This is a genomic window from Variovorax sp. GW821-FHT10C12 (genome assembly GCF_059415405.1).
The window spans coordinates 1-56,548 of record NZ_JBWKNE010000010.1; the positions used below are offsets into that span (position 1 = coordinate 1).

General features: G+C 65.7%; 55 protein-coding genes and 1 tRNA gene (1 of these 56 cut by a window edge). 44 read left to right on the top strand and 12 right to left on the bottom strand.

Going from position 1 to position 56,548, the window contains the following annotated elements:
* On the bottom strand, positions 1-899 hold an 899-nt coding region (locus AC07OH_RS28230), incomplete at its 3' end, for a type VI secretion system Vgr family protein (protein ID WP_495302918.1).
* A gap of 25 nt (positions 900-924) precedes the next feature.
* The gene (locus tag AC07OH_RS28235; protein ID WP_495302919.1) at positions 925-1,734 is read right to left on the bottom strand and encodes a hypothetical protein; all 810 of its coding nucleotides are present in this window, start codon (positions 1,732-1,734) and stop codon (positions 925-927) included.
* Between the two features lie 160 nt (positions 1,735-1,894).
* Between AC07OH_RS28235 and AC07OH_RS28240 the strand changes: the two genes are divergently transcribed.
* The 6 genes from AC07OH_RS28240 to AC07OH_RS28265 all read left to right on the top strand — a co-directional run bounded on the left by AC07OH_RS28240 (position 1,895) and on the right by AC07OH_RS28265 (position 10,390).
* Positions 1,895-2,737, top strand: coding sequence for a M15 family metallopeptidase (locus tag AC07OH_RS28240; RefSeq protein ID WP_495302920.1), 843 nt, complete (start codon positions 1,895-1,897; stop codon positions 2,735-2,737).
* Positions 2,738-2,797: 60 nt separating this feature from the next.
* Positions 2,798-3,091, top strand: a complete 294-nt coding sequence (locus AC07OH_RS28245) for a PAAR domain-containing protein (RefSeq protein ID WP_062481115.1) — start codon at positions 2,798-2,800, stop codon at positions 3,089-3,091.
* Between the two features lie 102 nt (positions 3,092-3,193).
* Entirely contained in the window at positions 3,194-4,666 is a 1,473-nt protein-coding gene (locus AC07OH_RS28250; protein WP_495302921.1) for a hypothetical protein, read from the top strand.
* Between the two features lie 24 nt (positions 4,667-4,690).
* Positions 4,691-8,557, top strand: coding sequence for a type VI secretion system membrane subunit TssM (tssM, locus tag AC07OH_RS28255; RefSeq protein ID WP_495302922.1), 3,867 nt, complete (start codon positions 4,691-4,693; stop codon positions 8,555-8,557).
* A complete protein-coding gene (gene tagF, locus AC07OH_RS28260) occupies positions 8,554-9,537 on the top strand; it encodes a type VI secretion system-associated protein TagF (RefSeq protein WP_095950376.1) in 984 nt (327 codons plus the stop codon). The genes tssM and tagF overlap by 4 nt, the downstream gene beginning before the upstream one ends.
* Positions 9,538-9,544: 7 nt before the next feature.
* A complete protein-coding gene (locus AC07OH_RS28265; protein ID WP_495302923.1) occupies positions 9,545-10,390 on the top strand; it encodes an OmpA family protein in 846 nt (281 codons plus the stop codon).
* Positions 10,391-10,434: 44 nt separating this feature from the next.
* Here AC07OH_RS28265 and tssA read toward each other — a convergent pair whose 3' ends face one another.
* The 4 genes from tssA to tssJ form a co-directional block, all read right to left on the bottom strand.
* Entirely contained in the window at positions 10,435-11,595 is a 1,161-nt protein-coding gene (gene tssA / locus AC07OH_RS28270) for a type VI secretion system protein TssA (protein WP_495302924.1), read from the bottom strand.
* The gene (gene icmH, locus AC07OH_RS28275; protein ID WP_062481127.1) at positions 11,592-12,389 is read right to left on the bottom strand and encodes a type IVB secretion system protein IcmH/DotU; all 798 of its coding nucleotides are present in this window, start codon (positions 12,387-12,389) and stop codon (positions 11,592-11,594) included. Before icmH ends, tssA begins: the two co-directional genes overlap by 4 nt.
* 16 nt (positions 12,390-12,405) lie before the next feature.
* Complete coding sequence (gene tssK, locus AC07OH_RS28280; protein ID WP_062481129.1) at positions 12,406-13,752, bottom strand: type VI secretion system baseplate subunit TssK; 1,347 nt, start codon at positions 13,750-13,752, stop codon at positions 12,406-12,408.
* Positions 13,753-13,831: 79 nt separating this feature from the next.
* Positions 13,832-14,452 carry a type VI secretion system lipoprotein TssJ gene (gene tssJ / locus AC07OH_RS28285; protein ID WP_495302925.1) on the bottom strand — a complete coding sequence of 207 codons (621 nt, stop codon included), beginning with the start codon at positions 14,450-14,452 and terminating at the stop codon, positions 13,832-13,834.
* A gap of 219 nt (positions 14,453-14,671) precedes the next feature.
* On the opposite strand from tssJ, the gene AC07OH_RS28290 reads away from it, so the two are divergent.
* From AC07OH_RS28290 to ubiA, 20 genes are all read left to right on the top strand, one after another.
* Complete coding sequence (locus AC07OH_RS28290) at positions 14,672-15,346, top strand: tetratricopeptide repeat protein (RefSeq protein WP_495302926.1); 675 nt, start codon at positions 14,672-14,674, stop codon at positions 15,344-15,346.
* A 121-nt stretch (positions 15,347-15,467) separates the two neighbouring features.
* On the top strand, positions 15,468-15,983 hold the full coding sequence (tssB, locus tag AC07OH_RS28295; protein ID WP_099793844.1) for a type VI secretion system contractile sheath small subunit: 516 nt from the start codon (positions 15,468-15,470) through the stop codon (positions 15,981-15,983).
* Positions 15,984-15,985: 2 nt separating this feature from the next.
* The gene (gene tssC, locus AC07OH_RS28300) at positions 15,986-17,476 is read left to right on the top strand and encodes a type VI secretion system contractile sheath large subunit (RefSeq protein WP_062474765.1); all 1,491 of its coding nucleotides are present in this window, start codon (positions 15,986-15,988) and stop codon (positions 17,474-17,476) included.
* An 80-nt stretch (positions 17,477-17,556) separates the two neighbouring features.
* On the top strand, positions 17,557-18,069 hold the full coding sequence (locus AC07OH_RS28305) for an Hcp family type VI secretion system effector (protein WP_062474768.1): 513 nt from the start codon (positions 17,557-17,559) through the stop codon (positions 18,067-18,069).
* A gap of 109 nt (positions 18,070-18,178) precedes the next feature.
* Positions 18,179-18,670, top strand: a complete 492-nt coding sequence (tssE, locus tag AC07OH_RS28310) for a type VI secretion system baseplate subunit TssE (RefSeq protein WP_062474770.1) — start codon at positions 18,179-18,181, stop codon at positions 18,668-18,670.
* A gap of 26 nt (positions 18,671-18,696) precedes the next feature.
* Complete coding sequence (gene tssF / locus AC07OH_RS28315) at positions 18,697-20,547, top strand: type VI secretion system baseplate subunit TssF (RefSeq protein WP_495302927.1); 1,851 nt, start codon at positions 18,697-18,699, stop codon at positions 20,545-20,547.
* Positions 20,511-21,632: a type VI secretion system baseplate subunit TssG gene (gene tssG, locus AC07OH_RS28320; protein ID WP_495302928.1), complete on the top strand. Its 1,122-nt coding sequence runs from the start codon at positions 20,511-20,513 to the stop codon at positions 21,630-21,632. Before tssF ends, tssG begins: the two co-directional genes overlap by 37 nt.
* A 40-nt stretch (positions 21,633-21,672) precedes the next feature.
* Positions 21,673-24,399: a type VI secretion system ATPase TssH gene (gene tssH / locus AC07OH_RS28325; RefSeq protein ID WP_495302929.1), complete on the top strand. Its 2,727-nt coding sequence runs from the start codon at positions 21,673-21,675 to the stop codon at positions 24,397-24,399.
* 38 nt (positions 24,400-24,437) lie between these two features.
* On the top strand, positions 24,438-27,260 hold the full coding sequence (locus AC07OH_RS28330; RefSeq protein WP_495302930.1) for a type VI secretion system Vgr family protein: 2,823 nt from the start codon (positions 24,438-24,440) through the stop codon (positions 27,258-27,260).
* Between the two features lie 12 nt (positions 27,261-27,272).
* Positions 27,273-28,217 carry a DUF4123 domain-containing protein gene (locus tag AC07OH_RS28335; RefSeq protein ID WP_495302931.1) on the top strand — a complete coding sequence of 315 codons (945 nt, stop codon included), beginning with the start codon at positions 27,273-27,275 and terminating at the stop codon, positions 28,215-28,217.
* A complete protein-coding gene (locus AC07OH_RS28340; RefSeq protein ID WP_495302932.1) occupies positions 28,210-31,635 on the top strand; it encodes a T6SS effector BTH_I2691 family protein in 3,426 nt (1,141 codons plus the stop codon). Before AC07OH_RS28335 ends, AC07OH_RS28340 begins: the two co-directional genes overlap by 8 nt.
* Position 31,636: 1 nt before the next feature.
* The gene (locus AC07OH_RS28345; RefSeq protein ID WP_495302933.1) at positions 31,637-32,584 is read left to right on the top strand and encodes a DUF6708 domain-containing protein; all 948 of its coding nucleotides are present in this window, start codon (positions 31,637-31,639) and stop codon (positions 32,582-32,584) included.
* Positions 32,585-32,679: 95 nt separating this feature from the next.
* The gene (locus AC07OH_RS28350) at positions 32,680-33,594 is read left to right on the top strand and encodes a DUF6708 domain-containing protein (RefSeq protein WP_495302934.1); all 915 of its coding nucleotides are present in this window, start codon (positions 32,680-32,682) and stop codon (positions 33,592-33,594) included.
* Positions 33,591-34,109: a hypothetical protein gene (locus AC07OH_RS28355; protein ID WP_495302935.1), complete on the top strand. Its 519-nt coding sequence runs from the start codon at positions 33,591-33,593 to the stop codon at positions 34,107-34,109. The genes AC07OH_RS28350 and AC07OH_RS28355 overlap by 4 nt, the downstream gene beginning before the upstream one ends.
* Before the next feature lie 153 nt (positions 34,110-34,262).
* Positions 34,263-37,145, top strand: coding sequence for a type VI secretion system Vgr family protein (locus AC07OH_RS28360; RefSeq protein WP_495302936.1), 2,883 nt, complete (start codon positions 34,263-34,265; stop codon positions 37,143-37,145).
* Positions 37,142-38,278, top strand: coding sequence for a hypothetical protein (locus tag AC07OH_RS28365; RefSeq protein ID WP_099793822.1), 1,137 nt, complete (start codon positions 37,142-37,144; stop codon positions 38,276-38,278). Before AC07OH_RS28360 ends, AC07OH_RS28365 begins: the two co-directional genes overlap by 4 nt.
* 4 nt (positions 38,279-38,282) lie before the next feature.
* Positions 38,283-39,026 (top strand): hypothetical protein, encoded by a 744-nt coding sequence (locus AC07OH_RS28370; protein WP_495302937.1) that lies wholly within the window; start codon positions 38,283-38,285, stop codon positions 39,024-39,026.
* A gap of 68 nt (positions 39,027-39,094) precedes the next feature.
* Positions 39,095-40,060, top strand: a complete 966-nt coding sequence (locus AC07OH_RS28375) for a LysR substrate-binding domain-containing protein (RefSeq protein ID WP_062474802.1) — start codon at positions 39,095-39,097, stop codon at positions 40,058-40,060.
* Positions 40,061-40,196: 136 nt separating this feature from the next.
* On the top strand, positions 40,197-40,781 hold the full coding sequence (locus AC07OH_RS28380; protein WP_369630563.1) for a Dps family protein: 585 nt from the start codon (positions 40,197-40,199) through the stop codon (positions 40,779-40,781).
* An 89-nt stretch (positions 40,782-40,870) separates the two neighbouring features.
* On the top strand, positions 40,871-41,734 hold the full coding sequence (gene ubiA / locus AC07OH_RS28385) for a 4-hydroxybenzoate octaprenyltransferase (protein ID WP_495302938.1): 864 nt from the start codon (positions 40,871-40,873) through the stop codon (positions 41,732-41,734).
* A 15-nt stretch (positions 41,735-41,749) separates the two neighbouring features.
* Here ubiA and proC read toward each other — a convergent pair whose 3' ends face one another.
* Complete coding sequence (gene proC / locus AC07OH_RS28390) at positions 41,750-42,607, bottom strand: pyrroline-5-carboxylate reductase (RefSeq protein ID WP_495302939.1); 858 nt, start codon at positions 42,605-42,607, stop codon at positions 41,750-41,752.
* On the bottom strand, positions 42,604-43,743 hold the full coding sequence (locus AC07OH_RS28395) for an esterase-like activity of phytase family protein (protein WP_495302940.1): 1,140 nt from the start codon (positions 43,741-43,743) through the stop codon (positions 42,604-42,606). The genes proC and AC07OH_RS28395 overlap by 4 nt, the downstream gene beginning before the upstream one ends.
* A gap of 254 nt (positions 43,744-43,997) precedes the next feature.
* On the opposite strand from AC07OH_RS28395, the gene rplN reads away from it, so the two are divergent.
* The 18 genes from rplN (at position 43,998) to AC07OH_RS28485 (ending at position 52,922) form a co-directional block, all read left to right on the top strand.
* On the top strand, positions 43,998-44,366 hold the full coding sequence (gene rplN, locus AC07OH_RS28400; protein WP_009124801.1) for a 50S ribosomal protein L14: 369 nt from the start codon (positions 43,998-44,000) through the stop codon (positions 44,364-44,366).
* Positions 44,367-44,378: 12 nt separating this feature from the next.
* The gene (gene rplX / locus AC07OH_RS28405; protein ID WP_062474813.1) at positions 44,379-44,711 is read left to right on the top strand and encodes a 50S ribosomal protein L24; all 333 of its coding nucleotides are present in this window, start codon (positions 44,379-44,381) and stop codon (positions 44,709-44,711) included.
* Positions 44,712-44,722: 11 nt separating this feature from the next.
* Positions 44,723-45,262 (top strand): 50S ribosomal protein L5, encoded by a 540-nt coding sequence (gene rplE, locus AC07OH_RS28410; protein ID WP_056576993.1) that lies wholly within the window; start codon positions 44,723-44,725, stop codon positions 45,260-45,262.
* A gap of 8 nt (positions 45,263-45,270) precedes the next feature.
* Entirely contained in the window at positions 45,271-45,576 is a 306-nt protein-coding gene (rpsN, locus tag AC07OH_RS28415) for a 30S ribosomal protein S14 (protein ID WP_489061237.1), read from the top strand.
* A 20-nt stretch (positions 45,577-45,596) separates the two neighbouring features.
* Positions 45,597-45,992 (top strand): 30S ribosomal protein S8, encoded by a 396-nt coding sequence (gene rpsH, locus AC07OH_RS28420; RefSeq protein ID WP_056516708.1) that lies wholly within the window; start codon positions 45,597-45,599, stop codon positions 45,990-45,992.
* Between the two features lie 24 nt (positions 45,993-46,016).
* The gene (gene rplF, locus AC07OH_RS28425) at positions 46,017-46,550 is read left to right on the top strand and encodes a 50S ribosomal protein L6 (RefSeq protein ID WP_099793808.1); all 534 of its coding nucleotides are present in this window, start codon (positions 46,017-46,019) and stop codon (positions 46,548-46,550) included.
* 14 nt (positions 46,551-46,564) lie between these two features.
* Positions 46,565-46,930, top strand: coding sequence for a 50S ribosomal protein L18 (gene rplR / locus AC07OH_RS28430; protein ID WP_056577252.1), 366 nt, complete (start codon positions 46,565-46,567; stop codon positions 46,928-46,930).
* A gap of 18 nt (positions 46,931-46,948) precedes the next feature.
* Positions 46,949-47,467, top strand: coding sequence for a 30S ribosomal protein S5 (gene rpsE, locus AC07OH_RS28435; RefSeq protein ID WP_099793806.1), 519 nt, complete (start codon positions 46,949-46,951; stop codon positions 47,465-47,467).
* Between the two features lie 35 nt (positions 47,468-47,502).
* A complete protein-coding gene (gene rpmD / locus AC07OH_RS28440) occupies positions 47,503-47,685 on the top strand; it encodes a 50S ribosomal protein L30 (RefSeq protein ID WP_019653974.1) in 183 nt (60 codons plus the stop codon).
* A gap of 11 nt (positions 47,686-47,696) precedes the next feature.
* Positions 47,697-48,128, top strand: coding sequence for a 50S ribosomal protein L15 (rplO, locus tag AC07OH_RS28445; protein WP_099793804.1), 432 nt, complete (start codon positions 47,697-47,699; stop codon positions 48,126-48,128).
* A 27-nt stretch (positions 48,129-48,155) separates the two neighbouring features.
* Complete coding sequence (gene secY / locus AC07OH_RS28450; protein ID WP_119555012.1) at positions 48,156-49,469, top strand: preprotein translocase subunit SecY; 1,314 nt, start codon at positions 48,156-48,158, stop codon at positions 49,467-49,469.
* Between the two features lie 66 nt (positions 49,470-49,535).
* Positions 49,536-49,649 carry a 50S ribosomal protein L36 gene (gene rpmJ / locus AC07OH_RS28455; protein ID WP_013544106.1) on the top strand — a complete coding sequence of 38 codons (114 nt, stop codon included), beginning with the start codon at positions 49,536-49,538 and terminating at the stop codon, positions 49,647-49,649.
* Positions 49,650-49,672: 23 nt separating this feature from the next.
* Entirely contained in the window at positions 49,673-50,038 is a 366-nt protein-coding gene (gene rpsM / locus AC07OH_RS28460; protein ID WP_013544105.1) for a 30S ribosomal protein S13, read from the top strand.
* A gap of 12 nt (positions 50,039-50,050) precedes the next feature.
* Complete coding sequence (rpsK, locus tag AC07OH_RS28465) at positions 50,051-50,455, top strand: 30S ribosomal protein S11 (RefSeq protein ID WP_009124825.1); 405 nt, start codon at positions 50,051-50,053, stop codon at positions 50,453-50,455.
* Between the two features lie 130 nt (positions 50,456-50,585).
* On the top strand, positions 50,586-51,209 hold the full coding sequence (gene rpsD, locus AC07OH_RS28470) for a 30S ribosomal protein S4 (RefSeq protein ID WP_056576976.1): 624 nt from the start codon (positions 50,586-50,588) through the stop codon (positions 51,207-51,209).
* Between the two features lie 142 nt (positions 51,210-51,351).
* Positions 51,352-52,341 carry a DNA-directed RNA polymerase subunit alpha gene (locus AC07OH_RS28475; protein ID WP_056576973.1) on the top strand — a complete coding sequence of 330 codons (990 nt, stop codon included), beginning with the start codon at positions 51,352-51,354 and terminating at the stop codon, positions 52,339-52,341.
* Between the two features lie 87 nt (positions 52,342-52,428).
* Complete coding sequence (gene rplQ, locus AC07OH_RS28480; protein WP_056576970.1) at positions 52,429-52,827, top strand: 50S ribosomal protein L17; 399 nt, start codon at positions 52,429-52,431, stop codon at positions 52,825-52,827.
* Positions 52,828-52,845: 18 nt separating this feature from the next.
* Positions 52,846-52,922: transfer RNA gene (locus AC07OH_RS28485), tRNA-Met, on the top strand.
* Positions 52,923-53,126: 204 nt separating this feature from the next.
* On the opposite strand, the gene AC07OH_RS28490 is transcribed toward AC07OH_RS28485, so the two are convergent.
* The 4 genes in view from AC07OH_RS28490 to AC07OH_RS28505 are tightly spaced (at most 8 nt apart) and all read right to left on the bottom strand, a layout consistent with a single transcriptional unit that may run on beyond the window.
* Entirely contained in the window at positions 53,127-53,525 is a 399-nt protein-coding gene (locus AC07OH_RS28490; protein ID WP_056576966.1) for a RidA family protein, read from the bottom strand.
* Positions 53,522-55,150, bottom strand: coding sequence for an AMP-binding protein (locus tag AC07OH_RS28495; protein WP_495302941.1), 1,629 nt, complete (start codon positions 55,148-55,150; stop codon positions 53,522-53,524). The genes AC07OH_RS28490 and AC07OH_RS28495 overlap by 4 nt, the downstream gene beginning before the upstream one ends.
* A 4-nt stretch (positions 55,151-55,154) precedes the next feature.
* Positions 55,155-56,348, bottom strand: coding sequence for an acyl-CoA dehydrogenase family protein (locus AC07OH_RS28500; protein WP_095950395.1), 1,194 nt, complete (start codon positions 56,346-56,348; stop codon positions 55,155-55,157).
* Positions 56,349-56,356: 8 nt separating this feature from the next.
* A protein-coding gene (locus AC07OH_RS28505) for an enoyl-CoA hydratase family protein (protein ID WP_495302942.1) crosses the window boundary here: on the bottom strand, positions 56,357-56,548 show its end. The gene runs 663 nt beyond the window's last position; 192 of the gene's 855 nt are visible here — the last part of the coding sequence; its start codon lies off the right edge, out of view; it ends in the stop codon at positions 56,357-56,359.

The following is a 56,548-nucleotide window of genomic DNA, read 5'->3' on the forward strand; positions in this document are numbered from 1 at the left end:
CCGCGGCTGCGGTCGTTCAGGCCGAGCACGTCGTCGTATTCCAGGCGCGGGGCGTTCTTGCCGCCGACCGGAAAACGCGCCGGGGCGCTGCCTGTGAGCTGGCGTTTGCCGTCGACGTTCCAGGCGCTCAGGTGCACCTGGGCCACCGACTGGCGCATGCGCCGCACCAGTGCCTGCACGGCGTCGCTGCGCTCCTGAGAGCTCTTGCGGTGAAAGCGAACGGGCGAGCCTGCATCGGCGGGCTGGGTGTCGTTGGACGAGAAGATGACGAGCTTGTGGCCCATCGGCGCCTTCGCGTCTTCCTCGATGCGCCAGGCCAGGCCTTCTTCGGCCAGCAGGCGCGAGAAGAAGTCGAAGTCGCTCTCGCGGTACTGGGTGCAGTAGGTGCGCACGGGCGCATCGGCCAGGAAGCTGTTCACTTCGGAAGAGAAGGCCCAGCTGCCCGCATCCGCATACGGCGCCAGCACGCGCTCGATGATGTCCGAGACGCTGCGCTGCTGGAAGACCTGGCTGCGCCCTTGCTGGGTGGCCAGCCAGAGCCAGGGCACGAGCGTGAGGCGGTAGCGTGCCAGGCCGCCGTCGGCGCCCAGCGATTCGACGGCGCGGATCAAGCCGGTACGTCGTGCGAGCGAACCATTGGCCAGCACGGTGACCAACGTCAGCGGCTGGTCGATCAGCGATGACAGCGCCAGGTCCGCGCGCAGGCTCAGGCACACGATGCGCAACTCGAACAGCTGCGACACCGCCTCGCGCTGCACCCAGCCTTCCACGCGCAAGGCATCGATGCTCTCGCGCGCAGCACTGTTGGACGATGAAGCCGCGCTCGGTGCTTCAAGGCGGTACAGCCGAGCCGTCTGGCTCAGCTCGGCCCACAGGGCGCTGCGGTCAGCGGAAGGCATCGGAAATTCGCTCAGGTTCGAATGCTCAAGGTTTGCAAGGTGCGCCCGGCTTGCAGTCCGCCGTTGCGGCAGTGGCCTGCGCCGACGGTGCGGGGTCGGAGGTCTTGCTGCGCTTGAGCAGCGCGGTCAGCAGGTCGGTGTCGGGATCGGGCCCGCGCGGACGTGCCGCTGTTTGCGTGACGTTGGCGCGCGTCGCTGCCTTGCTGCTGTTGGCGGCGGTCTTGACGGGTTTGCCGTTCGCGGCCGTGCGCACGGGCTTCTTCGAACCCGACGCGATGCGCTCCGGCTGCTTCTTTGCGGCGACGCTGGTCTTGCTGTCAGCACCCGATTTTTTTGCAGGCGACGCGGCTGCCACGCGCCCAGACTTCGCAGCCGGCGGCACGGCCATGGGCTGTGCACCGATCGCGGCGAATGGCGTCGAGGCCGGCTGCTGTTGTGGTGGTTGCTGCGGCGGCGGCGTGCTGTCGCCTTCGACGATGCGCGCGGGCGTGGGCTCCGGCGCAGTGGCCGCAACAGGCGCCTGCGGCTTCGGCGGTTCCACTGCGGCGGGCGCGGCCACGGGCGCCGGCGCCACTGCCGCCACGGTCGCTGATGCATCCGCGCGCTTCGACTGCAGGTGGTAGGTCGTGGCACCCGTCACGCCGATCAACACTGCGAGGGAGGCCCACACACCGGGCCGTGCGAAGAAGGAACGCGCGCCGCTTTCGCGGCCACCGAACTGTGCAAGCACACGCGTGGATTCGCCTCCGGTCGCGGCAGCCGATGTGGCCGTGGTGGGTGCGTTCGAACCGAGCAGGCTCGGTCGGTCCTTGTGGGCGTCTGACGCGCCCATCATGGATGGGTGGTCCGGCTGGCTGCGGGCATGTGATTTCTCCCCTCGGCTTTATGTGGCGTGATCAACGCGATATCGCAATTGGGATGCAACAAGGTGTTGCGTGCGATGGGTTCAAATTTTGGAGCGACTCATACAATTGAGTCGCTCTCATTGAACACCGTTGATCTTCTTCACTCTCTTTTGTTATTTTGCCTTGATGGTGGCAGCACTTGCCATCTTCTTGTTCCCTTCTTTTCGTGACCGTGTGTTGCGAGCGACGGTCTCCATTTCTACTGCTATTGCATTCTTTTTTATTGGAATAGGACGCCGTCTCGGTTTTGTGTCCGAAGCAAGTTTTCAGTTGATGCGCGACAGCGGTTCAGGAGTGCGTACTTTTGCCGTAAGGCATCGCTACTTTTTGCTGTCGGGCATGGGTCTGCTTATCGTGCCGGTGTTGTTAAGTGTGACTTTCGGAAGTGGCCGGGTTCTGTTCTTCGACGACTGGGCCGCCACAAGCGACCCGAAGATCGAGGCCTTGCTCAAGGGCGAGCAGCTGGTGCCGCCGCAGCCGTTGCCGCCCGAGGTGTTTGCCACCGCAGAGGTGGAGCAGATTCGTCCGCTCACGAAAGAAGGCAGTCGGGACTGGGCTGTTCTGGATGTGGACTTTCGTAATCGTTTGCTGCTCGTCTACAAGATCATGAAAGAAAAGCACGGCTACGACCTCGCGTTGCTCGAGGGTTATCGCAGCCCCGAACGACAAGCCAAACTCGCTGCATTGGGCAATACAGTGACCATGGCGAAGGCCAATCAAAGCTATCATCAGTATGGACTTGCGGCAGACAACGCGTTCTATCGCAATGGCAAGCTGGTGATCTCTGAAAAAGATCCATGGGCCATGGAGGGCTATCGCCTCTATGGTGAAGCGGCCGAGTCCGTGGGCTTGGTGTGGGGTGGTCGATGGTCCTTCAGGGATTACGGTCACGTGGAGTACCGCAAGCCGGGATTTAAATTGTCACGCAACTGAATGCCGAGACGACACCTGTCGCACCGGCACACCACGAGGCAATCAAGGGGGAGAGTTCAAATGGGTGAGGATCAACCCGAGGCGGACAACGACCGCCCGTGGATCGTTCTGCATGACAAGACCGACCACGGTGGCTTCGTGATCACCGCATCCGAAAACACGCACATCGACGAACGGCGCGTGGCGCGCATCGGCGACATGGTGTCGTGCCCACGGCCCGGCCATGGCATCAACCCCATCGTGACGGGCAGCGACTGCGTGTCGATCGATGGCCGGCGCGTGGCGCGCCACGGCGACCGCGCAGCCTGCGGTTGCAGGCTGCTGTCCAGCCAGATCGCTTCCGCGTCCGAATGACGGCGGTGTCTCCTTCTTCGGCTGCAGGCATGGCATGCGGTCACGCGACCGCGTGGGCCGCTGCCATCGCCATCGCGTGACCCAGGCGTTCGCAAACCCCTGATGCTGTCGCGACTGATCAAGCCCGTGCTCCTGGCCTGCGCCGTGTTCATCACGGTGTGGGTGCTCGTGATCGTCTACTGGCAGTACACGGCGCGCATGCCGAGCACGAGCGACATCGTGCTCTACCTCGTGGTGCTGCCGCTGGCGCTGATGCTCTTCTATGTGGTGCTGCGCCGCATCTTCACGGCTGCACCCGCTGCTGCGTTGCCTGCAGCCGGGGCGACAGTGGCCGCGGGCGCCGCCGCCTCATCGAATGCCGCAGCAACCGAGGCCTCGCAAGAGCGCCCGCAGATGGCCGTGCTGGCCTTCGCCCTTCGCACGCCGCGCGGCAGCGATGCCGACACGGTGGCCACCGCGATCGGCCAGGCGCAGACGCCAGAGCTGGTTCCCGAACTGCGTGACGGCGAAGGCTTCCCCGTCATCGCGGGCCGCGTCGATGGCATCGACGAGAACGAGCTGCGCGAGCACCTGCGCGAAAGCCTGCAACCGGCTGGCGAAGCTTTCGATGTCGATGCACTTCCCGACGACCGGCTGCGCGCCATCCATCTCATGTCCGACGTGTTGCAGGAGCTGCTGGCGTCCGCGGCCGAGGCGATCGCCAACGCGGGCGATGCGCTCGCGGTGCGCGCGCCCGGACGCTTCGTGTCCAGCGGCGGCGTCATCCCGGGGCCGGCGGCGGCGCCGCAGCTGAACCTCTCGCTGCTGTTGCCAGGTGCATGGAGCGAGAGCGAGCGCGCGATCGCCACGCAGTGGGTGCAGCAGCGCGCGCGCGAGGGCGATGCGTCGCAGCGCTGGCTCGTTGACTGCTTCAAGAGCGAAGACGGCGTGTCCGGCATGGCACTGCTCGACCGCATCAGCCTGTTGCTGCATCGCGAGCAAAGGCCTGCGCTGTGGATCGCGCTGGCAGCCGACTCCTCGGTGTCCGAAGCGAGCATCGCGCGCTGGGAGGCCGACGGCCTGCTGTACACCGCCACGCGCCGCAAGGGCCGCGTGCCCGGCGAAGCTGCCGCGGGCCTGCTGCTCGTGCGCGCCGACGATGCGCTGCTGGCGCCGCCCGAGGCCGTGCGGCTGTCGCGCAGCGCAGGCGGCCAGCGCGATGCATCGGCCGACACCGCGCGCACGCCCGATGCCAGCCTGCTCGATCGCTTCGCCCAGCACCTGCTCGCCACCTCGACGCTCGAGACCGCTCAGGTCGACTGGGTCGTGAGCGACGCCGACCACCGAACCAGCCGCGTCACCGAGGTGGCGAAGCTCGTGCAGGAGCGGCTGCCGCACGTGCCCTTCGAAAACAACCTCTCTGTCTGCGCCACCCTGGGTCACCTGGGGGCCGCGGCCGACATGAGCGCCGTCGTGCTCGCGTGCCACCTGGCCGCGCGCGATGCACGGCATGTGCTCGCCATTTCCGTGCAGGACGCGCTCGCCCGGACGGCCTTGCTGGCCGGCCCGGCGAGCCCCGCGTCACCCGCTACTTAAACAGGACCGATTCCAGAAACTTCTATGCGGCGATTTTTCAGTTTCCTGGCCGATCCGCGCACCTTGTCGGTGATCGGCGCCATCGCGCTCGGCGCGTTCCTGCTGCTCGGGGCGCAGACGCTCGAAGTCGGCGCGATCTGGGCCGTCGGCATCTTCGTGGTGCTGCTGCTGTTGTGGCTGCTGGTGTGGTTCGTGCGGCGCATGCGCACGCGCGCGGCCAACCGCAAGCTCGGCGACATGCTCGAGGACCAGGCCGAGGCGGCCGTGCGCGACAGCGACCCCGAGCGCAAGGCCGAGATCGACGAACTGCGCGGGCGCATGGTCGAGGCCGTCAAGACCATCAAGACCTCCAAGATCGGGCAGATGTCGGGCAGCGAGGCGCTGTACGAGCTGCCCTGGTACATGGTCATCGGCAACCCGGCGGCGGGCAAGAGCAGCGCCATCCTGAACTCGGGCCTGCAGTTCCCGTTCGCCGACAAGGGCAACGCGGTGATCCAGGGCATCGGCGGCACGCGCAACTGCGACTGGTTCTTCACCACCGAAGGCATCGTGCTCGACACGGCGGGGCGTTACTCGATTCACCAGGAAGACCGCAAGGAGTGGTTCGGCTTCCTCGACCTGCTCAAGAAGTACCGGCCGAAGGCGCCCATCAACGGCATCATCATCACGGCCAGCATTCCCGAGCTGATCGGCAGCCGGCCCGACTTCGCGATCCAGCTCGCCAAGAACCTGCGTCAGCGCATGCAGGAACTCACCGAGCGGCTGGAGGTGTTCGCGCCGGTCTACGTGATGTTCACCAAGGCCGACCTGATCACCGGCTTTGCAGAATTTTTCGGCGACAGCGACAAGATGGAGCGCGACCGCGTGTGGGGCGCCTCGCTGCCCTACGACGGCGACGAGAAGCAGGACGCCGTGGCGCTGTTCGACAAGCGCTTCGACGAGCTCTACATGGGCCTGAAGGAAATCAGCGTCTCGCACTTCGCGAACCACCGCAGCAGCGACCCGTCGCCCGAGCTGCTGATCTTCCCGCTCGAGTTCGCCGCCATCAAGCCCGCGCTGCGCGCCTTCCTGGCCACGCTGTTCGAGAGCAACCCGTTCCAGCACAAGCCGGTGTTCCGCGGCTTCTACTTCACCAGCGCCTTGCAGGAAGGCACGATGCGCAGCCTGTCGACCGAGCGCATCGCCAAGCGCTTCGGGCTCACGCTGAGCAACGCGGCCACCAAGTCGAAGGAAATCTATTCGCAGAACGGGTTCTTCCTGCGCGACCTGTTCTCCAAGGTGATCTTTGCCGACAAGAAGACGGTGCGGCAGTTCTCCAGCCCCGTGAAGGCGCGCGTGCGCTACGTGAGCTTCTTCGCGTTCGTCACCGTGCTGGGCCTGCTGCTGGGCGGCTGGACCTGGTCGTACCTGGGCAACCGCCAGCTGGTGGAGAACGTGCAGGCCGACTTGGACAAGGTGGTCAAGCTGCAGGCCAGCGACAACGGCCTGCGCACGCGCTTCGAGGCGCTGGGCATCCTGCAGGACCGCATCGAGCAGCTTGAGAAATTCCGCAACGACCGGCCGCTGTCGCTGTCGCTGGGCCTGTACCAGGGCAACCAGCTCGAAGACAAGCTGGTGGCCGAGTACTACGGCGGCGTGAAGCAGCTGATGCTCGCACCGGTGTCCGACAACCTGCAGGCCTTCCTGCGCGAGGTCAACGCGCACCCCGATCGCCTGAAGCGCGCCGACGCGGTGGCCGCACTGACGGGTGGCGCGGCGCCTGCGCCGCTGCCGGTCGCCGGTGCCGCGACCACCACGGCACCCGCCACAGCGCCGGAAGGCGGCGGCCTGTATGCCGGCTCCTCGCCGGCCGACGTGCAGGACGCCTACAACGCGCTCAAGACCTACCTCATGCTGTCCGACAAGCGGCAGGTGGAAACGGCGCACCTCACCGACCAGATCTCGCGTTTCTGGCGCGGCTGGCTCGAGAGCAACCGCGGCGACATGCCGCGCGCGGCAGTCATCCGCGATGCGGAGCGCATGATCACCTTCTACCTGCGCCGCGTGGGCGACGACAACTGGCCCGCGCTGGCCGACACCAACCTGGCGCTGGTCGAGCAGACGCGCGACAACCTGCGCCGCGTGGTGCGCGGCATGCCGGCGCGCGAACGCGTGTACGCCGAGATCAAGGCGCGCGCCTCCACGCGCTTCGCGCCGATGACCGTGGCACGCATCCTCGGGGCCACGGCCAGCAGCGCCGAAGCCGAAGGCACCCTCGCCGGCAGCGTCGCCATCTCGGGCGCGTTCACGCGCGAGGCCTGGCAGCAGTACGTGGACGACGCGATCCGCGACGCCGCCAACAAGGAAACCTCGAGCAAGGACTGGGTGCTCAACGTCGCCGGCAACGACGACCTGACGCTCGAAGGCAGCCCGGAGCAGATCCGCAAGACGCTGGCCACCATGTACAAGCTGGAGTACGCCAAGGAGTGGCAACGCTTCCTGCAAGGCATCGCGGTGAAGGACATGGGCAGCTTCGAGCAGGCCGTGGTGGCGATGAACCAGCTGGGCGATCCGCAGAACTCGCCGATCCGCAAGGTCTTCGACACCGTGTACGACCAGACCTCGTGGGACAACCCCTCGCTGGTCAACGCCGGCCTGCAGCAGGCGCGCACCGGGGCCTTCAACTGGTTCAAGCGCCTCTTCAGCCGCGCCACGCCGTCGCAGGTGAACGTGAACGTCGACCTCAACGGCGGCGCCACGGAAATCCCGATGGGCCCGATCGGGCGCGAGTTCGCGGGTGTGGCGCGCCTGGTGGTCGAGCGCGACAACACCTCGCTGCTGCGCGGCTACCTGGGCACGCTGTCCAAGCTGCGCGGGCGCTTCAACCAGATCAAGAACCAGGGCGACCCCGGACCGGGCGCGCGCCAGCTCATGCAGCAGACGCTGGAAGGCAACGGCTCCGAGCTGGCCGATGCGCTCAAGTACGTCGACGAGCAGATGCTCACCGGCATGGACGCCGCGCAGCGCCAGGCGCTGCGCCCGCTGCTGGTGCGCCCGCTGCTGCAGGCGTACGCGGTGACGGTGCAGCCGACGGCGGTGGAGGTCAACAAGATCTGGAGCGCGCAGGTGCACCAGCCCTTCCAGCAGTCGCTGGCCACCAAGTACCCGTTCTCGGCGAGCGCGAAGATCGAGGCCTCGCCGGCGGAGATCGCGCAGTTCTTCGGACCTGAAGGCGCCATCGGCAAGTTCGTGACGACCACGCTGGGCTCGCTGGTGATCCGCCGCGGCGACCTGCTGTCGCCGCGCGCCTGGGGCGACCAGGGCCTCACGCTGAGCCCCGATTTCGTGAACGGCTTCGCGCAGTGGGTGGCGCCGCTGTCGGGTGGTGCTGCGGCCGGGGCTGGCGGCAGCGCGCAGCCGCAGACGCTGTTCCAGATCCTGCCGCAGCCCGTGTCGGGCCTGACGGAATACATGGTGGAAATCGACGGCCAGCAGCTGCGCTACCGCAACACGCCGCCGCAGTGGTCCAACTTCGTCTGGCCCAACGCACAGGGCACGCCGGGCGCGAAGATCACCGCCGTCACCTTCGACGGGCGCACGGTCGAGCTGATCAACGAGCCGGGCAACTTCGGCCTGGAGCGCCTGCTGAGCACGGCGCAGCGCACGAAGTTGCCCGACGGCAGCTTCGAGCTCACGTGGGCGCGCGACAACGCGAGCGTGACCGTCAAGCTGCGCGTGATCCAGAACACGCAGTCGGCCGGTTCGGGCGGCGATTCGCCGCAGGGCAAGGGCCTGCGCGGCACGGTGCTGCCGTCGACGGTCGCGGAGATCGGTGTGCCGCGCGCAGCAGCACCCGCAGCGGTTCAGGCACCGGCCCAGACGCCGGTGCAGGCAGGGGGAGCAGGCAAATGAGCGCGCCACAACAGCTGTGCTACTTCGGCAAGTTGCCCGGACGCGGCGACTTCGTGAAGGGCCTGTACAACCCGCAGCTCATCAAGGTGTTCGACCACTGGCTGTCGCAGACCATGGAGATGCTGTCGGAAGACCCGCGCTGGAAGCTGATCTACGACAACGCGGCGCCGATGCACTTCGTGTGCCTGGGCTCGCGCAGCCGCGTGGCCATTGCGGGGCACGTGCGCCCCAGCCGCGACGAGTCGTCGCGCCGCTACCCGTTCCTGGCGGCCACCTCGGTGGACGTGGACGAGGCGCTCGACTTCATGCGCGGCGCGCCGATGCTCATCGGCCCCTACTGGGACCGCATGGCGGTGCAGGTGCAGTCGCTGGCGGCCGGCACCGACCTGGACAACGAGCTGAAGAAGTTCGAGGCCATCGACCCGGCCATCGAGACGGGCTTCAAGAAGTCGGCCTCGCGCGCCACCTATGCGGCGTTCACGCGCGACACCAGCCTGCTGCGCATCGAGCAGATGCTCAACTTCGACGGCCACAAGGTGTCGCTGCGCCGCGCCATCCTGGCGCTGGGCCTGCTGCTGCAGCCGGTGATGGCCAGCGCGGTGTCGCACCTGGAAAAGGGGCTCACGCTGCCGCTGCCGCGCGACCCGGTCGACCGCTCGCTGATCGCCACCTTCTGGCTCGAGATGGTGTCGCAGTTTCTGGCCAAGGCCGACTTCGAGCTGGTGCTGCTGGTCACCGAGATCGACGGCCGCTCGCGGCTGGTGATCGGCTTCAACGGCCTGTCGCCGCGCAGCCTGCAAAGCGTGCTGCATCCGCAGGTATACACCGAGCACAACATCGACATCGACAACCCGGAGTGGGTCGAGGACACCATCCACAGCAACTACGCGATGTTCAAGCTGGTGAGCTACCTCGACCAGCCGCAGCTGCCGCTGGACATCGTGCTCACCGCCTTTCGCGAAGTCTTCATCGGGGAATGACACGGTCATGAATTGTTCTTTGCGCGTTCTCGTGCTGTCCATGGCCTGCGGGCTCGCGCTCGTGCCGGCCGTGCAGGCCCAGCAACCACAACAACAGCAACCCGCAGCGGGCGCCACCGCCGCCCGCGTCGAGACCACGGCCGCGGCCGTCGGCAAGGGCGAGCCGGTGGTGGCCGGCGGGCAGGTGCCCGACGAGGCCACGCGCGCCGCCGTCATCGAGGCGCTGCGCCGCATCTATGGCCCCAGCGGCGTGATCGACAAGATCGAGGTGGTGAGCACCGTCAGCATGCCGGCCAACTGGGCCGCCAACGTGCAGCGGCTGATCACGCCCTCGCTCAAGGACATCCACCGCGGCCAGTTCCAGATCGAGGGCACGCAGATGGCGCTGAGCGGCGAGGTCGGCAACGAGGCGTTGCGCCAGAAGATCGTGAGCGACATGGCGAATTCGCTCAACCCGACCTACACCATCAAGAACAGCCTGCGCGTGCCCGTGTCGGAGCAGATCGCGGTCGACCAGGTGCTGGGCAACCGCACCATCGAGTTCGAGCTGGGCAGCGCCACGCTCACGGGCAAGGGGCGCGCCATCCTCGACGAGATGGCGCCCATCCTGCAGAAGCTCACGAACAAGTCGGTGGCGGTGGTGGGCCACACCGACAACGCGGGCAACCGCACGTCGAACCTGGCGCTGAGCCAGTCGCGCGCCGAATCGGTCAAGGGCTACCTGGTGGGCAAGGGCATCGATCCGATGACGCTCACGACCTCGGGCGTGGGCCCGGACCAGCCAGTGGCGAGCAACGCGACCGACGAGGGGCGTTCGCGCAACCGGCGCATCGAGTTCCGGGTCGGACGCTAAAGAAGAAAGGCCCGCAACGCGGGCCTTTTTCTTTCAGCGCAAAGTCAGCGCGACTCGTCGTCGCCCTTGGGTAAATCGAGCAGGTCCACCAGCTGGGCCAGCTCCTGCTCGTTCTTGATCACGTTGCGCAGCCACGCATGCAGCGGCATGTCGGCCCAGCGCGCGGCCTTGTTCGCCATGTAGGCGGCCGGGCTCGATGGCTCGGTCTGCTCGAAATACGCCGCCACTTCCTTGAGCTGCGCGATGGCCTGTGCGCGGCTGTGGATGCCGGGTGGCAGCGCGGCGGGCACATGCACCGCCGCGTGGTAGGTGGGAGGTGAATGGGGCATGGCGGCGTCGAAGACAGGTTCGATGCGGGTCGGGGCAGCCGGTGCGCTGGCGGCCGGTGCAGCGGCGGTGGCTTGCTGCGCCGCGCCGTTGTCGATCGGCACGCCGGCCTCGCGCGCAAAGCGCTCGACGGTCTGGCGGATGGCCGTGGCCGCGTCCTTCGCGGCGCGAAAGCTCGGGCCGTTGGAGGCGGTGCGTTCGTCGAACACGGCCTCGAACTCGGCCAGCGCCTGCTCGCAGGCCTGCACGTCGCGGTGCGTCTTCTGCAAGAACTTCGCGGGCGTGGCGCGGCGCAGGCGGTCGAACTGGTCGACCGTCACCTTGTTGCGCTGCAGCTCGTCGGCCTGCGCCGGCGTGCGGCGGATCGCCTGGTCGAGCGCCAGCGCGGTCTCCCAGACCAGCGCGCTGTGGCCGGTGCTGCCGTCGCTCACGATGGGCGCGCGCTGCAGCAGCTCGACCGAGCGCGAGATCAGCCACGTGACGGTGCCGATGCGCATCTCGATGTCGCCGCCCTCGGGCTGCGGATGCAGCTCGTCCCAATACTGGCGGCACAGGCCGCTGAGCAGGCGGTAGCCGTCGGCCAGCCCCTCGAAGCCGCGCTGGCTGGCCAGCGCGTCGGTGAGCCACACGCCCAGGCGCAGGTCCTTGGTGGACGCGCGCAGCAGCTTGTCGCACTCGGCAATCACGAAGGGCCAGTTGGCCTCCTTCAGCTCGATGACCCATTCGCCCTGTTCGAGCGAGGGGTCGTCGTGCTTGCGCGCTTCCTGGATGGCGTCGAACTCGCGCGAGAACAGCATGTCCTCGCCGCAGGGCTTGGCCTCCGAAATCGGGGCCAGCAGGGCCGCGAGGTCGAGGCGGTTCGTCGCGGCCGCGGTCATGGCAGCGAGATCGTCAGGTTGGCCTGGCGCGGGCCGAGCTTCACGATGTCCTGGTAGCTCGCGAGCGCGCCCTGCGTGGTGCTGCCCAGGTGCGCCGACAGGCCGATGAAGCCCAGCAACCCGATGAGCGCGAACAGCGCGGCCACCACCCACTGCGGCGCCTCGCGCTTGAGCGAGTGCGAGATCAGGTCGGGCAGCGGCCAGTGCGGCGCGAAGGGCGTGCGCTTGCCGCGCGCGTTGGCGATCTCGTCGCCCACGCGCGCCGTGAGGTAGGCCAGCTTCTCGGTGCCGTCGATGGCGTACTTGCCCTGGAAGCCCAGCAGCAGGCACATGTAGAAAACCTCGAGCGTCTGGATGCGCGCGGCGCCGTGGGCCCGCTCGACCTCGAGCATGTTGAAGAAGTTCTCACCCGCCAGCTGGTCGCCGAACAGCGTGAGCTGCAGCGGCCGGCGCTCCCATTCGGAGCGGATGGCGAACTCGGGCGCCGAGAGCACGAACTCGTCGACCGTGGCGCAGAAGGCGTACTTGGCCGCGTGGATCTGTTCGGCCGTGGCGTCGAGCTTGCGCGCGTTGCGCTCGAACTCGCCCAGGTAGTTGCGGATGCCCGTGAGGAACTGCTCGGTGGTGGCCGGCTGCTGCTTCTTCTTCAGCAGGAACAGCATCACGAAGCCGTCGTACAGCAGGTCGAGCAGGCTGGAGTCGGCGTCGGGTGCCACGCCGGCCGGCGTGAACGAGGCCGGCGGCGCGTCGGCGCCCAGCAGGGAAGGGGCCTTGTTGAGGGTGGTGGTGTTCATACGATCGGGCGGGTGATCAGCCGGTCACGGCGATCAGTTCGAGTTGCATGTCGGGGATGCCGGCCGGCGCGTAGATGGTGACGCTCTGCGCCTGCAGCATGCGGTCGTACAGCTGGCTCTTGCTGTCGATGGAGAAGTAGCAGGCGCCCGCGCGGATCGGAATGGCCGGCGGCACCTGCGGCGCGTAGACGATGCGCACGCCCGGCATGGCCGAGAGCACGAGCTTGTCGACGTCTTCGGGCGCGCCGATCTTGAAGCGCTGCGGCACCACCTCGGCGAGCTCGGCGGCCGGCATGCTGGCGGTGACCGACATGTAGAACACGGTCTTCTCGTCGATCTTTCCGGAGTCCAGGCGCCCCAGGTAGAAGGCGTTGCGCGTCTCGGTGAGCGCAATGGCGAAGTAGCGCGTGGAGATGACGGTGTCGAGCAGGTCGCGCACGATGCGGTCGAGCTCGGCGAAGGCCGGGCCGGGTTTCTCGTGGTCGTACACCGGCAGGTCGTTCAGCGAGTAGGTCTTGGCAAAGGTCATCAGCGCGCCGGCCAGGCTCAGCAGCTCCTGGAACAGGCGCTCCGGGTGCAGCGACGGGTGATGGAACAGGTGCGAGAGCGAGGCAAAGGCCGAGTTGGCCGTGTGCAGCAGCCAGAACGAGGCGATGTCGCCCGAGCGGAACTCGATGATGTTCTTGCTCGGCTCGCGATGAATGCCGTACAGCGAATTGACCTTGGCCTGCAGCACGTCGAGCAGCCGGCGCAGCTGTTGGAACACGGTGGGCGAGGCGTCGATGCTGGTGCACGGCGGCACGAAGCTGCGGTCGATCTCGAAGCCGCCCGCGGCGGTGCGGCGGATGCGGATCACCGGGATCGACACGAACTGCTCGCGCGGCTCGGTGTCGGCCAGGAGCTTCACGCTCTTGCGCAGGAACACCACCTCGGCACTCACGGCGTTGGTGTACAGGTCGAGCGACTGCGTCGCGTCGCTGGTGTAGCGCGCGGCAAAGCCTTCCTCGTTGGGGTCGGTGTAGTTCTTGCCGAGCTCCTTCACCGGGTGCAGCACCAGGTAGAAGGTGATCTCGTTCTGGCCCGGGCTCAGTGTGTCCAGCGAGATGGGCGGAGGCAGCGCGTCGGCCTGCGGCGCCGCGTAGGGCTCGCCGTCGGGGAACACCAGCGACAGCTGCGAGGCGCGCAGCATGCCGCTGGCCAGCGCATCGAGGTCGAAGCTGATGGAGCGCACGCCCCAGAAGTACGGATGCAGCGTCTGCGCCGTGGCGCGCAGGCGCGCCTCGTGGTATGCGTCTTGGCGCTGGAAGTGCTGGGGGCGTAGAAACAAGCCCTCTCCCCAGAGGACCTTGGCTGCGTAGCTCACGTCGGATCAACTCCCCACAATTTTTTTTGAATGTATCGCATCGTCGTGTCGACTCGGACAGGCCCGCCGTCGGTGCTGATCAGGCGGGCGAGGGCCGGCAGGTCACCGGCCCCAACAGGTTGAGCGCGCCCATGGGGGCCGCGCCTTGTGCGTTCTGCTGGCCCACCACTGCGCCTGTCGTGACGGTGAGCGCGCAGGCGTGTGCGCCCATCACGATGCCGGTCTTCTCGGCGTCCGCGGCGTTGAAGGCGAAGCGCCAGCGCTGTGCGTCGGGCGAGTGGAACAGCAGCACCACGGCCACCGCGTTGGCGGTGCGCGGCACGGTCTCGGTCCAGGTGTATTGCTGGTCGGGAATGAGCGTGATCTCGCGGCTCTCGACGAGGTCGTCGCCCAGCTGCGTCTTGTCGCGCCCCGGCGTGACGAAGGCATCGAAGGACGACTGGTAGAAGCCCGTCGTTTCCTTCAGCTTGTAGATGCGCATCACCACGGCCAGCGGGCGGTTGCGGCTGTCGGCGTTGAGGTTCTTGCCGGCGGCGATCGACATCGTCACCTTGCGCGGGGGCTTCTGCGACTCGGGCAGCTCGGGCTTCTTCAGCCCGCTCGCCTCCAGCGCGATGTTGGCGATCGTGAGCACCGGCGAGCTGCACCCGCCGAGCATCAACGCGGCCAGCAGCGCGCCGGATGTAATTAATGTTTTCATTAAAAGACGAGTCGTAACAAAATTCCGATGGACCAAATAGGATTACGTCATTTCAAACATGACTTTCGATTAGGAAATTAGCATTCATCCTCTCCCGTCATTTGCCATCAATGCCGATGTAGTATCGTGTATTGTTATTGTCACCGGTCGCAAATTAATGAATGATTGCGGCCTGCCAAAAAAGTCAGACTAGGGGGGAATGTGTCGATTCGAAAAATCATGACTCGCACGATGATTGCCGGTGCCATTGCGAGCACCGTCTTTTTGTCGGCCTGTACCACCACGCCGGACGCGGCCGTTGCCCAGGCCACCGCGGCCTACAACAAGAGCCTCGCCGACGCCGATGCCGCCGCGGCTGCCGCCACCGGCGACAAGGCGCCCGTCATCCGCCAGTACCAGCAGCTCGCCACCGACAACCCGACCCGCGGTGAGCCGTGGTCGCGCATCGCGCAGATCTACTTCAACGAAGGCCGTTACAGCCTGGCCATCTCGGCCGCCGAGGAGTCGCTGCGCCGCGACCCGTCCAGCCGCCAGGCCAAGAGCATCACCGCCGTGGGCGGCCTGCGCCTTGCGGCCCGCTCCATCGAGGACCTGGGCAAGGACAGCAGCCTGAGCGGCGACGCCAACGCCGACGCCTACCGCCTGGCCGCCCTGCTGCGCGAAACCCTGGGCCTGTCGGTCCTGGTGCCTGCCAGCCCCGAAGCCCGGCCGACGCCCGCGCGCCGCGCCGCGGCCCCCAGCCCGGCACCCGCGCCTTCGTCATCGTCTGCCGCAGCGCCGACCCCGGTCGCCGCCGCACGGCCGGCCCCGGCCCCGGTCGCCGCGCCGCGCCCGGCACCTGCCGCGCCCGCCCCGCGCGCCGGTGGCGGCAATCCATTTGACGCCCTCAAGTAATCATTTTGTTTTTGAATTGGTTTCTTAAACCAATGTATTAACGAATGGGCGTGCGGTTTCCAAATGGGCCGTACAACTTTTTAATTCGTTTCTCAGTCCTATTGCGAAGGTATTGAAACTTATGGCGACCAAAAGACAGAGCGTGCAGAAGCGGCTTCAAAAAGTGCGCCCGCCGCGCGTGCAACTCACGTACGACGTGGAACTCGGTGACGCCATCGAGAAAAAGGAATTGCCTTTCGTCGTCGGCGTGATCGCCGACCTGGCGGGCCAGTCCGAGGTGGAGCAGCCCAAGCTCAAGGACCGCAAGTTCGTCAGCATCGACCGCGACAACATGGACGACGTCATGAAGGGCGTGGCCCCGCGTGCCGCCTTCCAGGTGCCGAACAAGCTCGACGGGCGCGGCGGCAGCTTCGGCGTCGACCTCACCTTCAACTCGATGGACGCCTTCTCGCCCGAAGCCGTCGTCGAGCAGATCGAGCCGCTCAAGCGCCTGCTCGACGCGCGCACCAAGCTGGCCGACCTGCGCAACAAGATGGCCGGCAACAGCAAGCTCGAAGACCTGCTGGCCGACGTGCTGAACAACACCGAGCAACTCCAGCGCCTGGGACAGGGCGTTGGCAAGAAGGACGAAAGCTGACCATGACCGCGCAAGCACTATCGGCATCGAGCGGTGCCGCTTCGTCGGAAGCCTCGGTCGACCTGCTCGACCAGATCGTCGAGAAGAGCAAGGTCGCCAAGTCCGACGTGGAACACACGCGCACCAAGGACCTCATCGGCGAGCTGGTCAGCCAGGTCCTCGAAGGCTCGGTGATCGTCTCCGACAACGTGTCGGCCATGATCGACGCCCGCGTGGCTGACCTGGACGCGCTCATCTCCGCCCAGCTCAGCGCCGTGATGCACGCGCCCGAGTTCCAGAAGCTCGAGAGCACCTGGCGCGGCCTGGAGTACCTGGTCAAGGAAACGCCGACCGGCACGATGCTCAAGATCAAGGTCATCAACGCCACCAAGCGCGACCTGATCCGCGACTTCAAGGCCGCCGTCGAGTTCGACCAGAGCGCGATGTTCAAGAAGGTCTACGAAGAAGAGTTCGGCACCTTCGGCGGTGCGCCGTTCGGTGCGCTGGTGGGCGACTTCGACGTCACGCGCCAGCCCGAAGACATGTACTTCCTGGACCAGATGGCGCACGTGGCGGCCGCCGCGCACGCGCCCTTCATCGGCGCGGCCTCGCCCGAGCTGCTGGGCCTGGAAAGCTTTGCCGACCTGGGCAAGCCGCGCGACATGGCCAAGGTGTTCGACACCGTCGAATACGCCAAGTGGAAGTCGTTCCGCGATTCGGAAGACTCGCGCTATGTCGGCCTCACGCTGCCGCGCTTCCTCGGGCGCCTGCCCTACCACCCGCGCGAAGGCACGGTGGTCGACAGCTTCAACTTCGTCGAAGACGTCGACGGCACCGACCACGCCAAGTACCTCTGGTGCAACGCCGCCTGGGCCTTCGCCACGCGCCTGACGGCCGCGTTCGACGACTTCGGCTGGTGCGCGGCCATCCGCGGCGTCGAAGGCGGCGGCCTGGTCGAAGACCTGCCCACGCACACCTTCAAGACCGACGAGGGCGAGATCGCCCTGAAGTGCCCGACCGAGATCGCCATCACCGACCGGCGCGAAAAGGAGCTCAGCGACCTGGGCTTCATTCCGCTCGTGCACTGCAAGAACTCCGACTACGCGGCGTTCTTCGGCGCGCAGTCGCTGCAGAAGGCCAAGAAGTACAACACCGACAGCGCCAACGCCAACGCGGTGCTCTCGGCGCAGCTGCAGTACATCTTCTCGGTGTCCCGCATCGCGCACTACCTCAAGGCCATGATGCGCGACAAGATCGGCAGCTTTGCCTCGGCGCACAACGTCGAACAGTTCCTGAACCGCTGGATCGCGCAGTACGTGCTGCTCGACGACAACGCGACGCAGGAACAGAAAGCCCAGTTCCCGCTGCGCGAAGCCGCCATCCAGGTCGGCGAAGTGCCCGGGCGGCCCGGCGTGTACCGCGCGGTCGCGTTCCTGCGCCCGCACTTCCAGCTGGATGAACTGTCTATTTCACTGCGCTTGGTCGCCGATCTGCCGAAGTCAGTGAATAAGTAAGGAGGCAGATCGGGTGCGCGGCCGAGGGGCCGTGCTGCAACACGTTAACTGTCAGTAATCAATCAAGAAGGGGAAGAAACATGAAAGATATCTACGTCAAGTTCGGCAGCCCGGCCATCAACGGCGAGTCGCAGGACAAGGACCACAAGGACTGGATCGAAGTCAGCTCGTGGCAGCACAGCATCGTGCAGCCGCGCTCGGCCACCGCGTCGACCGCTGGCGGCCACACCGCCGAGCGCTGCGAGCACGGCGAGATGATCTTCACGAAGGACATGGACGTCGTCAGCCCGCTGCTGTACCAGCACGCGTCGGGCGGCACCACCTTCGACGAAGTCACGGTGCAGTTCTACCGTGCCGACGGCGAAGGCAAGCGCGTGCAGTACATGGAGATCAAGCTCAAGTACGTGCTGATCGCCAGCGTGAACCCGAAGGTCGTGAGCACCGACGTGGCCAGCGTGCCGAGCGAGACCTTCTCGCTGAAGTACGCCGCCGTGCAGTGGAAGTACACGCAGCAGAAGATCGGCGGCAACCAGGGCGGCAACTCGCAAGGCGCCTGGAGCCTCACGAAGAACGACAAGACCTACTCGGTCTGACGCCAGTCGGGCGATGACGACCGCGGCGCAGGCCGCGGTTTCTTTTTGGCGCCGCGCCCCTCGCGCGGCGCCTTGCCCGTTGCTCGACGCGAGAGACAGGGAGTGACCCATGACAGGATTCGAACCGGGCCTGCTCGACAAGCTGTTCGATGACGACTGGCGCGGGCCGGCTTCGCCGGTGCTGCGCCACTTGTCGCTTGACGAGGTCAAGAACGTGGTCGCACGCGACCTCGAATCCCTGCTCAACACGCGCATGGTCTTCGACGACGCCAAGCTCCAGGCCTACCCCGAGTGCCGGCGTTCCGTCATGACCTACGGCCTGAGCGATTTCTCGGGCCTGAGCCTGGCCAGCCACTACGACCGATCGTTCATCTGCCGCTCGCTGGAGCAGGCCATTGCGCGCCACGAGTCGCGCCTGCGCGATGTCTCGGTGTCGCTCGAGGTCGACGGCCAGGCCAGCACCCACATGCTGTATTTCGGAATCACCGCCCTGCTCGTGCTGCCCGAACTGGCCGAGCCGGTGAACTTCGACGCCATGCTGCAGCCCACGACGCTGCAGTACTCCATCACCCGCGGCACCGGCAAGAGCCGGTACGCCTAGCGCCACGCCGGAACCCGACGCCCACCATGGACGAGTTGCTGCCCTTCTACGAACGCGAGCTGGCCTTCCTGCGCGGCTACTCGCAGGAGTTCGCCAAGGGCTACCCGAAGATCGCGGCGCGCCTGGCCATCTCGGCCGACGCCAGCGAAGACCCGCACGTCGAACGCATGATCCAGTCGTTCGCGCTGCTCACGGCCCGCATCAGCAAGAAGCTCGACGACGACTACCCCGAGCTCACCGAAGCGCTGCTCGAGGTGATGTACCCGCACTACCTGCGGCCCTTTCCGTCGTGCTCCATCGCGCAGTTCGACGCCGGCGGCGCGGCGCTCGCCAAGCTCAGCAAGCCTGTCACCATCGCGCGCGGCACCGAGCTCACCTCGCAGCCGGTGCGCGGCGGCGCCTGCCGCTTTCGCAGCGTGTACGACGTCACGCTGGCGGCGGTGCAGGTGTCGAACGTGGTCTACCACGCGGTGGTGAATGCGCCTGCGCAGGCCTCGCTGCCGCGCAACGCCACGGGCTGCCTGTCGGTCACGCTCGAGGCCACCGGCGAGCAGAAGTCGCTCGGCACCCTGGCGCTCACGCTGGCGCGCCTGCGCACCTTCATCGACGCCGAGCCCTCGCTGGCCACGGCGCTGGCCGACGCCATCTTCTTGAAGACGGCCGCCGTCTTCGTGGAGCCCGAGCGCAGCGGCAAGTGGACGCTGGTGCAGGGCGAGGCGCTGCATCCCGTCGGCTTCGAGGAGGCCGATGCGCTCATCGAACTGCCGGCGCGCTCGCACCCGGCCTACCGCCTGCTGAGCGAGTATTTCGCGTTCCCCGAGAAGTTCAATTTCGTCGACATCGACCTGGCGAACGCACTGCGCCACATCGGCTCGTGCCGCTCGATCACGCTGCACCTGGTGATGACCGGCGTGCGCGCCGATTCGCCCACGGCGCGGCTGCTCGAGGGCGTGTCCAGCCGCAACCTGCGCCTGGGCTGCACGCCCGTCATCAACCTCTTCAAGCAGCGCAGCGACCCGATCCGCGTCACGCATGCCGCCGCCGCGTACCCCGTGGTGGCCGACGCGCGCCGCGCCTTCGGCTTTGAGGTCTACAGCATCGACTCGGTCAAGCTCGTGAAGCAGACCGCCGAGGGCGATGCGTACATCGAGTTCCGGCCCTTCTACTCGCTGCACCACGGCGAGCACCCGAAGGAGGCCGAGCACTACTGGTTCGCGCGGCGCAACGAACTCGTGGCGCAGCGCAGCCCCGGCTACGAGACCGAGCTCTCGATCGTCGACATCGACTTCCAGCCCTCGCTGCCGCAGACCGAAACGCTGAGCATCGACCTCACCTGCACCAACCGCGACCTGCCGCACTCGCTGGCCTTCGGCCTGCCCGGCGGCGACCTGTTCATCGAGGGCAATTCGGTGGCGCGCTCGATCCGCATGCTGCGCCGTCCGACGCAGACGCTGCGCATGCCGCGCGGCAAGGGCGTGCAGTGGCGGCTGGTGTCGCACCTGTCGCTCAACCACCTGTCGCTGGCCACCAGCGGGCTGCCGGCATTGAAAGAGATGCTGCGGCTGTACGACCTGGGCCGCTCGGCCGTGTCGGCGCGGCAGATCGAGGCCATCACCGCGATCGAGCAGCAGGCCACCACCCAGTGGTTGCCGGGCAAGCCCTTCGCGACCTTCGTGCGCGGCATCGAGCTCAAGCTCACGGTCGACGAGACCGGCTTCGTGGGCAGCAGCCTGCAGGCCTTTGCCCGCGTGATGGACCATTTCTTCGGTCTCTATGTGCACCTGAACAGCTTCACCCAGCTGGTGATCGTTTCGGCGCGCGACAAGGAGGAGCTGGTGCGATGCAAGCCCCGCAGCGGCGAATCGATCCTCCTGTAGCCGAAAGGCTGCTGCGCGAACCCTACCGCTTCGAGTTTTTCCAGGCGGTGCGGCTGATCGAGCTCATGCTGCTCAAGCGGCAGGAGCGCGACGTGCACCAGCGCCTGGTGCCCGGCGAACGCATGGTGCCGCGCTGGGTGCGCTTTCGCAGCTCCACGAGCCTGAACTTCCCGCCCAGCGAGATCGAGGCGCTGGCGGTGCGCGACGCCGTGGGCGAGCTGATGTCGGGCGCGCAGCTGTGCGAGCCGCCGCTGCCGCACGAGGACGAGCACGGCCTGAGCCGCATCGAACTCACGCCCGCCTCCTTCGGCATGCTGGGCGTGTCGGGCGCGTTGCCCATCGTCTACACCGAGATGCTGATGCGCCGCGAGCAGCATCTGCGCGACAGCTCGGCGCGCGCCTTTCTCGACGTGTTCAGCAACCGCGCCGCCGCGCTCTTCTATGCCGCCTGGCGCAAGTACCGCCTGCCGCTGCACTACGAGCACGAGCGCAGCCGCGCCTACCTGCCGGTGCTGCTGTCGATGGCCGGGCTGGAGCACACGGCCCAGCGCGATCCGCTGACCGACGGCACGGGCACCGTGTTCGACGAGACCGTGGCCGGCTACGCCGCCGCGGTGCGCCACCGGCCGATGTCGGCGGCCTACCTGCAGCGCGTGCTGTCCGATTACTTCCGCAGCCACATCCGCATCGAGCAGTTCCTGGGCAAGTGGTACGACATGCCCGTGCAACAGCGCTCCAGGCTGGGCGAGGGCAACGTGAGCCTGGGCCAGAACGCGATGGCGGGCGAGCGCATCTGGCAGCGCGACCTGCGCATCCGCCTGTGGATCGGCCCGCTCAAGCGCAGCGCGCTGCGCGAGTTCTTTCCGGGCCGCGCGCATGCGAAGGCGCTCGAAAAGATGCTGGCGCTGCTCGCCGGCGTGACCTGCGAATACGAAGTGCGCCTGATCCTGGCGCGCGAAGAAGTGGCCGCCGTGCAGCTCAGCGACAGCGGCGGCAGCCACCTCGGCTGGGACAGCTTCATCACCACCCGCGAGGCCGAGAGCGACCGCAGCGACACGCAGTACGAGCTTCAGCCCCTGCAGTGACCTTTCAACGAACAAGACCGACAGAAGAACACCACCGCTCATGAGCACCTCGCTGAAGACACTGATCACCAAGCTCAACGCCAGCGCCCGCATGGCCACGCAGCGCGCCGCCAACCTGTGCCTGGCCCACGGCCACTACGAGGTCGACCTGGAGCACCTGTTCCTGGCGCTGCTGGAGCAGACCGACAACGACCTCGCCCGCGTGCTGCACGCCAACCGCATCAGCGCCACCGCGATCCAGTCGGACCTGGAGCGCGAGATCCAGACCTTCAAGAACGGCAACACGCGCACGCCGGTGTTCTCGCAGCACCTGCAGCAGCTGTTCCAGCAGGCATGGCTGCTCGCCTCGCTCGACGCGCACGCGGCGCAGATCCGCTCGGGCCACCTGCTGCTCGCGCTGCTGACCCAGCCCGACCTCGCGCAGCTGGCGCAGCGCGGCTCGCCGCTCTTTGCCAAGATCCGCCTCGAGGACCTGAAGCACGACTTCGACAAGCTCACCGACGGTTCGAGTGAAGCAGTGGAAGCCGGTGCCTCGGGCGCGGCGGCCGAGGGCGACGCGCAGCAACCGGCGGCCGACCCGCTGGCCGCGGGCGTGCCCGGCAAGACGCCTGCGCTCGACCAGTTCACCACCAACCTCACGCAGCGCGCGAAGGACGGCGCGCTCGACCCCGTCATCGGCCGCGACACCGAGATCCGCCAGGTCATCGACATCCTGATGCGCCGGCGGCAGAACAACCCCATCCTCACGGGCGAAGCCGGCGTCGGCAAGACGGCCGTGGTCGAAGGGCTGGCACTTCGCATCGCCGCGCAGGACGTGCCCGAGTCGCTGCGCGCCGTGGCGCTGCACACGCTGGACATGGGCCTCTTGCAAGCCGGCGCGAGCGTGAAGGGCGAGTTCGAGAACCGCCTGAAGAACGTGATCGCCGAAGTGAAGAAGAGCCCGCACCCGATTGTGCTGTTCATCGACGAGGCCCACACCATGATCGGCGCGGGCGGCCAGGCCGGGCAGAGCGACGCGGCCAACCTGCTCAAGCCGGCGCTGGCGCGCGGCGAGCTGCGCACCATCGCCGCCACCACCTGGGGCGAGTACAAGAAATACTTCGAGAAGGACGCGGCGCTCGCGCGGCGCTTCCAGGTCGTGAAGGTCGAGGAGCCCAGCGAAACGCTGGCCGCCGCCATGCTGCGCGGCATGGTGCCGCTGATGGAGAAGCACTTCAACATCCGCGTGCTCGACGAAGCCATCACCGAGGCCGTGCGCCTGTCGCACCGCTACATCAGCGGACGGCAACTGCCCGACAAGGCCGTGAGCGTGCTCGACACCGCGTGCGCAAAGGTGGCGCTCGGCCAGAGCGCGACGCCGGCGCTGATCGAGGAAGCGAACCGCGGCCTCGAACGCATCGAAGCCGAGAGCGCCGCGCTGGTGCGCGACACCGCGGCCGGCGGGCGCCATGAAGCGCGCCTGGCCGAACTGGCGGAAAAGAAAAGCGCGCTGCAGGCCGAGCTGGCCGCGAGCCAGCAACGTCTGGCCGAAGAGAACGCGCTGGTCGAACGCATCCGCGCGCTGCGTGCGCAACGCGACGAATCGGCCGCTCAGCAGCCCGAGGCCGCGCCCGCCGTGGCGGAGAAAGCGCCGGCCCGCGCCGCCAGCCGCAAGAAAACCGCTGCCACTGCCGACCCCGCGCGCGACGAACTCGATGCCCTGCTCGCCGAACTGCGCGCGCTGCAAGGCACCACGCCGATGGTGCCGCTGCAGGTCGATGGCCACGTCGTCGCCGAGATCGTCTCGGCCTGGACCGGCGTGCCGCTCGGCCGCATGGTCAAGGACGAGATCAAGACCGTGCGCAGCCTCGACACGTTGCTGGCCGAGCGCGTGATCGGGCAGGACCACGCGCTCGCCGCCGTGGCCCAGCGCGTGCGCACCGCGAGCGCGCGCCTGGAAGACCCCAACAAGCCGCGCGGCGTATTCATGTTCGTCGGCCCCTCGGGCGTGGGCAAGACCGAGACCGCACTCGCGCTGGCCGACATCCTGTACGGCGGCGAGAAGAAGCTCATCACCATCAACATGAGCGAGTACCAAGAGGCGCACAGCGTGTCGGGCCTGAAGGGCTCGCCGCCCGGCTACGTGGGCTACGGCGAAGGCGGCGTGCTCACCGAGGCCGTGCGCCGCCAGCCCTACAGCGTGGTGCTGCTCGACGAGGTCGAGAAGGCCCACCCCGACGTGCTCGAGATGTTCTTCCAGGTGTTCGACAAGGGCATGATGGACGACGCCGAGGGCCGCGAGATCGACTTCCGCAACACGCTGATCATCCTCACCTCGAACATCGGTTCGTCGCAGATCATGCAGGCGTGCCTCAACAAGGCCGACGACGAGCGCCCCGCGCCCGACGCGCTGGCCGAGGCCCTGCGCCCCGTGCTCATGAAGGCCTTCAAGCCGGCCTTCCTGGGTCGCATGAAGGTGGCGCCGTTCTATCCGATCACCGACGCGGTGCTCGAGCAGATCATCGCGCTCAAGCTCGGGCGCATCCGCGACCGCATCGCGACCAACCACAAGGCCGTGTTCGAGTGGGACGATGCGCTGGTCGAGGCCGTGCTCGCGCGCTGCACCGAGGTCGACTCGGGCGCGCGCAACGTCGACCACATCCTCAACGGCACCTTGCTGCCCGAGATTGCCGAGGCCGTGCTCACACGCATGGCCGACGAGACGCCGCTGGCCAAGATCAAGGCCAGCTGCGGCAAGGGCGGCGAATTCCGCTACCGGATCACCTAGGCGCAGCAGCCGCGCGTGCCCACGGGAGAACAAAAACAATGACGACGACCTTCACATCGGCCTCGCTCGGCGGGCTCATGCGCGCAGGCACCACGCAGCGCGATCGCCTGCTGGTGCTGCACACGCCGCTGGGCGAGAACAAGCTGCTGGCCGAGCGCCTGGACGGCGTGGAGTGCATCGACGGCGGCGGCTTTCGCTTCGAACTCACCGCGCTGAGCGACGACGCGCACATCGAACTCAAGACCCTCATCGGCCAGGGCGTGCGGCTCGATCTGCAGACCGCGCAAAGCCGCACCGAGCTGCGCCCCTTTCACGGCCATGTGAGCGAGGCCGAGTGCGTGTCGAGCAACGGCGGCATGGCGCGCTACCGCATCGTCATCGAGCCCTGGATGGCCTTCCTGCGCTATCGCCAGGACAGCTGCCTGTTCCAGCACCAGAACGTGTTCGACATCGTCGATGCCGTGTTCGGCCGCTACCAGAGCCAGGGCCAGCTCGCGCCGCAATGGCGTTGGGAGATCGCCCAGCGCGACATCTACCCCGTGCGCGGCATCACCACGCAGTACCAGGAAAGCGATTTCGACTTCGTCGCGCGGCTGCTGGCGGAAGAGGGCCTGTGCTACTGGTTCGAACACACCACGGGCAAGGACGGCGCACTGGGCAGCCACACCCTCGTCATCGCCGACCACAACGGCGCCTTCCGCGCCAACGCGCAAGCCGCCATCCGCTTCCACCGCGCCGATGCCAGCGAGCGCGAAGACACCATCCAGCAGTGGCGCGGCCACCGCCAGCTGCAGACCAACAGCCTCGCGCAGCAAAGCTGGGACTACAAGAGCGTGAACGCCCGCCCCGTGCAACAGCAAAGCCGCGCCGCGGGACAGCGCACCCTGCACTGGAGCGACGACCCCGGCGCCTACGGCTGGGAGACCTCCGCGCAGGGCGAGCGCCTGCTCGCCAACGCCCTGCAGGCGCTGGAACTGCGCAACAAGCGCTTCGAAGGCCGCAGCGCCGTGCGCACCCTGGCCCCGGCCACCACCTTCACCCTGAGCGGGCACGAGCAGCACGACAAGGACAGCGAGCAGGACCGCCGCTTCGCCGTGCTGGCTGTGCGCCACATCGCGCGCAACAACTTCGACGAAGACCTGAAGACCGGCATCGGCGAGCGGCTGGGCCTGCCGGACATCGCCACCGTGTTCGACAGCGGCAATGGCGACACGACCGCAGACGCCGTCACCCACTACCGCAACGAATTCACCACCGTGCGCGCGGCCATCCCGTATCGGCCCCTGAGCCTGGACGGCCACGGCCAGCGCATCCATCCCAAGCCCAGCGTGCACGGCAGCCAGAGCGCCATCGTCATCGGCGTGGGCGGCGCTGACGCGCCCGTGCACACCGACCGCGACCACCGCATCAAGGTGCAGTTCCACTGGCAGCGCGGCAGTGCGTCGAGCGCGCGCCAGTCGCGCACCGACGGCCAGGACAACGCCCCCGCCGCCGACCGCCTGGGCGCCTGGGTGCGCGTGGCCGCCAGCGCCGCCGGCGACAACTGGGGCCAGATGAGCCTGCCGCGCGTGGGCCAGGAAGTGCTGGTGGAGTTCCATCACGGCGACATCGACCGCCCCGTGGTCGTCGCCGCGCTGTACAACGGCGCCGGCCAGGTCGACGCCCAGCACAACCAGAAACCCGCGGGCGCCGCCCAGTCCACCGGCAACGCGCCCGCGTGGTTCGCCGGCGAAGGCAAGGGCGCCAAGGAGCATGCGCACAACGCCGTCTTCAGCGGCATCAAGACCCAGGAACTGAGCGCCAGCCAGAGCGGCGACGGAGGCTACAACCAGCTCGTCTTCGACGACACCCCCGGCCAGGGCAGCACCAGCCTGGCCACCACCCAGGCCAGCAGCCGCCTGCACCTGGGCCACCACAAGCAACAGGACGACAACGCGCGCGGCAAGGGCCGTGGCCACGGTGCCGAACTGGCCACCACCGCGCAAGGCGCCATCCGCGCCGGCGCGGGCCTGCTCGTGAGCGCCTATGCCCAGCCGAACGCCAAGGGCGCGTTCATGGCCAGCCGCGAAGCGCAGCAGCAGACGAAACAGGCCGAAGAGCTCGCCACCTCACTCGCCCAGAGTGCGCAGACGCAGAAGGCGCAGATCAAGGGTGAAGGCGCTCCGGGCGAGCTGCCAGCCATCGCTGCGCTGAAGCATGTGGCTGAAGTGTTGGAGGCGAAGCAGGAAGGCGGCGCTGCGGCATCGGACAACGGATCGAGCGGCGACATCAAGGCCACCGAAGGCGGCCACGGCAGCGTCACCGCGTACAGCGAGCCGCACCTGCAGTTCAGCGCGCCGATGGGCATCGGCTTCGTTACGCCGAAGGAAGTGATCGCCGTGAGCGGCCAGCACACCGCGATCGTCGCGAGCCAGGATGTCGACCTGCCTGCGCAAGGGCAGATCGCCCTGAGCGTGGCCAGCGGCGTGAGCCTGTACACGGTGGGCGCGAAGGCCGGTGAAGGCGGCGAGCCGAACCAGGAGCGCGGCATCGCGCTGCATGCGGCCAGCGGCAAGGTGAGCCTGCAGAGCCAGGCGGGCGCCACGAAGATCGCGGCGGACAAGAAGGTGACGATCGCCAGCACGGCGAAGGACGTGGCGGTGGAAGCCCCCAAGCACGTGCTGCTGACGAGTGCGGGGGCGTACATCAGGCTGGAGGGATCGAGCATCAAGATCCATGCGCCGGGGAAGGTGACGTTCAGGGGGATGCATAACTTCGTGGGGCCGATGGGGGACAGTGCGAGCAACAGCGTGGGCAAGGCGGAAGCACAGCCATGCCCCAAGCAAAACGATGCCGCAGCCAGCGGCGCCGTCACCCTCTGAGGCCAGGGACAGATGTTCGAAAACCTTGTTCGGCAGTTGGGGGAGGCGCTGCAGGCGGACGATGCCTTGTCCGCCTACCTGCTGGTCGACCCCATGTTGCGCGAGCCCTTCTCCGAGGACCTGTTGCAGGCGGAGCCGCGCGAAACCTGGACCGTTCCTGTTCGTCACCCGTTGTTGAAGCCCGAACAGCGCCCTCGATTGATTCGCCTGCATCCGCACGACACGCATCTGCTGAAGGCGAGCCTGGCCTTGGCGTTGAGCGAGCAGGCAGACCCGGATGCAGAGGGCGAACAAGGGTTCGTCTTGGGCGGCTGGTTGTTGACTGACGCACCGGCAGACGCATTGGCTCGACATTTCGCGCGGTGCATGCAGGGCGGCTTCCCCGGGGAGACCAACCCCAAGTTCATACGCTGGGCTGATCGACGGGTCATCGAGTGGATGTGGCCTGCACTGACACCGAACCAGCAAGCGGGTCTTCTGGGGCCCGTGCATTGCTGGTACAGCCTGGACCGATGCGGCGAACTTGTACGCTACGAGGCCACCTCCGATGCCAAGCAGGAGGGCGTGGGCTTCAGTGCCGATCAGTGGGCCCATGCAACCCGCAACGAAGCGGTTCAGGACTTGCTGCGCGGGTGGTTGCGGTTTGCAGGCGCCTTGCCTTCTGACTATTTGCAGAGAGCCGCCGAGGCGACTGCGGCGACCATCTCCGCGGGATTGTCGAATCGACAAGACCGGGTCTTGCTGGGGGCCTACATCCTGCAGGTCCACCCGCAATTGACCACCCATCCGACCGTGCACTCGTTGATCGCTCGCGCCTTGCGCGGTGACGCCACGCTGGCGCAGGCGCTCGAGGGCGTGCCTGACCCCGAGGGATGGAACACCATTCGGACCGAGTTGGAGCGCCACGCCGGACTGTCGCAGCTTCAACCGGCCACACAGGGAGAACGACTTGGCTGATACACCTGCGCCCAGCTATTCGGCGGGCGCGCAAAAGGCGGCTGCCGGCACGCCCGGATGCACTGCCGGCGGCTGCCCGGCGTGCGCCAAAGCCGGATTGCCGGTGTTGCTCGTACGGCCCGGCCTCGCGGAAAGTAGTTACGCGCAGCCCAAACAGGAAGCGGCGCGGCCGCTGCTCGACAGGCACACCGCGGAGGCGGCGTTGAGTTACAGCCGCTACGCAATGCGTACGCTGCGTGCGGGATTCGTCGTCGTTTTCTATGAGAAGCCCCATACGCCGCAATTGAAGGCCGACAAAGGCTGGCAGATTTTTCGTGTCAGCGATGGTGGGTATCTCAGTCCTTTCCCGCTGCAGGCTGTGCCCTACACGAACAGTGCCAGCAGCGAAGGTGGCTTTGTGTGCCAGCGCTCCGAAGCGTATGCCAATGCGATGCTGCTCGTGATTCCAGAGGCCAAGCTCGCGGGCTCTGTGTGGGTGGGCTACAGCGATCATCCCTGGTCCCAGCCAGTGCGAGACCTGTACGCGTCCAAAGAGGACTTGCGAAAAAGACGCATGACTCTCATCGAGGCTTCGAAGGGAACGGCCAAGCGCTCGATGCCACTGACCACGGGCGCCATCCTGACGCTTGTCGCGGACTACGACGAGAAGCTGCAGCCCAACGATTTGCTGGGTACGCCGTTCCCCCCGTTGAGCATGCAGAAGGGGGCGGCGGGCAAAGCCGGCGTGCGGCCGGAAAGCGCACTGGACGTTTTTCAAGCGGCCGAACGTCTGGTGAGGGCTTCACAGGGGCAATACACCATGGACCATGTGCACATGGTCAGCGTTCCCGATGCCGTTGGTGTGACCTCCGAGTCGGCCTACATGCGTCTGGTCAAGTGCAACAGCGCAGCCCGGTGGCTGAACGAGTACAAGGACTCGGAAGGTAAAAAGCAGGGGCAGTGGCGACTTCAAACGGCGTTGACCATCGAGGGCTTGCTGAAAGAGATCGGTGCACAAGGCGATGCGACCAAGAGACGCATAGCAGGCATGGCGCACCTGAATGGCAAGGCCATCACGAGCGAGGATTTCCGCAAGCAGAAAGCAGCCGGCAGCTTGCCGCCGGAAGCTCGTTGGGTAGGCAATCGCAAGGCAAGGCCGATGTCGAGGGTAGACGCCTACCCCGACCCGATCAATGGAAAAATCGAGCTTCCCAACGAGGGGGAGATCGACCACGACACCGCGGGCCTCAAGGATGACGTTCTTGAGAAGCTCGGATCGGGTGGCAGGTACCCCTTCCGGAGTTTTCTGGAGCAATTCGACAGGCTTTCAAAGGCCGACAAGGATCTTCTTTCGAAGATCGAGCCCGATCATGGGGCGTGGCTCAATTCGGCAGCGCGCAAGCTCGTGACCGAGCATGACTTTGGCCTCAACGAACGCATCGACGGCCTGCACTACGCCAATGCTGTCGCACAGATCACGTTGGGAGGGCACATGAGCACCACGGGACTCGAGTGGTACAAGCCCTTTGCTTCTGACAACCCACATGACAGCCAGGCGCTGCTCACTCGGGCGCTGCTTGGGAATCAGGTGGCATTCTTCGACGCGTTCAAGCCCACCAAGATTCACAAGGAAACCAAGAACATCTTCAAGTTGTTCGAGGAAACGGCACAGGCTCTGAAAGACGCCAGCGCGGGCAAGGGAACTCCCTTGGCCAGCCAGGTCCTCCTTGCCAAGTATCCGTTCTACGACAAGGTCGTCAGCAGCTTGCCGTTGCTGAAAAACGCCGCCTCGGGTCTGGCGCATCCGCTCATCACCATCGTCGGCGGGATCAGCATGGCCACGACAGGCACGGACCCGGCGTCGGTCAAGACACGGCAATTCCTCACGGCCATCATGCAATGCATTACCGCCGGCGCGGCAGGCCCTTCAGGCGCGATGGCGCAAACGGTCAAGATGACCCTGTCGGAGGCTGTGAAGTACTGGGAAAGCCTGCGCGGCGAGTTGGGTCGCCGCGCGGCGCAGGGCGCGGGCGCCGTAGCGGGCGCGGCCAACAAGGCCGGTACCGCCGCCACAGGCAAGCTCAAGAACGTGGCGCTGGCGGGTGGTCTGAGCTTGGCACTGGCGGGGCATTCGCGCGGCCTCAACACGCTGATCGATGTGTGGATCTTCACGGCTGAATCGGCAGACGACCTCACAAAAAAGGCCACCGTCGCAGGGCGCTCCGCCGCCAACGCCGCCGCTCAGGCGGGCCGCTCTGCCGGCAACGTCGCCACTGCGGCGGGGCGGGCGATCGGCAGCGCCACCGCGCCGGCAACGCAAGCGGCCACCCGTGCGGCCGGCTGGACCGCGGCACAGCTATCCGGTTTTGCCAAGGGCTCGGCAGCCGTCATGAGTGGCGGCGCAGCGTCCTTCTCGGCAGCAGGCGCGGTGTTGCATGGATTCTCGATTGCCAAGTCCATCAAGATGCTGGAGAACGGCACGCAAGACCAGCGCACGGCTGCGTGGTTTGGGCTGGCCGGCTCGGGCCTGGGCATCACGGGCGCGAGCCTTGAAGTTGCCGAGCAGGTTGCCAAGGTGAACGGTGCATGGGCTTCGAAGGCGAACATACTGAAGCTGATGGCGAGCAGGTTGTCGGCTGCGGGGTTGTTTGTGGATGCGGGGTTTGCACTCACCAATGGGTGGAAGCGAGGGAGCAACGACGACAAGGATGCTTCGAGGGCCTATTTCGCGTCGGGTGCATTTTTTGCACTCGCAGGCGGAGCAGGATTGATGGCCGCTGGGCAAATAAGTGGGACCGTCGCGAGCGCCGGCCTGTTGGGCCTGTCGTGGACCGGCTGGGGCCTGATTCTGATCGGCCTGGCCATCGGTGTTGGCTACATCGCCATGCTGCTGCAAGACACCCCCACCGAAGAATGGGCCGCTAAAACCATTTGGGGCCGAGCCGATACCAAGTGGGGCAGCCTGGAAGTCGAGCAGCAGGAACTCAACAAACTGCTCATGGGCATTCGCATCGAGTTCGAATACGGCATGAACACCATGGCTACCACCGGGGCCGGCATCGCGCGCGGCAATGGTGGGCTGGGAGCGCTGTTCGTGAAAGACCCGTTCGAAGGCCACAGCGGCCTGTACAAGACCGTCGAACTGAAGCTGTGGATGCCCAAGGCATTGCGCGACAGCCTCGAATGGACCATTGGCATCACGTTGAGCGGGCGCGACGGCATTTCGACCTTGGTCTATGTGCTGGGTCGCAGCGTGCCGCCTGCATCACCGCTGAGCTTGAAAGGCTTGGAGCGCCCGCAACGCAGTGACGAGGGCGATCTCACCCACATCACCATTGACACCGACGGGTTGCTGTACCCGCGAGCCCAGGTCCAAGTCCAGGTACTGGTCGACGCCACCAGTGGAGACTATGTGGTGGACCAGACGATGACCGACTGACATGAAGAAATTACCCGAATACAACGTACTGCTGCCGGATTGGCAAGGACCGGAGACGCAGTTTGACGATATCAGTGACGCGTTGCGCGCGATGCTCAACGGGACGATCACGCGCGTGGCACCCGAAGACAAAAAGCAGCCTGTGCATGAGAGTGCCAGCACCTGCGACTCACTATTGGCTGTGTATCCGGAGGCGATTCAAGTTGGAGCGCCTATGGGTACCGGAGAAGCGGTGGGGAATGGGAATACCTTTGCGGCCTTCTCCTTGGGCTGCATGGGTCTTGGGATTCCTTGGTTTTGGAAAGCTGGGGAGCGTTGGCTGAAATGGTTTACCTATGATGATCCGAGTCCTTGGAGCAACCCACCGAGTGCGGTCGATTTTCTAGAGCCATTGGTTTTCGGTCTCATCATGTTTGGCATGGGCTTCCTCTTCTTCTCCTTCGCCCTGCGGATGTCCCACCTTGCCCCCCGCGACATTCCCGTGGTTTTCAATCGCAAAACCCGCGAGGTCAGTATTTGTGTGTTGGGACGCTTGCGCTTCTGGCGCTTCTGGGAACGCGTGGGCATCGAAAAAGTGATCACCACCTCGTGGGACGATTTGCAGGCCCGCAGCTACAAGGTCATGCAACTCACCGGCGAGGCGGCCCGCGACACCCATGTGCTGCGCCTGCTGTGGGGCGAGGCCCGGAACCCGCGCAAGCTGGAAGGCATTGCCTTGATCGGCTATCTCGGTTGGTACGAAGACGCTGCACTCTGGCGTCTGTGGGAACACATCCGGCGCTACATGGAAGAGGGCGGCCCGGCCATCCAACCGGGCGAGACCTTGCGCACCAGCGGTGCGGGCAAGCTGCCGGAGTTGCCGCCGCAGGTCATTGCTGCGGCTGGCGGGCCGGCGTTGAGTGTGGAAGAGGTTACCCGGCTGGCGGGTGCGGCCGATGCGGCGGCTTAGGGTGCAAGCTGACGTGCACTCGATCTTCACCAGTCAGGCGCAAGCGGCTGTCAAGAAATCAATCGATGCCGACGGTGACGGGATGACGGCGTGACATGAAAAAGCTACCCGAATACAACGTGCTGCTGCCGGATTGGCAAGGACCGGAGACGCAGTTTGACGAGATCGGCGAGGTGCTGCGGCCGATGCTCAATGGAACGATCACGCGTGTGGCGCCCGGGGACAAGAAGCAGCCCGTGCACGAGAGCGCCAGCACCTGCGATTCGCTGTTGGCTGTACATCCGCATGCGATTGAGATTGGCGCGCCCTTTGGAACCGGGGAGACAGTGGGGAATGGGAATACCTATGCGGCTTTCTTTTTGGGATTCATGGGATTTGGGGCTTGGTTTCTCTGGGAAGGATTGATGTCTCGGAGCATTTTTTTTCTTGTTAGTGGAAGCATCATTTTTGCGACTGGCTTCTTTCCCTTCTCCTTCGCCCTACGGATGTCGCACCTTGCCCCCCGCGACATTCCCGTGGTCTTCAACCGCAAGACCCGCGAAGTCAGCATCTGCGTGTTGGGGCGCTTGCGCTTCTGGCGCTTCTGGGAGCGCGTGGGTATCGACAAAGTGATCACCACCTCGTGGGACGATTTGCAGGCCCGCAGCTACAAGATCATGCAACTCACCGGCGAGGCGGCCCGCGACACCCATGTGCTGCGCCTGCTGTGGGGCGAGGCCCGGAACCCGCGCAAGCTGGAAGGCATCGCCTTGATCGGCTACCTCGGCTGGTACGAAGACGTTGCACTCTGGCGTCTGTGGGAGCACATCCGGCGCTACATGGAAGAGGGCGGCCCGGCCATCCAACCGGGCGAGACCTTGCGCACCAGCGGTGCGGGCAAGTTGCCGGAGTTGCCGCCGGAGGTCATTGCAGCGGCCGGTGGTCCGGCGTTGAGTGTGGAAGAGGTTACCCGGCTGGCGGGTGCGGCCGGTGTGGCCTGCGCGCTGCACAGCTGTTCTTGTGCCCTATGAAGCGATTCGCTCTACTTGCCGCAGTTGTTGTTGCAGTCCTCATCGCATCGGCTGTGGCGTACCGCGGCTATCGGGTGAACACGAGCACTTCCGACACTTCAACCGCGGTATCGAGCGACGAGAGCCGGGCCCAGGGAAGGCTGTTGGCGAAGCTTCATTTCGATGCACCGTCCTTTGGCGATTGCGCGGTCCATGACGCGTGGCTGGAAAAGTCCTCCACGTTCGTGACGCGCAGCTGGTTCGGAATCCGTCTTGGAAATGAAACCATTCCGACAGCCGCCATCCATGTGGTCCTCAACATTCCCAAAGATCCGTTCCTGTCTGCGCAAAGTTTGAGCTTCGACGAGACGAACCCGACCGCGTCCAGCCTGGGGCTGACAGGCTCGTTCACCCAGACCGTCACGATCAACGCCAAGCGCTACGGGCTGTTCGGCTCGAACACCGTCTTTCCGCCGCCTGCGGTCATGACATTCAGCTGTGGCACAGCAAACGCACATGCAACGTTGGCGAACTAGGATTCTTCCGGTCCACGCGATGTCGATCGGCCAGCCCCTGAACCGACAGGGCGGGAAGATCGCGCGCGGCCATGCATCGAACGAAGACCGGCACGACCGGCACTGACACCAGGGAGGTGGATATCCATGTCATCAGACACATCAAGCAGCTTCATGCCGACGCCATGGAAGCTCGAAGGCCTGAATGTCGCGCGGCTCTCGGAGCAGGCGCGGCTCATCAAGCTGCAGCTGCCCGCTGCGGCACCGCAGAACGCCGTCGTCGAGCGCTTCACCGGCAGCGAAGGCCTCAACGAACTCTTCGACTTCACCATCGACACGCTGGCCACGTCGAGCGAGTTCGACCCGTTCGCGCTGATCGGCGAGGAACTGAGCCTGCGCCTGCTGCTGGCCAACGGCAGCTTTCGCACCTGGCACGGCTACCTCACGGCCGTCGATGCGCTGGGCGGTGACGGCGGCCTGGCGCGCTACCGGCTGCATCTGCAGCCCTGGCTCGCCGCGCTGGGCCTGCGCCGCGACAGCTTCGTGTACGCCGCCAAGCACGTGCAGGACATCGTCAGCGAAGTGTTCGCGGATCACACGACCGCAAGCTTCAGCTTCGACGTCACGCAGGAGATGCCCGTGCGGCCCACCTGTGTGCAGTACCGCGAGTCGGACCTGGCCTTCGTGCTGCGCCTGCTGGCGGAAGAGGGTCTGAGCTTTCGCTTCGAGCATGAACAGCAGCAACAGTCGACCGCTGGCGGGGGCGGCAACACCACGCCTTCGCACCACCGCCTCGTGATCTTCGACCGCACGGCAACCCCGCCCGACTGCGCCCTTTCTGAGATCCGCTTCCATCGCGTCGACGCCACTGAATCGACTGACGCCATCACCGCCTGGAGCAGTCGGCGCCAGGTCACCACCAACGCCGTCATGCGCAACGCCTGGGATGCCAGCGTTCTGCAGGCCCCCACCGGCGCGGTGCAGAGCGCGCTGGCCATGGGCGAGGTGCCCGTGCTGGAGCACTACGACGGCGCCGGCGCGCAGCGCTATGCCGACAGCGCCACCGCCGCCCGCCGCGCCGAGCAGCAGCTCGTGGCCTTCGAATCGCGCATCAAGCGCTACGGTGCCGCAGGCAGCGTGCGACAGCTCGGTGCCGGCGAGCGCTTCACGCTCACGCAGCACGACCGCTACGACGGCCGCAGATTCGTCGCGCTGCGCGTGCGCCACGAAGCGGCCAACAACCTCGGCGCGCAGGCCGCGCAGGTGCTCGAGGCCGGTGAGCTCGAGAAGGGCAGCTACCGCAACAGCTTCGAAGCCCAGCCGGCCGAGGCACAGGTCGTGCCGCTGTGGCGACCCAAGCCCACGGCCCCCGAGGCCATGGTCGCGCTCGTGGTCGGCGGCGATGACGATGAGGCACCGACCGCCGTCCACACCCAGCGCGACCATCGTGTGCAGGTGCGCTTCCATTGGCAGGCCCAGCGTGCAGGCCAGCAGCAGTCGACCAGCAGCGGACAAGGCAGCCTCGTCGCCGCCGGTCGCCACGCCAGCAACCGCCAGTCCGTCTGGCTGCGCGTGGCCGCCCCCGTTGCGGGCCCGAACTGGGGCGCACATCACCTGCCCCGCATCGGTTCCGAGGTGCTCGTGTCCTTCATCGAAGGCGACATCGACCGGCCGGTGGTCGCCCAGCAGCTGTACAACGGACAGGACCTGCCGCCCTGGTCAGCCGGCACGGATTCATCCGCCAACCATGCAGGCGTGCTCTCGGGCTGGCACAGTCGCGCGCTCGACGGCAGCGGCTACAACCAGTGGATCGCCGACGATGCGCCCGGCCAGGTGCGCACCCGCCTGGCCAGCTCGCACGCGGCGAGCCAGCTGAACCTGGGCCACCTCAATGCCCAGTCACCCGACGAGAGCAGCCGCGGCGCCTGGCGTGGCAGCGGTGCCGAGCTGCGTTCCGACGCCTGGGTCGCCACACGCGCTGGTGAGGGCCTGCTGATCTCCACGCTGGCGCAGGAAGGCGCGGCGGGCAGCGTTCAGGACACCACCAGCGTGCGCGGCCAGCTCGCGGGCGCGTTGCGCGAGGCGCAGAAGCTGTCCGATGCGGCCGGCGGTGCGAAGGCGCTGGCGCTGAGCGCCACGGCGCTGCTGCAGCCGCTCATCGATGACATCGATCCGCAGAAGAACGGGCACTATCCCGGCAGCGTCAACGGACAGGACGCGCGCGAGCCGAAAGGTGGAGAGGGCGCAGGTTCACGCGAAGGGCAAGACCCCGTGCCCGCCTTCGCCCGGCCGCTCATGGTGCTCGATGCGGCCATGAGCCTGAACATGGCCACGCCCGCCAGCGCGACCGTGTACGCAGGCGAGGCCATCCACTGGACTGCGCAGGCGCAAGCTCACGTGGCTGCGGGCAAGACCGTGAGCTTTGCGGCTGGTAAATCCGTGGGGCTGTACAGCCACGAAGGTGGCATCCAGGTCATCGCGCAAGACGGGCCGGTGAGTGTGCAGGCGCACACCGACGAACTCGAATGGCTGGCCAAGGAAGGCTTCACGGTCACCAGCAGCAATGACGAGATCCACGTGCTGGCCCAGCAGAAGGTCACGCTCAAGGGCGGGCAGACGAGCATCGAGCTGGATGGGATGAACATCACCTTGAAGATGCCGGGTCTGCTGGATGTGAAGGGGACGAGCAAGAGCTTTGTGGGGCCCAAGGGGAATCCGGCAGAGCTGATGGGGCTGCCGATGGGGTTGACCAGCGAACCCAAGCATTTCATTGAAGTGGAACGCCGTTACTACGACACGGATGCGGTGCAGGGCGCGGACGTCAAGGTGACGTTCTCGGACAAGAGCGTACGCAGGGGCAAGTTGGGATCGAACGGGCAGCTGCGCTTCGACGGCGTGCCGGCCGGTGCTGCAGACATCGAGATCGGCGAAGACGCCAGGGAATGGCAAATCGACCCCGTCGAGGAGTCTCCGGCCAACCCCGCCTACGGGAAGGACGTGACGCCTGAGCAGGCCATGGCGCTCTACGCGCTGGTTTTCGGTTCGGAGGACAAATGAACGACGCGCTCGATTGGTTCTGGGGCGTCCTGCAGGGCGACTTCAACGAGGATGCCAGCCTGTCGCAAACAGTCGTCGGCAGCATCATCACCGCGATTCCCATCCTTGATCAGCTCGCGGACATTCGCGACGTGATTGCCAATTTGCACCAGCTCTCGAAGGACTCGAGCGACAAGTGGAAATGGATCGCGCTCGCCATCACGCTCATCGGCCTCATTCCGGTTCTGGGGAGCCTGCTGAAGGGTGTTTTCAAGTCGCTGGTGAAGTTTCTCAAGCAGGGTGGCAAGTACGCCGATGAGGCGCTCGAAACGATCCTCGCAATCATCCGTGGCGCTGGCAAGGGAGATCCCGTCAAGTGGCTCAAGAGCCTGCCGATGGATCAGTATGCAAAGAATGCCGTCAAGCGGTTCGACGAGATCACACAGAAGATCATTCTTGGCATCTCCGATGTGCGGCACCGGTGGCTGACCCGGAAGCTGCTGGGCGACAACGTCAAGCGCCTGGAGTTGGTCGAGCAGCAGATTGCAAAACTGCGGGGCATGGGGCAGGCCAAGATTCCTGAAGTCATGCGCTTCCTCAAGTCCGAGCTCGACAAGCTGCTGGAGCGGGCCAAGCCCGCGAAGCTGGATGGCGCAACCGACACGGCCAATACCTTGGCGCACAGCGCCAAGCCGCTGCTTCGGCTCGACTACGAGGTGGCGGTCAAGCGTCGCGTCGGCGGCAAGGTACAAAGCATGCGCGCCGCAGGCAAGAGCGAAGAAGAGATCGCAAAGGCCGCGAACGCCGAGCGCCGTGCACTCGGCAAGGAATTCAAGGACAAGACCGACCCCGAGCTCCGGGAGGTCATCTACAAGCGCAACCAGGCGCTGTACGGCGATCCGCTGGGGCCGAAGTACGAAGACCTGAAGCGGGGCTATGTCATTCACCCCAAGACACGTGAGCGCGTGAATGTCGGCAAGGGCAATCCCAAGACCGATGCCCAGATCATCGAAGGCGCCCAGAATGCAGGGGGCGACGACATGCCGTGGGACCTGATCATGGAGTTCTATCGCCAGAAGAAAACCGGTGACCCTGAGAAGGCAGCCAAGCTTCTCCGTGAAATCGACGCGATCGTCAACCGAGCAAAGAAATAGTCCCATGTGGCTCTACCTGCATCACACCGCCTCCGACCTCATCGACCTGGACCCCACAACCGGCCGCTGGCGCCCCGTCGACGACGCCGAGAAACCGCCAGGCGCCTCGGTACTCGCTGACCTCCCCGTCAAAGGCGGCTACACGATCGAGAACGACAAGCGCTATTACAGCTACTGGACGTCCGACGAGAAGTTCGTCTTCCGCACCGACGACGGTGCCGTGTTCGAGATCTGCCAGAAGCGCGACGACGGCTCCGTGGTGATGCTCTCGCCCGTCCTGCGCAGCGAGATCGCGCCTTCGCGTTATGGCGATGGGCGTTTGCGGCAGGGTTTCAGCCAGTTCCGGCTGATGGACGCCGCGACAGGCAATGTCGTCTTCGAGCTGGACTACAACGCCGAGCGCTATCAACGCCTGTACCAGGCCGACTTCACCGCCGCGGCGGCGGAGCAGGATCTGTCCGACTGGGATTTCTTCGTCGCCTTGCAAGGCGCCATCGAGATCTTCGAAGAGCGTGCCGCGTCCGGCCGCGTCGCGTTCACTGCGGAGGTCGATGGCTCGGCGCAGATCCAGGGGCACCGCATGCGCCGCGATGAGCTGCTGTTTGCGGACACGGGCCAGACCTGCCCTCGCTCGGGCGTCTGGGCTTGCCTGACCGACCTGCGCGTGAGCGCGGCGGTCACGCAGGGCGAGCCGATGCCCTCGAACGGCGGGCAGCCGGTGCAATGGGTCTGGAGCCGCACCGACTGAGCGCAGCCCGCGGCTTTTAACCCCGCCCCAGCCGGGTCACAGACCCTTGCGCATAATTGACGCAAGCTATGACTCTCACCGAACTCAAATACATCGTCGCAGTCGCCCGCGAGCGGCACTTCGGCAAGGCGGCCGAGGCCTGTTATGTGTCCCAGCCGACGCTTTCGGTGGCCATCAAGAAACTCGAGGACGAACTCGAGGTCAAGCTCTTCGAGCGCAGCGCCGGCGAAGTGACCGTGACGCCGCTCGGCGAGCAGATCGTCCAGCAGGCCCAAAGCGTGCTCGACCAGGCCGCCAGCATCAAGGAGATCGCCAAGCGCGGAAAAGACCCGCTGGCCGGCCCGCTGAACCTGGGCGTGATCTACACGATCGGCCCGTACCTGCTGCCCGACCTGGTGCGCCAGGTGATCGCGCGCACGCCGCAGATGCCGCTGGTGCTGCAGGAGAACTTCACGGTCAAGCTGCTCGAGATGCTGCGCGCCGGCGAGATCGACTGCGCGATCATGGCCGAGCCCTTTCCCGACACGGGCCTGGCGATGGCGCCGCTGTACGACGAGCCCTTCATGGCGGCGCTGCCCGTGAAGCACAAGCTGGCCGACCGCGAGTCGATCACCTCGGAAGAGCTGCAGAGCGAGACGATGCTGCTGTTGGGCACGGGCCACTGCTTTCGCGACCACGTGCTCGAGGTGTGCCCCGAGTTCGCGCGCTTCTCGAGCAATGCCGAAGGCATCCGCAAGAGCTTCGAGGGTTCGTCGCTGGAGACGATCAAGCACATGGTGGCCTCGGGCATGGGCGTGACGCTGGTGCCGCGCCTGTCGGTGCCGGCCGAGGCGCTCAAGCCGAAGGTCAAGGGGCGCAAGGAGCCCGAGCAGATGGTGCGCTACCTGCCCGTGCGCGACGCGCAGGACCGCGACCCGCCGATGCGTCGCGTGGTGCTGGCCTGGCGCCGCACCTTCACGCGCTACGAGGCCATTGCGGCGCTGCGCAACGCGATCTACGCGTGCGAGCTGCCGGGTGTCAAACGACTCTCCTAGCGATTCGGGGCCTTCGCCTACGCGCGGGCTGTTTGGGATCGCTGATCGCTGGGATAGAGTGAAGCTGTTGCGAAGCCGCCTGCCGGCTTTCAGAATTTCGGTGTTGTCACCCAACTTCAAGAAAGACCCCTCCGCCATGGCCAAACCCTCGAAGAAAACCAAGTCCCCGTCGCCCGCAGCTTCCGCCGGCAAGGTGCCCAAGAAGGGCGGCGCCGTCGTTGCGCAGGAGTCGGGCAGCCGCAACGCGCCGATCATCAACATCGGCATCGAACGCCAGGACCGCGCGGCCATCGCCGAGGGCCTGAGCCGCGTGCTGGCCGACACCTACACGCTGTACCTCACGACGCACAACTTCCACTGGAACGTGACGGGCCCGCACTTCAACTCGCTGCACGCGATGTTCATGACGCAGTACACCGAGCTGTGGGGCTCGACCGACGTGCTCGCCGAGCGCATTCGCGCGCTGGGCCACTACGCGCCGGGCTCGTACGCCGAATTCAGCAAGATCGCCACCGTGCCCGACGTGCCGCAGACCCCGCCCAAGGCGATGGAGATGGTGCGCATCCTCGTGAAGGGCCACGAAACGGTGTCGCGCATCGCGCGCGAGTTCATCCCGGTGGCCGAAGAGGCCGGCGACGACCCGACCGCCGACATGCTGACCGCGCGCTGCACGGTGCACGACCAGACGGCCTGGATGCTGCGCTCGCTGCTCGAGGACTGATGACGTCTTCCTGATGCTCTCCCGGTGCGCCGGGAGTCCCTGCAAGAGCGGCACAATGGCCGCTCTTTTTTCGTCTGCCCGTCCGTCGCATGCCTCTCGCCCGCCGTTTCGCGCTCTACCTCGATCTGATCCGCTGGAACCGGCCGGCCGGCTGGCTCCTGTTGCTGTGGCCCACGCTGGGCGCACTCTGGTTCGCGGCCGACGGCTGGCCCGGCTGGCACCTGCTCGCGGTGTTCACGCTCGGCACCTTCCTCATGCGCAGCGCGGGCTGCTGCGTCAACGACGTGGCCGACCGTGAGTTCGACCGCCATGTGAAGCGCACGGCCCAGCGGCCCGTGACGAGCGGCGCGATGTCGGTCAAGGAGGCGCTGGGGCTGGGCGCGGTGCTGGCGCTGCTGTCCTTCGGGCTGGTGCTCACCACGAACCGCACGACGGTGCTGTGGTCGTTCGCGGCGCTGGCGATCACGCTGATCTACCCGTTCGCCAAGCGCTTCGTGTCGATCCCGCAGGCGGTGCTGGGCATCGCCTTCAGCTTCGGCATCCCGATGGCCTTTGCCGCGGTGCAGTCGACGGTGCCGGCCTTTGCCTGGTGGCTGCTGGCGGGCAACCTGTTCTGGGTGCTGGCCTACGACACCGAGTACGCGATGGTGGACCGAGACGACGACCTGAAGATCGGCATGAAGACCTCGGCGATCACCTTCGGCCGTTTCGACGTGGCGGCGGTGATGGCGAGCTACGCGATCTTCCTGGCGGTCTGGATCTGGGCCGGTGCCAGCCGGTCGCTGGGGGGGCTCTTCTATCTAGGCATTGCCGCGGCGGTGGCCCAGGCGCTCTGGCACTGGCGCCTGATCCATGACCGCACGCGCGAGGGCTGTTTCAAGGCCTTCCGCGAAAACCACTGGCTGGGCTTCGCGCTGTTCGTCGGCATCGTGGCGGGCTACACCGCTCGGTAGCCGCCCGCCACCGGCTCAGCCGCGCCCGAACTCCTCACCCAGCTCGGCCGCGCGCTTCTGCGCGGCGCGGATGGCGGTCTTGAACTGGCCCTTCACATCCGAGGCTTCGAGCGCGCTCAGGGCCGCGTAGGTCGTGCCGCCCTTGGAGGTCACGCGTTCGCGCAGCACCGACGGCGGCTCGGTCGCACTGTGCGCCAGCGCCGAGGCGCCGGTGAAGGTGCCGATGGCCAGCCGCTGGGCCTGGTCGGGTGTGAGGCCCATCTCGACGCCGGCCTCGGTCATCGCCTCGATGAAATAGAACACGTAGGCCGGGCCGGAGCCCGACATGGCGGTCACCGCGTCGAGCGCGGGTTCGGCGTCGACCCAGATCAGCTCGCCGGTCGGCGCCAGCAGCTGGCCGACGCGCGCACGGTCGGCGCTTTCGACGCCGGGCCGCGCGAAGAGGCCGGTCATGCCCTTGCCGACCAGGGCCGGCGTGTTGGGCATGGCGCGCACCACGCGCTCGGTGCCGAGCCAGCGGGCGATGCTGTCGGACGGAATGCCCGCGGCCACGCTCAGGTGCAGGGCGTCGCCGGCAAAGGCGCGCACCGGGCGCGTGGCTTCCGCGAAGGTCTGGGGCTTGACCGCCCACACCACCACGGCGCAGCGCGCGAGGGCTTCGCTGGCCTCGGCCCTGGCGACGATGCCGTAGGACTGGGCCAGCTTGGTGCGGGCCTCCTCGAAAGGCTCGACCACTTCGAAGTTGTCGGCCGCGACGCCTTGCTGGATCAGGCCGCCGATGATGGCGCTGGCCATGTTGCCGCCGCCGATGAAGGCGATGGGGGGCAGGGGGCCCGGCGCGGTGCGGGGCAGGAAGGTCACGGCGATGGTCATGGTCGGTCGGTGTAGGCGAAAGCGGCGAACTGCGTCACTTGCAGCGGGTTGAAATTGTCGTCGCTCACGACCACCAGCAGGCGGCGGCCGTCGGGCAACGCTGGGCCCCAGCACATGCCCTCGGTGTTGTCGAGGCGCGAGAGGCCGAGGCTGGCGAAGTCGGCCACGAGCGTCTTGGCGGCCGGGCGGTGGTTGCCGGGTGAGAGGGCGTCGATGGCGAGCACGTCGTCGGCGGCGCGGGTGTCTATTTCATACAGGCGCAGCGAATTGCCGGCGCCCGTGGCGTAGGCCCGTTCCAGCACCAGCATGCGGTGGGCGTCGAGCATCAGCGCCTCGCTCACGCCGTTGTCGGCGTAGGTGCCCGGCACCAGCGGGCGCAGCGGAATGGCGTCGGGCACGTAGGCGATCTGGCGCACGGCGCGGCCGGTCGACAGGTCGATCTGGGTGAAGCGGCAGGGGCCACCGGGGGCGGCGGTGGTCGGGGTCGGGCCGTCCTGGACCAGCGCGTTTTCCATCGCGAGCCAGGCCGAGCGGTCGTCGGGCGTGAGGGCCAGGCCTTCGAACGTCAGGTTGTCGCGCGGGCCGCGGCGTTGGGTGGGGTCCGGGGCGAACATCGCCGGCAGGGCGAATTCGCGCAGAAAGCGGCCGTCGCGCGCCGATTCATATAAGGCGGGACCGAAACCGCGGGCGAGGTCGCCTTCGCTGGTCCAGAGCAAGGTGCCGGCCGAGGGGCGCAGGCGCAGGGCTTCGGGGTCGGGAACGGGCAGGCCGGCGACCGCCTGGCGCCGCCCGGGCCAGGGGCCGCCACCGGGGCGTTGCAGCTGGACAACGCCGGTGGGCTCGGGCGCGGCGTCGGCAGGCTGGGGCCAGCGCGCGGTGTAGCAGCGCACGGGGGCCAGGTCTGACCGGTCATCACTGAGAAGCAGGTACTCACCTTTGGCGGTGTCGTAGTCGATGCCGGACAGGCCGCCCGCCGGGGTGTTCTCTATAGAGCGTCGGTGTGCCCAGCGGGCTTCCCCCAGGCGCTGCAGCCGGCCGGTGTCCGGCGCCGGTGTTGCGCTGCGGCAACCCGTAAGCCCCAGTGATCCCAGCCCCAGCAGGCCCGCGCCGCCCGCCAGCAGGCGTCGGCGCCGCACGGAAGGCGGCGAAACGAGGGGGTGGATGGGGGCGCGCACGCCACAAAGTCTAGCGGCTGTCGAAGTTCGCGTGATGAGGCAGTTGACATCGCCCGGCATGGGTGCCACAATCGCGGGCTTCGCTTTCAAAAGGCGAAGCTTTCAGCCCAAAGCGGAAGCGTCTCGAGTGGTTCGAGGCGTGGACGACGGGCCCAAGACTGACCGCGGTGTCTCCCTCCTGGAGGCTCATCGGTACAAGTTGGGAATATCAAGAAATGATCCAAACTGAATCCCGGCTCGAAGTGGCCGACAACACGGGCGCGAAATCCGTCCTGTGTATCAAGGTGCTCGGTGGCTCCAAGCGGCGTTACGCCAGCGTGGGCGACGTCATCAAGGTCAGCATCAAGGAAGCCGCTCCGCGTGGTCGCGTCAAGAAGGGCGAGATCTACAGCGCAGTGGTGGTCCGCACCGCCAAGGGCATCCGTCGTGCTGACGGTTCGCTCGTCAAGTTCGACGGCAATGCCGCCGTGCTGCTCAACGCCAAGCTGGAGCCCATCGGCACCCGCATCTTCGGACCGGTCACGCGCGAACTGCGCACCGAGAAGTTCATGAAGATCGTGTCGCTGGCACCCGAAGTTCTCTAAGGACACAACGCCATGAACAAGATTCGCAAAGGCGACCAGGTCATCGTGTTGGCCGGTCGTGACAAGGGCAAGCGCGGCGTCGTGTCGCTGCGCGCAGACGATTCGCATGTGATCGTCGACGGCATCAACCTCGTCAAGAAGCACACCAAGCCGAACCCCCTCAAGGGTACGACCGGTGGCATCGTCGAGAAGACCATGCCGATTCACCAATCCAACGTGGCGATCTTCAATGCTGCGACCGGCAAGGCCGATCGCGTGGGCATCAAGGTCACCCAAGGTGCCGACGGCAAGCGCGTGGCTGTTCGCGTCTTCAAGTCGAGCGGCGACGAAATCAAGTTCGCCTAAGAGGTACTCACATGGCACGTCTCCAACAACACTATCGCGAAAAGATCGCGAAAGACCTGACGGAAAAGTTCGGCTACAAGTCGCCGATGCAAGTTCCGCGTCTCACCAAGATCACCCTGAACATGGGTGTGGGTGAAGCAGTCGCCGACAAGAAGGTCCTCGACAACGCCGTCGCCGACCTGACCAAGATCGCTGGCCAGAAGCCCGTGGTCACCAAGTCGAAGAAGGCCATCGCCGGCTTCAAGATCCGCGAAAACCAGCCGATCGGCTGCATGGTCACGCTGCGTGGCGTGCACATGTACGAGTTCCTGGACCGTTTCGTCACCGTGGCCCTGCCCCGCGTGCGTGACTTCCGCGGTATCTCGGGTCGCGCATTCGACGGCCGTGGCAACTACAACATCGGCGTCAAAGAGCAGATCATTTTCCCTGAGATCGAGTACGACAAGGTCGACGCCCTGCGCGGTCTCAATATCAGCATCACGACGACGGCCAAGACCGACGAAGAAGCCAAGGCGCTTCTCGCTGGCTTCCGTTTCCCGTTCAAGAACTGAGGCGAACCATGGCCAAACAATCTTTGATCCAGCGCGAACTCAAGCGCGACAAGCTGGTTGCCAAGTTCGCTGCGAAGCACGCGGAACTGAAGGCAATTTCCAACGACGCGAAGAAGAGCGACGAAGAGCGCGCTGCAGCCCGCCTGGGCCTGCAGAAGCTCCCGCGCAACGCGAACCCCACGCGCCAGCGCAACCGTTGCGAAATCACCGGTCGCCCCCGTGGCACCTTCCGTCAATTCGGTCTGGCTCGCGCCAAGATCCGTGAACTGGCTTTCGCTGGCGACATCCCCGGTGTCACCAAGGCCAGCTGGTAAGCCAGGCAGGAGCAAACAACATGAGCATGAGTGATCCCATTGCCGACCTGCTGACGCGTATCCGTAACGCGCAGATGGTGGCGAAGCCCACTGTGTCGATCCCGTCTTCCAAGGTGAAGGCCGCGATTGCACAAGTCCTGAAGGACGAAGGCTACATCGACGGCTTCGAAGTGAAGACCGATGCCGGCAAGTCCGAACTCGTCATCACGCTGAAGTACTACGCTGGCCGCCCGGTCATCGAACGTATCGAACGCGTGAGCCGCCCCGGCCTGCGCGTCTACAAGGCCAGCGCCGCCATCCCGCAAGTCCAGAACGGCCTCGGCGTTGCGATCGTCACGACCCCCCAGGGCGTGATGACCGACCGCAAGGCTCGCGCTACCGGTGTCGGTGGCGAAGTTCTGTGCTACGTCGCCTAACCGAGACATCGAGGAGTTACTGAAATGTCCCGAGTAGGAAAAATGCCGGTCGCCATCCCCGCAGGTGTGGATGTGTCGATCAAGGAAGACCAGATCAGCGTCAAGGGCACGGGCGGCACGCTCAACCTGGCTCGCAATGCGCTGGTGAATGTCGTCAGCAATGACGGCAAGCTGAGCTTCGAGCCCGCCAACGAATCGCGTGAAGCGAATGCGATGAGCGGCACGATTCGCCAGCTGGTGAACAACATGGTGGTTGGCGTGACCAAGGGCTTCGAGAAGAAGCTCAACCTGGTCGGCGTCGGCTACAAGGCTGCAGCGTCCAACAACAAGTTGAACCTGCAAGTCGGTTACTCGCACCCGGTCAACATCGACATGCCGCAAGGCATCACGGTGACCACCGCGACCCCGACCGAAATCGTGATCAAGGGTGCTGACCGTCAGCGCGTTGGTCAAATCGCCGCTGAGATCCGCGCTGTTCGTCCGCCTGAGCCCTACAAGGGCAAGGGTATCCGTTATTCGGACGAGAAGATCGTGATCAAAGAGACCAAGAAGAAGTAAGGGGCAGCAAAATGATGTTGACCAAAAAAGCACAGCGTCTTCGCCGCTCGCGCCAGACCCGCATCCGGATCGCGACGCAGGGCGTGGCCCGCCTCACGGTGAATCGCACCAACCTGCACATCTATGCCACCGTCATTTCCGACGACGGCACCAAGGTGATCGCAACCGCATCGACCGCCGAAGCCGAAGTGCGCGCAGCACTCGGCGCCTCGGGCAAGGGTGGCAATGCCGCCGCTGCCACCGCCATCGGCAAGCGCATCGCTGAAAAGGCGAAGGCTGCCGGCGTCGAGAAGGTCGCTTTCGATCGCGCAGGTTTCGCCTACCACGGCCGCGTCAAGGCGCTGGCCGAGGCAGCCCGCGAAGCCGGTCTGCAGTTCTAATCGGACACGAGATTCAAAATGGCAAAGATTCAAGCAAGAACGCAGAACGAAGGTCCTGAGGACGGTTTGCGCGAGAAGATGATCGCGATCAACCGCGTCACCAAGGTGGTGAAGGGTGGTCGTATCCTCGGTTTCGCAGCACTGACCGTGGTCGGTGACGGTGAAGGCCGCGTCGGCATGGGCAAGGGCAAGTCGAAGGAAGTGCCTGCTGCCGTGCAGAAGGCAATGGAAGAAGCCCGTCGCAACCTGTTCAAGGCAGCGATCAAGAACGGCACGCTGCACCACCAAGTGCAAGGCCATCACGGTGCCGCCAGGGTCGTGATGTACCCGGCTCCCAAGGGTACCGGCATCATCGCCGGCGGCCCGATGCGCGCCGTGTTCGAAGTCATGGGCATCACCGACATCGTGGCCAAGAGCCATGGTTCGTCGAACCCCTACAACATGGTTCGCGCCACGCTCGACGGGTTGAAGAACTCGACGACGGCCGGCAATGTGGCTGCCAAGCGCGGTCTCACCGTCGAAGAAATCTTCGCCTGAGCGCAAGCTCTCGCAAGGCTGAAGGAAGCATTCAAATGACGCAACAACAAACCCTCAAGGTGCAGCTGGTGAAGAGCCCGATCGGCACCAAGGAATCGCATCGCGCGACCGTGCGTGGCCTCGGCCTGCGCAAGCTCAACAGCGTGAGCGAGCTGCAAGACACGCCCGCAGTGCGCGGCATGATCAACAAGATCAGTTATCTGGTCAAAGTTCTGTAAGAGAGACTGATATGGAACTCAATGGCATCAAGCCGGCAGCTGGCGCCAAGCACGCCAAGCGTCGCGTTGGCCGCGGCATCGGCTCCGGCATCGGCAAGACCGCAGGTCGCGGTCACAAGGGCCAGAAGTCGCGCGCAGGCGGTTTCCACAAGGTCGGCTTCGAAGGCGGTCAAATGCCGCTGCAGCGTCGCCTGCCCAAGCGTGGCTTCAAGTCGCACCTGCTGAAGTACAACGCCGAAGTCACGCTGACTGCTCTCGAGCAGCTCGGCCTGGCCGAAGTCGATGTCCTGGCACTGAAGCAAGCCGGCCTCGTGGGCCAGCTCGCCAAGGTCGTCAAGATCATCAAGACCGGCGAACTCACCAAGGCCGTCAAGCTGACGGGCGTGGGTGCGACCGCTGGTGCCAAGGCTGCTATCGAAGCAGCCGGCGGCAGCTTCGCCTGATCACCTTCGGACTGAAAGAAGTTCTTCGTGGCAACTAACGCGGCAACGATCGCAAAAACAGGCAAGTTCGGCGACCTTCGTCGTCGGCTCGTCTTTTTGCTGCTCGCGCTCGTGGTCTACCGGATTGGCGCGCACATTCCTGTGCCGGGTATCAACCCGGACCAGCTGGCAGCGTTGTTCCAGGGCCAGCAGGGCGGCATTCTGAGCCTGTTCAACATGTTCTCGGGCGGGGCGCTGTCGCGTTTCACCGTGTTCGCGTTGGGGATCATGCCGTACATCTCGGCGTCGATCATCATGCAGCTGATGACCTACGTGCTTCCCAGCTTCGAGCAATTGAAGAAGGAAGGCGAGGCCGGTCGCCGCAAGATCACGCAGTACACGCGCTATGGCGCGCTCGGTCTGGCTCTGTTCCAGTCGTTCAGCATCGCAGTGGCCCTCGAATCGTCGGCCGGTCTGGTGATCGCCCCCGGTTTCGGCTTCCGCCTGACCGCCATGGTGAGCCTGACCGCTGGTTCGATGTTCCTGATGTGGCTCGGCGAGCAGATCACCGAACGCGGTCTCGGCAACGGCATCTCGATCCTGATCTTTGCAGGTATCGCGGCCGGTCTGCCCGGTGCCATCGGCGGCCTGGCTTCGCTGGTGACGACCGGCGCGATGAACCCCATCGTCGCGCTCTTCATCATCGCGGTCGTGGTGCTGGTCACCTACTTCGTGGTGTTCGTGGAACGCGGTCAGCGCAAGATCCTCGTGAACTATGCGCGGCGCCAGGTTGGCAACAAGGTCTACGGCGGTCAGTCGTCGCACCTGCCCCTGAAGCTGAACATGGCCGGTGTGATTCCTCCGATCTTCGCGTCGTCGATCATTCTGCTGCCGGCAACGGTGGTGGGCTGGTTCAGCGCTGGTGACGGTGGCTTCCGCTGGATCAAGGACATCGCCAGCGCATTGCGTCCGGGCGAGCCGATCTACGTGCTGCTGTACGCTGCTGCGATCGTTTTCTTCTGCTTCTTCTACACGGCACTCGTGTTCAACAGCAAGGAAACGGCCGACAACCTGAAGAAGAGTGGTGCGTTCATTCCTGGCATTCGCCCGGGTGACCAGACCGCTCGCTATATCGACAAGATTCTGGTTCGCCTGACGTTGGCTGGCGCGGTGTACATCACCTTCGTCTGCCTGCTGCCCGAGTTCCTGATCCTGAAGTACAACGTGCCGTTCTACTTCGGTGGTACCTCCCTGCTGATCATCGTGGTCGTCACGATGGACTTCATGGCCCAGGTGCAAAACTACATGATGTCCCAGCAGTACGAATCGCTGCTGAAGAAGGCGAACTTCAAGACATCGTAGGGCTGTGAGTTTCAGTATTGAGTCCGGGCGGTAGACCGCCACGTTAAACAGTTTTAGGAGAATGAAATGAGAGTTTCGGCTTCGGTCAAAACCATCTGCCGTAATTGCAAGGTCATCCGCCGTAAAGGTGTGGTGCGTGTGATTTGCACCGACCCGCGCCACAAGCAGCGCCAGGGTTGATTGAAGAGTATTAGAGGACGCACATGGCACGTATTGCTGGCATCAACATCCCGCCGCACAAGCACGCTGAAATCGGCCTGACCGCCATTTTCGGTATCGGTCGCACCCGCGCCCGTCAAATCTGCGAAGCGAGCGGCATCGAATATTCGAAGAAGATCAAGGATCTGACCGACGCCGATCTCGAAAAGATCCGCGACCAGATCGCTCTGTTCACGATCGAAGGCGATCTGCGTCGCGAGACGACGATGAACATCAAGCGTTTGATGGACATCGGCTGCTATCGCGGCTTCCGTCACCGTCGCGGCCTGCCGATGCGCGGCCAGCGCACGCGCACCAACGCCCGCACCCGCAAGGGTCCGCGCAAGGCTGCGCAGTCCCTGAAGAAATAAGGATAGACAAGCATGGCTAAAGCACCTGCAAACAACGCCGCACAGCGCGTTCGCAAGAAGGTTCGCAAGAACGTTGCGGACGGTATCGCCCACGTGCATGCCTCGTTCAACAACACCATCATCACGATCACCGATCGCCAGGGCAACGCCCTGTCGTGGGCTTCGTCGGGTGGCCAGGGCTTCAAGGGCTCGCGCAAGTCGACCCCGTTCGCTGCGCAGGTCGCTTCCGAAGTGGCCGGCCGTGCTGCTGTCGAACAAGGTATCAAGAACCTCGACGTCGAGATCAAGGGCCCCGGTCCTGGTCGCGAGTCGTCGGTGCGCGCACTGGCTGCGCTCGGCATCCGGATCAATTCCATTGCCGACGTGACGCCCGTTCCGCACAACGGCTGCCGTCCCCAGAAGCGTCGCCGCATCTGATCGTCAGTCCGCAAGGCGCAGCCAGCTTTCGAGCGGCTGCGCATTTGTTTTTTCACTAAGCCCACCGCCATCGGCACATCCGCCGACGGCTCCCGCAGGCAACTGCGGCAGATGACACCAAGGAAATACCGTGGCACGTTACCTCGGCCCCAAGGCCAAACTTTCCCGCCGTGAAGGCACCGACCTGTTCCTGAAGAGCGCCCGCCGCTCCATTCAAGACAAGGCCAAGTTCGACTCCAAGCCCGGCCAGCACGGCCGCACCTCGGGTCAGCGCACCTCCGACTACGGTCTGCAGCTGCGTGAAAAGCAGAAGGTCAAGCGCATGTACGGCGTGCTCGAGAAGCAGTTCCGCCGCTACTTCGAAGAAGCCGATCGCCGCCGTGGCAACACCGGCGCCAACCTGCTGTTCATCCTCGAGTCGCGCCTGGACAACGTGGTCTACCGCATGGGCTTCGGCTCGACGCGCGCCGAAGCACGCCAGCTCGTGTCGCACAAGGCGATCACCGTGAACGGCCAGTCGGTCAACATCCCGTCGTACCTGGTCAAGACCGGTGACGTGATCGCCGTGCGCGAAAAGTCGAAGAAGCAGAACCGCATTGTCGAAGCGCTGCAACTCGCCCAACAAGTCGGCATGCCGGCCTGGGTCGATGTGAACGCTGACAAGGCCGAAGGCACCTTCAAGAAGGTCCCGGATCGCGACGAATTCGCAGCCGACATCAACGAATCGCTGATCGTCGAACTGTATTCGCGTTGATTTTCTCTACCCGCCTGCGCGTCTTTGCGCCGGCGGGAGATTGATATTGTTGTTCACGTTCCTGCTCCGCACTCTGTTGCGGATCAGGCGCTTCACCAGCCTTACCGGTGTAACGAGCCGGGGGTATTGAGAGGAAGTCTGCATGCAAACCACCCTGCTGAAACCCAAGACCATCCAGGTCGAGCAACTTGCCGCCAACAAGGCCAAGGTCACGCTCGAACCTTTCGAGCGCGGCTACGGCCACACGCTCGGCAACGCGCTGCGTCGCGTTCTGCTGTCGTCCATGGTTGGCTACTCGGCCACCGAAGTCACGATCGCTGGCGTTCTGCATGAGTACTCGTCGATCGACGGCGTGCAGGAAGATGTCGTCAACATCCTGCTGAATCTCAAGGGCGTGGTGTTCAAGCTCCACAACCGCGACGAAGTCACACTGAGCCTGCGCAAGGACGGCGAAGGCCCGGTCCTCGCGTCGGACATCCAGACCCCGCACGACGTCGAGATCATCAACCCCGACCACGTGATCGCGCATCTGTCGCAAGGCGGCAAGCTCGACATGCAGATCAAGGTCGAAAAGGGTCGCGGCTATGTGCCTGGCACGATGCGCCGCTACGCGGACGAGCCGACCAAGTCGATCGGCCGCATCGTTCTCGATGCGTCGTTCTCGCCCGTCAAGCGCGTGAGCTACACCGTCGAAAGCGCTCGTGTCGAACAGCGTACCGACCTGGACAAGCTGCTGGTCGAGATCGAGACCAACGGTGCGATCAGCGCCGAAGATGCCGTTCGCGCATCGGCTAAAATCCTGGTTGAACAGCTCGCCGTGTTTGCGCAGCTCGAAGGCGGCGAACTCGCTGCATTCGATGCACCCGCACCGCGCAGCGCCCAGCAATTCGATCCGATCCTGCTGCGCCCTGTCGACGAACTCGAACTGACGGTGCGTTCGGCCAACTGCCTGAAGGCCGAAAACATCTACTACATCGGTGACCTGATCCAGCGCACCGAAAACGAGCTGCTCAAGACCCCGAACCTGGGTCGCAAGTCGCTCAACGAAATCAAGGAAGTCCTCGCTTCGCGCGGCCTCACCTTGGGTATGAAGCTTGAAAGCTGGCCGCCGGCCGGTCTCGACAAGCGTTGATTTTTGTTTTGAATTGAGCCCCTGAGGGCTCGTGCCCGGGCAGTACCTGATACGGCTGCCTGTTTAATAAAGTAAAGGAAAAGCACCATGCGTCACGGACACGGACTTCGCAAACTCAACCGCACCAGCTCGCACCGCCTTGCGATGTTGCAGAACATGATGAATTCGCTCATCGAGCACGAAGTCATCAAGACCACGGTCCCCAAGGCCAAGGAACTGCGCCGCGTCATCGAGCCGATGATCACCCTGGCCAAGAAGCCCACGCTCGCCAACAAGCGCCTGGCCTTCGACCGCCTGCGCAGCCGCGACAGCGTCGTCAAGCTCTTCGGCGAACTCGGCCCGCGTTTCGCAGCGCGTCCGGGCGGCTACACCCGTATCCTGAAGATGGGTTTCCGCGTGGGCGACAACGCCCCGATGGCGCTCGTCGAACTGGTCGACCGTGCTGAAATTAAAGATGCTGGCGCTGAGCAAAACGCCGCTGAATAAGCTATAATTTATACTTGCCGCGCGATGGAGCAGCCTGGTAGCTCGTTGGGCTCATAACCCAAAGGTCGCAAGTTCAAATCTTGCTCGCGCAACCAATTTAAAAGGCCCTTTGAGAAATCAAAGGGCCTTTTTCTTTGTCCAAATTCTTTTGGAAATTCCCGGTCGAAATTCGACACAAAAAAATGCCCTCGCGAAGAGGGCTTTTCTGTTTCTGGACCGGCCCCAAAGAGGCCGGTTTCGAGAACGTGCGCAGCGAATGCGTCTGAGGGGCTGCGCTGACGCGCAGCCCAAGCGCAGGATCAGTCCGGAATGACCGCCGTCACCTCGATCTCCACCTTCGCGCGATGCTCCACCAGCGCCGCCACCTGCACGCAGGTCATCGCCGGGAAGTTGCGGCCCAGCGCGTCGCGGTAGACCGGGCCGAGCTCGGACAGGCGACGGCTGTACTCGTCGCGGTCCGTCACGTACCAGGTCATGCGCACCATGTGCTCGGGGCCGGCACCGGCTTCGCGCAGCACCTCGGCGATGTTGCGCAGCGCCTGGCCGCACTGGTCGATGAAGTCGTCGGATTCGAACTGCTGCTGGGCATTCCAGCCGATCTGGCCGCCGACGAACACCTGGGTGCCGCGCGCCGCGATGCCGTTTGCATAGCCCTTCGGGGGCAGCCAGCCCGGGGGCTGAATGAGTTTGTTCGTCATGATGGTGTGTTGCTGTTGAGTTGTCTCAATTTGAAGCGCTGGAGTTTGCCGGTTTCGGTGCGCGGCAGCGCCGTCACGAACTCGATCTCCCGCGGGTACTTGAAGGGGGCGATGGTGGCTTTCACGTGGTCCTGGAGGGCCTTCACCATCGCTGCGTCGCCGGTGTTGCCGGGCTTGAGCACGCAGAAGGCTTTCACGATCATGCCGCGGTCGGCATCGGGCTTGCCGATCACGCCGCACTCGGCCACGGCCGGGTGCTTGAGCAGCGCATCTTCCACCTCCGGGCCGCCGACGTTGTAGCCGGCCGTGATGATCATGTCGTCCGCACGCGCCTGATAGAAGAAGTAGCCGTCGTCATCCTGCACGAAGGAGTCGCCAGGGTAGTTCCAGCCGTTCTTCACGTAGTCGGCCTGGCGTGGATCGTCGAGGTAGCGGCAACCGACCGGGCCTTGCAGCGCCAGCTTGCCGACCGTGCCGCGCGGCACTTCGTTGCCCTCGTCGTCGACCACCTTGGCCGTGAATCCCGGCACCGCCTTGCCGACGGCGCCGCGGCGCACGTCGTCGCCGGCGGCCGAGATGTAGATGTGAAACACCTCGGTGCCGCCGATGCCGTCGAGCATCTCGATGCCGGTGGTCTCCTTCCAGAGTTGGCGCGTGGCGTCGGGAAGCGCCTCGCCTGCGCTCACGCAGATGCGCAGGCTCGGCGCCCCGTGCTGCCGGACGAAGGGCGCCATCTGGCGATAGAAGGTGGGCGCGGTGTAGCAGAGGGTCGCGCCGACCTCGTTGATGAGCTTCACGAGCGCCTCGGGCGAGAAGGCGCCCTCGGGAAAGTACACCGACGCACCGGCCCACATCGGGAAGATCAGCAACCCGCCGAGCCCGAAGGTGAAGGCCAGCGGCGGCGTGCCGACCACGATGTCGTCGCTGCGCGCGCGCAGCACGTGGCGTGGCCAGGTCTGGCACATCGCGACCACGTCGCGGTGCGTGGTGACAGGCGCCTTGGGCTTGCCCGTGGTGCCCGAGGTGAAGGCGAGCAGCGCGATGTCGTCGGCGGCCGTGGGGCAGGCGGGGAACACGCCGCTCTTGCTCGCTGCGCGGGCCGACAGCGAATCGGGCGCGTCGGGCTGATTGAAGGCAATCACCGTCGCAAGCACGGGGTGCGCCTGCTGCGCGGCCACCAGCTCCTCGAGCAGGCGGCCTTCGCACAGTGCGGCCACGGGCTGCGATTTCTCGATGATCTCGCCGAGCTCCTTGGCGCGCAGCAGCGGCATCGTCGCCACCGCGATCAGCCCGGCCTTGACCACGGCCAGCCACGACAGCGCCATCCACACCGAGTTGCCGCCGCGCAGCAGCACGCGGTTCCCGGGCACGAGCCCGAGATCCTCGACCAGCACCTGGGCGATGCGGTTCACCTCGACGCCCGCCTGGGCGTAGGTGAGCACGCCAGCGGGCGAGCGCAGCATCGGCCGGTCGCCGAAGCCCTTGGCGACCGCCTTGTCCAGCAGCTCCTCGACCAGGTTCAGCTGGTCGGGGAACTGCAGTTCGGGCAGGTCGTAGCGAAAGACCGGCAGCTGCGCGGCAGGCGGCAGGCGGTCATGAACGAAGCGATCGACTTGGGCAGACACGGTTTCACCCCCGCAAAACGGATTTGCCGATGATCAGTTGCTGGACTTCCGTCGCGCCTTCGTAAATGCGCAGCGAGCGGATGTCCCGGTACAGGCTTTCGATCTTGGTGCCGACCTTCACGCCGAGTCCCCCATGCATCTGCAGCGCCATGTCGATCACGCGGCTCGCGTTCTCGGTGGCGCACATCTTGGCCATGGCGGCAGCCGCCGACACGTCGCCGACTGCCGGTGCGCCGCGGCGCTCCGCGTCGTCGCGCATCCATGCGGCGCGGTAGGTGAGCAGCGCGGCGCTGTCGATCAGCGCGGCCATCTCGCCGAGCTTGGCCTGCGTGAGCTGGAAGTCGGCCAGCGTCTGGCCGAACATGCGGCGGCCCTTGGCGTGCGCGATGGCTTCGGCGAGTGCACGGCGTCCCATGCCGAGTGCGGCCGCGGCGACCGAGGCGCGGAAGATGTCGAGCGTGCGCATCGCGAGCTTGAAGCCGCCGTTCAGCGTGCCCAGCTGCGCCGTGCGCGGCACGATGCAGTTGTCGAAGCGCAGGGTGGCCAGCGGGTGCGGCGCCATCACGTCGATGTGGGCCGAGGTGTCGAGCCCCGGCGTTGTCGCGTCGACGATGAACACCGTGATGCCGCGCGTGCCGGCCGTGGGGTCGGTCTTGGCGAACACGCAGTAGAAGTCGGCGATGCCGCCGTTGCTGATCCAGGTCTTCTCGCCGTTCAGGCGCCAGCCGTCGGCGGTGGGCTCGGCGCGCATCGCCATCGCTGCCACATCGGAGCCGGCCTCGGGTTCGCTGAGTGCGAAGGCCGCGATCTTCGCGCCCTTGCCGACCGCCGTGAGGTACTGCGACTGCTGCTCGGGCGTGCCGTCCAGCGTGATCGCGCCGCTGCCCAGGCCCTGCATCGCGAACGCGAAGTCGGCCAGTGGCGAGTGGTAGCCCAGCGTTTCGCGCAGCAGCACGAGCGCGCGCGAATCGAGGCGCTCGAGCGCGCCGCCGGCACTGCCGGGCACTGCGTAGCGCAGCCAGCCGGCGTCGCCGAGGCGGCGCACCCATTCACGGCAGGCCGCGCGGTCGTCGCGCTCATCGATCTCCTGGGCGGCGCACCAGGGCAGCAGGTCGTTGGCGAGCGCGCGGTGCGCGTCGTCGAAGAACGGCAGCGCGAGGTGCGCGGTCGAAGGTGGGGCAGGAATCTTGGTCATCATGATGCGCGTCAGTCTCCGCCGAACACCGGCTTGCGCTTGGCCGCGAAGGCTTCGTAGGCGCGCTTGAAGTCTTCGGTCTGCATGCAGATCGCCTGTGCCTGCGCTTCGGCCTCGATGGCCTGGTCGATGGTCATCGACCATTCCTGCGACAGCATGGTCTTGGTCATGCCGTGCGCGAAGCTCGGGCCCTCGGCCAGATC

Bases quoted from the DNA above. Each gene is read 5' to 3' on its own strand.
- AC07OH_RS28235 (WP_495302919.1), bottom strand. From the start codon at position 1,734: ATGATGGGCGCGTCAGACGCCCACAAGGACCGACCGAGCCTGCTCGGT.
- AC07OH_RS28245 (WP_062481115.1), top strand. From the start codon at position 2,798: ATGGGTGAGGATCAACCCGAGGCGGACAACGACCGCCCGTGGATCGTT.
- AC07OH_RS28250 (WP_495302921.1), top strand. From the start codon at position 3,194: ATGCTGTCGCGACTGATCAAGCCCGTGCTCCTGGCCTGCGCCGTGTTC.
- tssM (WP_495302922.1), top strand. From the start codon at position 4,691: ATGCGGCGATTTTTCAGTTTCCTGGCCGATCCGCGCACCTTGTCGGTG.
- tagF (WP_095950376.1), top strand. From the start codon at position 8,554: ATGAGCGCGCCACAACAGCTGTGCTACTTCGGCAAGTTGCCCGGACGC.
- AC07OH_RS28265 (WP_495302923.1), top strand. From the start codon at position 9,545: ATGAATTGTTCTTTGCGCGTTCTCGTGCTGTCCATGGCCTGCGGGCTC.
- tssA (WP_495302924.1), bottom strand. From the start codon at position 11,595: ATGACCGCGGCCGCGACGAACCGCCTCGACCTCGCGGCCCTGCTGGCC.
- icmH (WP_062481127.1), bottom strand. From the start codon at position 12,389: ATGAACACCACCACCCTCAACAAGGCCCCTTCCCTGCTGGGCGCCGAC.
- tssJ (WP_495302925.1), bottom strand. From the start codon at position 14,452: ATGAAAACATTAATTACATCCGGCGCGCTGCTGGCCGCGTTGATGCTC.
- AC07OH_RS28290 (WP_495302926.1), top strand. From the start codon at position 14,672: ATGACTCGCACGATGATTGCCGGTGCCATTGCGAGCACCGTCTTTTTG.
- tssB (WP_099793844.1), top strand. From the start codon at position 15,468: ATGGCGACCAAAAGACAGAGCGTGCAGAAGCGGCTTCAAAAAGTGCGC.
- tssC (WP_062474765.1), top strand. From the start codon at position 15,986: ATGACCGCGCAAGCACTATCGGCATCGAGCGGTGCCGCTTCGTCGGAA.
- AC07OH_RS28305 (WP_062474768.1), top strand. From the start codon at position 17,557: ATGAAAGATATCTACGTCAAGTTCGGCAGCCCGGCCATCAACGGCGAG.
- tssE (WP_062474770.1), top strand. From the start codon at position 18,179: ATGACAGGATTCGAACCGGGCCTGCTCGACAAGCTGTTCGATGACGAC.
- tssF (WP_495302927.1), top strand. From the start codon at position 18,697: ATGGACGAGTTGCTGCCCTTCTACGAACGCGAGCTGGCCTTCCTGCGC.
- tssG (WP_495302928.1), top strand. From the start codon at position 20,511: ATGCAAGCCCCGCAGCGGCGAATCGATCCTCCTGTAGCCGAAAGGCTG.
- tssH (WP_495302929.1), top strand. From the start codon at position 21,673: ATGAGCACCTCGCTGAAGACACTGATCACCAAGCTCAACGCCAGCGCC.
- AC07OH_RS28330 (WP_495302930.1), top strand. From the start codon at position 24,438: ATGACGACGACCTTCACATCGGCCTCGCTCGGCGGGCTCATGCGCGCA.
- AC07OH_RS28335 (WP_495302931.1), top strand. From the start codon at position 27,273: ATGTTCGAAAACCTTGTTCGGCAGTTGGGGGAGGCGCTGCAGGCGGAC.
- AC07OH_RS28345 (WP_495302933.1), top strand. From the start codon at position 31,637: ATGAAGAAATTACCCGAATACAACGTACTGCTGCCGGATTGGCAAGGA.
- AC07OH_RS28350 (WP_495302934.1), top strand. From the start codon at position 32,680: ATGAAAAAGCTACCCGAATACAACGTGCTGCTGCCGGATTGGCAAGGA.
- AC07OH_RS28355 (WP_495302935.1), top strand. From the start codon at position 33,591: ATGAAGCGATTCGCTCTACTTGCCGCAGTTGTTGTTGCAGTCCTCATC.
- AC07OH_RS28360 (WP_495302936.1), top strand. From the start codon at position 34,263: ATGCCGACGCCATGGAAGCTCGAAGGCCTGAATGTCGCGCGGCTCTCG.
- AC07OH_RS28365 (WP_099793822.1), top strand. From the start codon at position 37,142: ATGAACGACGCGCTCGATTGGTTCTGGGGCGTCCTGCAGGGCGACTTC.
- AC07OH_RS28370 (WP_495302937.1), top strand. From the start codon at position 38,283: ATGTGGCTCTACCTGCATCACACCGCCTCCGACCTCATCGACCTGGAC.
- AC07OH_RS28375 (WP_062474802.1), top strand. From the start codon at position 39,095: ATGACTCTCACCGAACTCAAATACATCGTCGCAGTCGCCCGCGAGCGG.
- AC07OH_RS28380 (WP_369630563.1), top strand. From the start codon at position 40,197: ATGGCCAAACCCTCGAAGAAAACCAAGTCCCCGTCGCCCGCAGCTTCC.
- ubiA (WP_495302938.1), top strand. From the start codon at position 40,871: ATGCCTCTCGCCCGCCGTTTCGCGCTCTACCTCGATCTGATCCGCTGG.
- proC (WP_495302939.1), bottom strand. From the start codon at position 42,607: ATGACCATCGCCGTGACCTTCCTGCCCCGCACCGCGCCGGGCCCCCTG.
- rplN (WP_009124801.1), top strand. From the start codon at position 43,998: ATGATCCAAACTGAATCCCGGCTCGAAGTGGCCGACAACACGGGCGCG.
- rplX (WP_062474813.1), top strand. From the start codon at position 44,379: ATGAACAAGATTCGCAAAGGCGACCAGGTCATCGTGTTGGCCGGTCGT.
- rplE (WP_056576993.1), top strand. From the start codon at position 44,723: ATGGCACGTCTCCAACAACACTATCGCGAAAAGATCGCGAAAGACCTG.
- rpsN (WP_489061237.1), top strand. From the start codon at position 45,271: ATGGCCAAACAATCTTTGATCCAGCGCGAACTCAAGCGCGACAAGCTG.
- rpsH (WP_056516708.1), top strand. From the start codon at position 45,597: ATGAGCATGAGTGATCCCATTGCCGACCTGCTGACGCGTATCCGTAAC.
- rplF (WP_099793808.1), top strand. From the start codon at position 46,017: ATGTCCCGAGTAGGAAAAATGCCGGTCGCCATCCCCGCAGGTGTGGAT.
- rplR (WP_056577252.1), top strand. From the start codon at position 46,565: ATGTTGACCAAAAAAGCACAGCGTCTTCGCCGCTCGCGCCAGACCCGC.
- rpsE (WP_099793806.1), top strand. From the start codon at position 46,949: ATGGCAAAGATTCAAGCAAGAACGCAGAACGAAGGTCCTGAGGACGGT.
- rpmD (WP_019653974.1), top strand. From the start codon at position 47,503: ATGACGCAACAACAAACCCTCAAGGTGCAGCTGGTGAAGAGCCCGATC.
- rplO (WP_099793804.1), top strand. From the start codon at position 47,697: ATGGAACTCAATGGCATCAAGCCGGCAGCTGGCGCCAAGCACGCCAAG.
- rpmJ (WP_013544106.1), top strand. From the start codon at position 49,536: ATGAGAGTTTCGGCTTCGGTCAAAACCATCTGCCGTAATTGCAAGGTC.
- rpsM (WP_013544105.1), top strand. From the start codon at position 49,673: ATGGCACGTATTGCTGGCATCAACATCCCGCCGCACAAGCACGCTGAA.
- rpsK (WP_009124825.1), top strand. From the start codon at position 50,051: ATGGCTAAAGCACCTGCAAACAACGCCGCACAGCGCGTTCGCAAGAAG.
- AC07OH_RS28475 (WP_056576973.1), top strand. From the start codon at position 51,352: ATGCAAACCACCCTGCTGAAACCCAAGACCATCCAGGTCGAGCAACTT.
- rplQ (WP_056576970.1), top strand. From the start codon at position 52,429: ATGCGTCACGGACACGGACTTCGCAAACTCAACCGCACCAGCTCGCAC.
- AC07OH_RS28490 (WP_056576966.1), bottom strand. From the start codon at position 53,525: ATGACGAACAAACTCATTCAGCCCCCGGGCTGGCTGCCCCCGAAGGGC.
- AC07OH_RS28500 (WP_095950395.1), bottom strand. From the start codon at position 56,348: ATGATGACCAAGATTCCTGCCCCACCTTCGACCGCGCACCTCGCGCTG.